At 69.4% G+C, this 57,671-nt stretch carries 51 protein-coding genes (2 of these 51 running past the window's edge); 40 read left to right on the top strand and 11 right to left on the bottom strand.

What is annotated here, in order from left to right; translation table 11 throughout:
• From ACWD3H_RS07745 to ACWD3H_RS07725, 5 genes are all read left to right on the top strand, one after another.
• On the top strand, positions 1-1,061 hold the 3' portion of the coding sequence (locus tag ACWD3H_RS07745; protein WP_355553976.1) for an FAD-dependent oxidoreductase. Its footprint begins 346 nt before the window's first position; 1,061 of the gene's 1,407 nt are visible here — the last part of the coding sequence; its start codon lies off the left edge, out of view; it ends in the stop codon at positions 1,059-1,061.
• Between the two features lie 119 nt (positions 1,062-1,180).
• The gene (nirB, locus tag ACWD3H_RS07740) at positions 1,181-3,628 is read left to right on the top strand and encodes a nitrite reductase large subunit NirB (RefSeq protein ID WP_451954437.1); all 2,448 of its coding nucleotides are present in this window, start codon (positions 1,181-1,183) and stop codon (positions 3,626-3,628) included.
• 92 nt (positions 3,629-3,720) lie between these two features.
• Entirely contained in the window at positions 3,721-4,074 is a 354-nt protein-coding gene (nirD, locus tag ACWD3H_RS07735; RefSeq protein ID WP_350919161.1) for a nitrite reductase small subunit NirD, read from the top strand.
• 55 nt (positions 4,075-4,129) lie between these two features.
• Positions 4,130-5,299, top strand: a complete 1,170-nt coding sequence (locus ACWD3H_RS07730; protein WP_350919164.1) for a uroporphyrinogen-III synthase — start codon at positions 4,130-4,132, stop codon at positions 5,297-5,299.
• Positions 5,296-6,045: a sirohydrochlorin chelatase gene (locus ACWD3H_RS07725; RefSeq protein ID WP_451954436.1), complete on the top strand. Its 750-nt coding sequence runs from the start codon at positions 5,296-5,298 to the stop codon at positions 6,043-6,045. Before ACWD3H_RS07730 ends, ACWD3H_RS07725 begins: the two co-directional genes overlap by 4 nt.
• Before the next feature lie 15 nt (positions 6,046-6,060).
• On the opposite strand, the gene ACWD3H_RS07720 is transcribed toward ACWD3H_RS07725, so the two are convergent.
• Together ACWD3H_RS07720 and ACWD3H_RS07715 are read right to left on the bottom strand one after the other, a co-directional pair.
• On the bottom strand, positions 6,061-6,915 hold the full coding sequence (locus ACWD3H_RS07720) for a PAC2 family protein (RefSeq protein ID WP_355633101.1): 855 nt from the start codon (positions 6,913-6,915) through the stop codon (positions 6,061-6,063).
• A 64-nt stretch (positions 6,916-6,979) separates the two neighbouring features.
• Entirely contained in the window at positions 6,980-7,438 is a 459-nt protein-coding gene (locus ACWD3H_RS07715; protein ID WP_355553962.1) for a universal stress protein, read from the bottom strand.
• Between the two features lie 94 nt (positions 7,439-7,532).
• On the opposite strand from ACWD3H_RS07715, the gene metH reads away from it, so the two are divergent.
• The 8 genes from metH to ACWD3H_RS07675 all read left to right on the top strand — a co-directional run bounded on the left by metH (position 7,533) and on the right by ACWD3H_RS07675 (position 18,678).
• Positions 7,533-10,997 carry a methionine synthase gene (metH, locus tag ACWD3H_RS07710; protein WP_451954435.1) on the top strand — a complete coding sequence of 1,155 codons (3,465 nt, stop codon included), beginning with the start codon at positions 7,533-7,535 and terminating at the stop codon, positions 10,995-10,997.
• A gap of 26 nt (positions 10,998-11,023) precedes the next feature.
• Complete coding sequence (locus tag ACWD3H_RS07705) at positions 11,024-11,674, top strand: HAD family hydrolase (RefSeq protein WP_355553956.1); 651 nt, start codon at positions 11,024-11,026, stop codon at positions 11,672-11,674.
• 201 nt (positions 11,675-11,875) lie between these two features.
• Positions 11,876-12,424 carry a cellulose synthase gene (locus tag ACWD3H_RS07700; RefSeq protein WP_451954434.1) on the top strand — a complete coding sequence of 183 codons (549 nt, stop codon included), beginning with the start codon at positions 11,876-11,878 and terminating at the stop codon, positions 12,422-12,424.
• 266 nt (positions 12,425-12,690) lie between these two features.
• Positions 12,691-13,692 carry an ABC transporter permease gene (locus ACWD3H_RS07695; RefSeq protein WP_451954433.1) on the top strand — a complete coding sequence of 334 codons (1,002 nt, stop codon included), beginning with the start codon at positions 12,691-12,693 and terminating at the stop codon, positions 13,690-13,692.
• A 45-nt stretch (positions 13,693-13,737) separates the two neighbouring features.
• The gene (locus ACWD3H_RS07690) at positions 13,738-15,501 is read left to right on the top strand and encodes an ABC transporter substrate-binding protein (protein WP_451954432.1); all 1,764 of its coding nucleotides are present in this window, start codon (positions 13,738-13,740) and stop codon (positions 15,499-15,501) included.
• A gap of 77 nt (positions 15,502-15,578) precedes the next feature.
• Positions 15,579-16,592, top strand: coding sequence for an ABC transporter permease (locus ACWD3H_RS07685; protein WP_451954431.1), 1,014 nt, complete (start codon positions 15,579-15,581; stop codon positions 16,590-16,592).
• The gene (locus ACWD3H_RS07680; RefSeq protein WP_451954430.1) at positions 16,589-17,626 is read left to right on the top strand and encodes an ABC transporter ATP-binding protein; all 1,038 of its coding nucleotides are present in this window, start codon (positions 16,589-16,591) and stop codon (positions 17,624-17,626) included. Before ACWD3H_RS07685 ends, ACWD3H_RS07680 begins: the two co-directional genes overlap by 4 nt.
• A gap of 35 nt (positions 17,627-17,661) precedes the next feature.
• Positions 17,662-18,678, top strand: coding sequence for an ABC transporter ATP-binding protein (locus tag ACWD3H_RS07675; protein ID WP_451954429.1), 1,017 nt, complete (start codon positions 17,662-17,664; stop codon positions 18,676-18,678).
• A 78-nt stretch (positions 18,679-18,756) separates the two neighbouring features.
• On the opposite strand, the gene ACWD3H_RS07670 is transcribed toward ACWD3H_RS07675, so the two are convergent.
• The 3 genes from ACWD3H_RS07670 to ACWD3H_RS07660 form a co-directional block, all read right to left on the bottom strand.
• The gene (locus ACWD3H_RS07670; RefSeq protein ID WP_350919440.1) at positions 18,757-19,437 is read right to left on the bottom strand and encodes a response regulator transcription factor; all 681 of its coding nucleotides are present in this window, start codon (positions 19,435-19,437) and stop codon (positions 18,757-18,759) included.
• Positions 19,437-20,639, bottom strand: coding sequence for a sensor histidine kinase (locus tag ACWD3H_RS07665; protein ID WP_451954428.1), 1,203 nt, complete (start codon positions 20,637-20,639; stop codon positions 19,437-19,439). Before ACWD3H_RS07665 ends, ACWD3H_RS07670 begins: the two co-directional genes overlap by 1 nt.
• Positions 20,640-21,002: 363 nt before the next feature.
• Positions 21,003-21,878, bottom strand: a complete 876-nt coding sequence (locus ACWD3H_RS07660; RefSeq protein ID WP_451954427.1) for a RecB family exonuclease — start codon at positions 21,876-21,878, stop codon at positions 21,003-21,005.
• A gap of 179 nt (positions 21,879-22,057) precedes the next feature.
• On the opposite strand from ACWD3H_RS07660, the gene ACWD3H_RS07655 reads away from it, so the two are divergent.
• The 4 genes from ACWD3H_RS07655 (at position 22,058) to ACWD3H_RS07640 (ending at position 26,751) form a co-directional block, all read left to right on the top strand.
• Entirely contained in the window at positions 22,058-23,146 is a 1,089-nt protein-coding gene (locus ACWD3H_RS07655) for a site-2 protease family protein (RefSeq protein WP_350965946.1), read from the top strand.
• A 158-nt stretch (positions 23,147-23,304) separates the two neighbouring features.
• Positions 23,305-24,840: a hypothetical protein gene (locus ACWD3H_RS07650; RefSeq protein ID WP_355553930.1), complete on the top strand. Its 1,536-nt coding sequence runs from the start codon at positions 23,305-23,307 to the stop codon at positions 24,838-24,840.
• Between the two features lie 13 nt (positions 24,841-24,853).
• Positions 24,854-25,291 (top strand): hypothetical protein, encoded by a 438-nt coding sequence (locus ACWD3H_RS07645; RefSeq protein WP_350919207.1) that lies wholly within the window; start codon positions 24,854-24,856, stop codon positions 25,289-25,291.
• A complete protein-coding gene (locus ACWD3H_RS07640; RefSeq protein WP_451954426.1) occupies positions 25,288-26,751 on the top strand; it encodes an FHA domain-containing protein in 1,464 nt (487 codons plus the stop codon). Before ACWD3H_RS07645 ends, ACWD3H_RS07640 begins: the two co-directional genes overlap by 4 nt.
• 112 nt (positions 26,752-26,863) lie before the next feature.
• Here the strand turns inward: ACWD3H_RS07640 and ACWD3H_RS07635 are convergent, their stop codons facing one another.
• On the bottom strand, positions 26,864-28,855 hold the full coding sequence (locus ACWD3H_RS07635; protein ID WP_451954425.1) for a cation:proton antiporter: 1,992 nt from the start codon (positions 28,853-28,855) through the stop codon (positions 26,864-26,866).
• 119 nt (positions 28,856-28,974) lie between these two features.
• Between ACWD3H_RS07635 and ACWD3H_RS07630 the strand changes: the two genes are divergently transcribed.
• Positions 28,975-29,763: a serine/threonine-protein kinase gene (locus tag ACWD3H_RS07630; protein ID WP_451954424.1), complete on the top strand. Its 789-nt coding sequence runs from the start codon at positions 28,975-28,977 to the stop codon at positions 29,761-29,763.
• 83 nt (positions 29,764-29,846) lie between these two features.
• Here the strand turns inward: ACWD3H_RS07630 and ACWD3H_RS07625 are convergent, their stop codons facing one another.
• Entirely contained in the window at positions 29,847-30,446 is a 600-nt protein-coding gene (locus ACWD3H_RS07625; protein WP_350919219.1) for a TetR/AcrR family transcriptional regulator, read from the bottom strand.
• Positions 30,447-30,530: 84 nt separating this feature from the next.
• Here ACWD3H_RS07625 and ACWD3H_RS07620 point away from each other — a divergent pair, with 84 nt between their 5' ends.
• Entirely contained in the window at positions 30,531-31,445 is a 915-nt protein-coding gene (locus tag ACWD3H_RS07620; protein WP_350919222.1) for a carbohydrate kinase family protein, read from the top strand.
• Between the two features lie 67 nt (positions 31,446-31,512).
• Complete coding sequence (locus ACWD3H_RS07615) at positions 31,513-32,736, top strand: aminotransferase class III-fold pyridoxal phosphate-dependent enzyme (RefSeq protein WP_350963069.1); 1,224 nt, start codon at positions 31,513-31,515, stop codon at positions 32,734-32,736.
• A 9-nt stretch (positions 32,737-32,745) separates the two neighbouring features.
• Here the strand turns inward: ACWD3H_RS07615 and ACWD3H_RS07610 are convergent, their stop codons facing one another.
• Positions 32,746-33,852 carry a GNAT family N-acetyltransferase gene (locus tag ACWD3H_RS07610; RefSeq protein ID WP_451954423.1) on the bottom strand — a complete coding sequence of 369 codons (1,107 nt, stop codon included), beginning with the start codon at positions 33,850-33,852 and terminating at the stop codon, positions 32,746-32,748.
• A 160-nt stretch (positions 33,853-34,012) separates the two neighbouring features.
• Between ACWD3H_RS07610 and ACWD3H_RS07605 the strand changes: the two genes are divergently transcribed.
• From ACWD3H_RS07605 to dop, 4 genes are all read left to right on the top strand, one after another.
• Complete coding sequence (locus ACWD3H_RS07605; protein WP_350919231.1) at positions 34,013-34,882, top strand: tRNA (adenine-N1)-methyltransferase; 870 nt, start codon at positions 34,013-34,015, stop codon at positions 34,880-34,882.
• Between the two features lie 205 nt (positions 34,883-35,087).
• Entirely contained in the window at positions 35,088-36,851 is a 1,764-nt protein-coding gene (gene arc, locus ACWD3H_RS07600; RefSeq protein WP_350919233.1) for a proteasome ATPase, read from the top strand.
• Positions 36,852-37,158: 307 nt separating this feature from the next.
• Entirely contained in the window at positions 37,159-38,292 is a 1,134-nt protein-coding gene (locus ACWD3H_RS07595; RefSeq protein ID WP_451954422.1) for an acyltransferase family protein, read from the top strand.
• Positions 38,293-38,379: 87 nt separating this feature from the next.
• The gene (gene dop, locus ACWD3H_RS07590) at positions 38,380-39,894 is read left to right on the top strand and encodes a depupylase/deamidase Dop (RefSeq protein WP_350919239.1); all 1,515 of its coding nucleotides are present in this window, start codon (positions 38,380-38,382) and stop codon (positions 39,892-39,894) included.
• Between the two features lie 156 nt (positions 39,895-40,050).
• On the opposite strand, the gene ACWD3H_RS07585 is transcribed toward dop, so the two are convergent.
• On the bottom strand, positions 40,051-40,938 hold the full coding sequence (locus ACWD3H_RS07585) for a serine/threonine-protein kinase (protein WP_451954421.1): 888 nt from the start codon (positions 40,936-40,938) through the stop codon (positions 40,051-40,053).
• 202 nt (positions 40,939-41,140) lie between these two features.
• Positions 41,141-41,935, bottom strand: a complete 795-nt coding sequence (locus ACWD3H_RS07580) for a serine/threonine-protein kinase (protein ID WP_350919244.1) — start codon at positions 41,933-41,935, stop codon at positions 41,141-41,143.
• Between the two features lie 330 nt (positions 41,936-42,265).
• Here ACWD3H_RS07580 and ACWD3H_RS07575 point away from each other — a divergent pair, with 330 nt between their 5' ends.
• The 9 genes from ACWD3H_RS07575 (at position 42,266) to ACWD3H_RS07535 (ending at position 50,404) form a co-directional block, all read left to right on the top strand.
• Positions 42,266-42,475, top strand: a complete 210-nt coding sequence (locus tag ACWD3H_RS07575) for a ubiquitin-like protein Pup (protein ID WP_030904562.1) — start codon at positions 42,266-42,268, stop codon at positions 42,473-42,475.
• Positions 42,476-43,184: 709 nt separating this feature from the next.
• On the top strand, positions 43,185-44,003 hold the full coding sequence (gene prcB / locus ACWD3H_RS07570; protein WP_350919446.1) for a proteasome subunit beta: 819 nt from the start codon (positions 43,185-43,187) through the stop codon (positions 44,001-44,003).
• A gap of 25 nt (positions 44,004-44,028) precedes the next feature.
• Positions 44,029-44,841, top strand: coding sequence for a proteasome subunit alpha (prcA, locus tag ACWD3H_RS07565; RefSeq protein ID WP_355561327.1), 813 nt, complete (start codon positions 44,029-44,031; stop codon positions 44,839-44,841).
• A gap of 123 nt (positions 44,842-44,964) precedes the next feature.
• Positions 44,965-45,600 (top strand): hypothetical protein, encoded by a 636-nt coding sequence (locus ACWD3H_RS07560; protein ID WP_355561330.1) that lies wholly within the window; start codon positions 44,965-44,967, stop codon positions 45,598-45,600.
• Positions 45,601-45,762: 162 nt separating this feature from the next.
• On the top strand, positions 45,763-47,121 hold the full coding sequence (pafA, locus tag ACWD3H_RS07555; protein ID WP_030904553.1) for a Pup--protein ligase: 1,359 nt from the start codon (positions 45,763-45,765) through the stop codon (positions 47,119-47,121).
• 95 nt (positions 47,122-47,216) lie between these two features.
• Positions 47,217-48,167 (top strand): FKBP-type peptidyl-prolyl cis-trans isomerase, encoded by a 951-nt coding sequence (locus ACWD3H_RS07550; RefSeq protein WP_451954420.1) that lies wholly within the window; start codon positions 47,217-47,219, stop codon positions 48,165-48,167.
• A 142-nt stretch (positions 48,168-48,309) separates the two neighbouring features.
• The gene (locus tag ACWD3H_RS07545; protein ID WP_451954419.1) at positions 48,310-49,206 is read left to right on the top strand and encodes an FKBP-type peptidyl-prolyl cis-trans isomerase; all 897 of its coding nucleotides are present in this window, start codon (positions 48,310-48,312) and stop codon (positions 49,204-49,206) included.
• Between the two features lie 48 nt (positions 49,207-49,254).
• Positions 49,255-49,896 carry a helix-turn-helix transcriptional regulator gene (locus ACWD3H_RS07540; RefSeq protein ID WP_350963091.1) on the top strand — a complete coding sequence of 214 codons (642 nt, stop codon included), beginning with the start codon at positions 49,255-49,257 and terminating at the stop codon, positions 49,894-49,896.
• A 31-nt stretch (positions 49,897-49,927) separates the two neighbouring features.
• Positions 49,928-50,404: a DUF3291 domain-containing protein gene (locus tag ACWD3H_RS07535; protein WP_451954418.1), complete on the top strand. Its 477-nt coding sequence runs from the start codon at positions 49,928-49,930 to the stop codon at positions 50,402-50,404.
• Here the strand turns inward: ACWD3H_RS07535 and ACWD3H_RS07530 are convergent.
• Positions 50,350-51,447, bottom strand: coding sequence for a DUF3866 family protein (locus ACWD3H_RS07530; RefSeq protein ID WP_355561342.1), 1,098 nt, complete (start codon positions 51,445-51,447; stop codon positions 50,350-50,352). The genes ACWD3H_RS07535 and ACWD3H_RS07530 overlap by 55 nt on opposite strands.
• A gap of 39 nt (positions 51,448-51,486) precedes the next feature.
• On the opposite strand from ACWD3H_RS07530, the gene ACWD3H_RS07525 reads away from it, so the two are divergent.
• The 7 genes from ACWD3H_RS07525 to ACWD3H_RS07495 all read left to right on the top strand — a co-directional run.
• Positions 51,487-52,443, top strand: a complete 957-nt coding sequence (locus tag ACWD3H_RS07525; RefSeq protein WP_451954417.1) for a helix-turn-helix transcriptional regulator — start codon at positions 51,487-51,489, stop codon at positions 52,441-52,443.
• Positions 52,440-53,396, top strand: a complete 957-nt coding sequence (locus ACWD3H_RS07520; protein ID WP_355611877.1) for a helix-turn-helix transcriptional regulator — start codon at positions 52,440-52,442, stop codon at positions 53,394-53,396. The genes ACWD3H_RS07525 and ACWD3H_RS07520 overlap by 4 nt, the downstream gene beginning before the upstream one ends.
• Positions 53,397-53,420: 24 nt before the next feature.
• Complete coding sequence (locus ACWD3H_RS07515; protein ID WP_350963105.1) at positions 53,421-53,609, top strand: hypothetical protein; 189 nt, start codon at positions 53,421-53,423, stop codon at positions 53,607-53,609.
• Between the two features lie 66 nt (positions 53,610-53,675).
• The gene (gene tatA / locus ACWD3H_RS07510) at positions 53,676-54,011 is read left to right on the top strand and encodes a Sec-independent protein translocase subunit TatA (protein ID WP_350963108.1); all 336 of its coding nucleotides are present in this window, start codon (positions 53,676-53,678) and stop codon (positions 54,009-54,011) included.
• 139 nt (positions 54,012-54,150) lie between these two features.
• Positions 54,151-55,005, top strand: coding sequence for a twin-arginine translocase subunit TatC (gene tatC, locus ACWD3H_RS07505; protein ID WP_451954416.1), 855 nt, complete (start codon positions 54,151-54,153; stop codon positions 55,003-55,005).
• A 17-nt stretch (positions 55,006-55,022) separates the two neighbouring features.
• A complete protein-coding gene (locus tag ACWD3H_RS07500; protein WP_451954415.1) occupies positions 55,023-55,898 on the top strand; it encodes a diacylglycerol kinase in 876 nt (291 codons plus the stop codon).
• An 84-nt stretch (positions 55,899-55,982) separates the two neighbouring features.
• Positions 55,983-57,671, top strand: partial view of a DEAD/DEAH box helicase gene (locus ACWD3H_RS07495; protein ID WP_451954414.1) — the 5' portion only. The gene runs 1,041 nt beyond the window's last position; 1,689 of the gene's 2,730 nt are visible here — the first part of the coding sequence; its start codon is at positions 55,983-55,985; its stop codon lies beyond the right edge, outside the window.

Below are 57,671 nucleotides of genomic sequence, written 5' to 3'. Positions count from 1 at the left end.
CGGGTGCGGCGGGCAGGGCCGTCACGTTCCGCACGATGGACGACTGCAGGAGGATCCTGCGGGCCGCCGGCGCGGCGCGGCACGCCGTGGTGATCGGAGGTGGTCTGCTCGGAGTCGAGGCGGCGCGTGGCCTGGCCGGGCGCGGCCTGCCGGTGACGCTGCTGCACCTGGCGGGGCACCTGATGGACCGTCAGCTGGACGCCGAGGCCGGGCTGGTGCTCGGCCAGACCCTGGGCGGGCTGGGGGTGAGGACCAGGACCGGCGTCGTGGTCGAGGAGATCCTCGACGACGGTGTGCGGCTCGCGGGAGACGAGACGGTCGAGGCCGATCTGGTGGTGCTCGCCTGCGGGGTCCGCCCGGTGACCGGGCTGGCTCGCGAGGCCGGGCTGGAGGTGGCGCGCGGGATCGTCGTCGACGACGAGATGCGCACCGACGACCCGTCGATCTTCGCGATCGGCGAGTGCGCCGAGCACCGGGGCAGGGTCTACGGGCTGGTCGCGCCCGCCTGGGAGCAGGCCGCGGTGGTCGCCGACATCGTCACGGGGGCCGACAAGGCCGCCCGATACCGGGGATCGCGGCTGGTGACCCGGTTGAAGGCCAGGAGCGTGGAACTGGCCGCGATGGGCGAGACGCACCTGACCGAGGACGACGCAGAGGTCGTGCGGTTCAGCCACCGGGCGGCGGGAACCTACCGCAAGCTCGTCATCCGCGACGGCCGCCTGGTCGGCGTGATCCTCCTCGGTGAGACGTCGGCGGTGGGCAACCTCACCCAGTTGTTCGACCGGGGCGGGCCGCTGCCGGGAGACCGGGCCGGTCTGCTCTTCCCCGGTCTGCAGGGCAACGCGGTAGCCGAGAGCCCGGTCAGGATGCCGGACGCGGCGAAGGTCTGCCAGTGCAACGACGTGACCAAGGGGCAGATCAGGGCCTGCTGGGAGTCGGGCGCCAGGGACGTCACGGCCGTGGCCGCCGCCACCCGCGCCACCACCGGCTGCGGCGGCTGCCGCGACGCGGTCGAGGGCATCGTCGGCTGGCTCTGCGAGCAGGAAGGAGTCTCGGCGTGACCGGCGCTGGAGGCGAGGGAACGGCCGGGCGCCGGACGGACACGGAGCCGCCCCGCCCGGTGAGCGGGGCGATCCATCGGGGACGGGCAGACGGAGCGGACGGAAGGGCGAGCGCGATCATGTCACGACTTGTCGTGGTGGGAAACGGACCGACATCGCACCGGCTGGTCGAGGCCCTGGTCGCCAAGGGGTTCACGGGCCGGATCACGGTGCTGGGGGAGGAGCCCAGACCGGCCTACGACCGGGTGGCGCTGACCTCCTACCTGGTGGGCAGAAGCGTTGAGGATCTCACCTACCCGGTGCCGGAGGGAGTCGTGCCGCGCCTGTCGTCCAGGGTCGTCGACATCGACAGGCGGACGAAGGAGGTCACCACCGCGGACGGCCATCGCGAGCCGTACGACGTGCTGGTGCTGGCCACCGGGTCCAGCCCGTTCGTGCCGCCGGTGCCGGGCAGGGAACTGGACGGCTGCTTCACCTACCGCACGATCGACGATCTCGACGCGATCAGGGAGGCCGCCTCGGCCGCCACGAGCGGCGTCGTGGTCGGCGGCGGGCTGCTGGGGCTGGAGGCCGCCGACGCCCTGCGCGGCCTGGGCCTGTCGACGCACGTGGTGGAGATGGGCGGCTGGCTCATGCCCCGCCAGGTCGACGAGGGCGGCGGCGCGGTGCTGCGCGGTCACGTGGAGGGGCTCGGCCTGAGGGTGCACACCGAGGCGGGTGTGCAGGAGATCGTCGCGGGCCCGGACGGGCGGGTGGCGGGCCTGGTCAAGCCGGACGGGGAGACCGTCGAGGCGCAGATCGTGGTCTTCTCCGCCGGGGTCAGGCCCCGTGACGAACTGGCCAGGCAGGCCGGGCTGGAGGTTGGCGGGCGCGGTGGGATCGTCGTGGACGACCGGATGCGCACCGCCGACCCGGCGATCTACGCGATCGGCGAGTGCGCGTCGCACGAGGGCGTGGTCTACGGGCTGGTCGGCCCCTGCTTCACGATGGCCGAGGTCGCCGCCGACCGCATCCTCGGCGGCGGGGCGGTCTTCACCCGTGCGGATCTCTCCACCAAGCTCAAACTGCTCGGTGTGGAGGTCGCCCAGTTCGGCGCCATGGACGGCGCGCTGGACGTGACCTTCATGGATCCGGTGGGCGGGGTCTACCAGAAGCTGTTCGTCAGCGACGACGCGCGCACCCTGCTCGGCGGGATCTGCGTCGGCGACGCCACCCCGTACAACACCCTGAAGCCCTTCGTCGGCCGCGATCTGCCGGGATCGCCGAGCGAGCTGTTGTTCAGCGGTGGCCCGGCGAGCGTGGAGCTTCCCGACGACGCGCAGGTCTGCTCCTGCAACAACGTCACCAAGGGCCAGGTGCGTGCCGCCATCGCCGACCACGGCCTCACCGACGTCGCCGGGATCAAGGGCTGCACCCGCGCGGGCACCACCTGCGGCAGCTGCGTCCCGATGCTCAACCAGATTCTCGTCAAATCGGGCGTCGAACCCTCCAAGGCTCTGTGCGAGCACTTCGCGTACAGCAGGGCGGAGCTGTTCGACATCGTCCGGGTGCGCGCCATCACGACGTTCTCCCAGCTGATCGCCGAGCACGGCGCCGGGCGCGGTTGTGACGTGTGCAAGCCGGTGGTCGCCTCGATCCTCGCCTCGCTCGGCGGCGGCCACATCCTCGACGGAGAGCAGGCCGCCCTGCAGGACACCAACGATCACTTCCTGGCCAACATCCAGCGCAACGGCACCTACTCGGTGGTGCCGCGCGTCCCCGGTGGGGAGATCACCCCGGACGGGCTCATCGTGATCGGCGAGGTGGCCCGCGACTTCGGCCTGTATACCAAGATCACTGGCGGGCAGCGGATCGACCTGCTCGGGGCCCGCGTGGAGCAACTTCCGCTGATCTGGAAGCGCCTGGTGGACGCGGGCTTCGAGTCCGGGCACGCGTACGGCAAGGCACTGCGCACCGTGAAGTCCTGCGTGGGCTCGGCCTGGTGCCGGTACGGCGTGCAGGACGCCGTCGGCCTGGCCATCGCGCTGGAGCTGCGCTACCGGGGGCTGCGCTCGCCGCACAAGCTGAAGTCGGCGGTCTCCGGCTGCGCCCGCGAGTGCGCCGAGGCCAGGGGCAAGGACTTCGGCGTCATCGCCACCGAGCGAGGCTGGAACCTCTACGTGGGCGGCAACGGCGGCTTCAGCCCGCGCCACGCCGACCTGTTCGCCTCCGATCTGGGCACCGAGGAACTGGTCCGCGTCATCGACCGGTTCCTGATGTTCTACATCCGTACCGCCGACCGCCTGCAGCGCACCTCCGCCTGGCTGGAGGCACAGGGGCCGGCCTACGTCAGGGAGGTCATCCTGGAGGACTCCCTCGGAATCTGCGCCGACCTGGAGGCGCAGATGGAGCGGCACGTGGCCGGCTACGCCGACGAGTGGCGCGCCACGATCGAGGACCCGGAGAGGTTACGGCGGTTCGTCTCCTTCATCAACGCCCCCGGCACGCCGGACCCCTCGATCGCCTTCGAACCCCAGCGTGACCAGGTGAAACCGGTCCTCATCCCACTGGAGGTGGTCCGTTCCTGACCAGCCGCCCCATGTCCCACATCCCCCGCCGACGCGGTGGGAGGCCCGCTCCGGCCTGCCACCGCCGACATCCCGAGAAGAGGCACTCACCGATGACCGCCCTGAGCGAAGAGCTGGAGCAGGCCGGCTGGACGCCGGTCTGCTCCTACCCGGACCTGCTGCCCGAGCGTGGCGTGTGCGCGCTCGTCGGTGGTCGCCAGATCGCGCTCTTCCGCGCCTTCGACGGCACCCTGTTCGCGATCGGCAACCGTGACCCGTTCAGCGGTGCCCACGTCCTGTCCCGCGGGATCATGGGCACCAGGGCCGGCGAGCCGGTGGTGGTCTCCCCCATGCACAAGCAGGCTTTCTCCCTTGCGACGGGGGTGTGCCTGGACGACCCCGCGACGGCCGTGCCGACCTACCCGGTCCGCCTCACCGGCGAAACGGTGGAGGTGGGCACGGGGTGAGCCCGCAGGCGGCCGGATACCTGAAGAAGATCAAGCGAGGAGTGGTGAACGACAGATGAGCATCGCCGTTCTGGACAGCCCCGTCGACTCTCCCGAGACCGCGCCCGACGCGCTGGCCGGGTTCACGATCGGGGTCACCGCCACCCGGCGGCGCGAGGAGTTCTGCGCGCTGCTGGAACGCAGGGGCGCCAGGGTGGTGCGCGCCCCCGCGATCCGCCTGGTACCCCTGGCCGAGGACGCCGACCTGCTGGCCGCGACGCGCGCCGGCCTGTCCGCCCCGATCGACGACGTGGTGGTCACCACCGGCGTCGGCTTCCGGGGATGGATGGCCGCCGCCGAGGGCTGGGGGCTGGCGGGCGACCTCGCCGAGCACCTGACCTCCGCACGGCTGCTGACCCGCGGGCCCAAGGCCCGCGGCGCGGTCAGGGCCGCTGGGCTGAACGACCACTGGACCCCGTCCACGGAGTCGTGCGAGGAGGTCAAGCAGCACCTCCTGGCCCAGGACCTGCGCGGCCGCCGCATCGCCGTGCAGCTGCACGGGGAGCCGCTGACCGGCTTCGTGGCCGCACTGCGCGAAGCCGGCGCGGAGGTCATCGAGGTGCCGGTCTACCGGTGGCTGCCCTACCGGGACGTGTCGCCGCTGCGCCGCCTGGTCAGCCAGGCGATCTCCGGCGGGGTGGACGCGGTGGCCTTCACCAGTGCCCCGGCCGTGTTGGCCATGCTCAACTCGGCCCGCGCGGACGGCCTGGAGGACGCACTGGTCGCGGCCTTCGCGGGGCCGGTCGTCGCCGCCTGCGTGGGCCCGGTCACCGCCGGGCCCCTGGAGGCACGCGGGGTGCCCACCGTGCAGCCCGAGCGCTCCCGCCTGGGCACGCTGGCCCGTACCCTCGCCAGGCACCTGCCCGAGCACAGCGTCACCCGCCTGGTCGCGGGCGGCCACCGGCTGGAGATCCGCGGTCACGCCGTCGCGGTGGACGGCGAGCTGAAGCCGCTGCCGCCGGCGCCGATGGCGGTGCTCAAGCGTCTGGCCGACAAACCCGGGCACGTGGTGGCCCGCTCCGACCTGCGGACAGTGCTCCCCGGAGGCCCGTCGCGGGACTCGGCCGAGCACGCGGTCGAGATGGCCATCACCCGCCTGCGCCGGGCGCTCGGCCCCTCGGGAATCGTCGAGACGGTCGTCAAACGCGGTTACCGCCTGGCCTGCGACCGAGGCGAAGGCCTGTGACGACGCTGGTCCTCGCCGGGCACGGGACGCGCAGCGCGAGGGGGGAGGAGACCCTGGCCGGTCTGCGTGACCTGGTACGCGAGGGCCGCCGGGGAACGCGCGTCGAGCAGGCGTTCCTGGAGATCAGCTCACCCCCGCTGGCCGACGTGCTCGCCCGCGTGCCCGGCCCTGTCGTGGTGGTCCCGCTGCTGCTGGCGGGCGGCTACCACGTCCACATCGACCTGCCCGCGGTGGTGGCCGCGGCCAGGCCGGACGCCGCGGTGACGGCCCCGCTGGGGCCGCATCCGCTGCTCGCGGCCGTGCTCGCCAGACGACTGGCCACCGCGGGGCTGAGGGCGGCGGACTCGGTGATCCTGGGAGCCGCGGGGTCGTCCGACCCCGCGGCGCTGGCCGACGTGCGGGCGGCGGCCCGGCTGCTTTCGGTCCGGCTCTCCCGCCCCGTCACCGCGGCCTTCGCCGCGACGGGCACCCCCTCGATCGCCGAGGCCCTGGAGCGGCTGCGCTCAGGACCCGCGCCGCGGATCGCGCTCGCCTCCTACCTCCTGGCCCCGGGCTTCTTCCAGGACCGTCTGGAGACGTCCGGTGCCGACCTGGTCGCCGCCCCCCTGGGGGTGGACGCCGATCTGGCCGCGCTGGTGTGGGCCCGGTTCGACCAGGCGTGCCCGGCGCCGGTGACCTTGGACTCGGACCGGAGGCGCCTGGTCTCCGCGCGTCCGGTCCTGGCGGAGGGGAACGGCCGGTGGTGACCGCCGGCCGCGGGCTCAGCCGTCGGAGTCGCGGTCGCGCCGGCGCAGGTAGCGCTCGAACTCGGCGGCGATGGCGTCACCACTGGCCTCGGGCAGCTCGGCGGCGTCCTTGCGCTCCTCCAGCTCCTTGACGTACTCGGCGACCTCGCTGTCCTGAGAGGCCAGCTCGTCGACGCCGTGCTCCCAGGCCCGGGACTCCTCGGCCAGCTCGCCCAGCGGCATCGGGATGTCGAGCAGGTCCTCCATCCGGCTGAGCAGTGCCATGGTGGCCTTCGGGTTGGGGGGCTGGGCCACGTAGTGCGGCACCGAGGCCCACAGCGACACGGCGTGCAGCCCGGCCGCGCCCAGGGACTGCTGGAGCACGCCGACGATGCCGGTCGGTCCCTCGTAGCGGCTCAGCTCCAGGTTGATCGCCCTGGCCAGCCCCTCGTCGGTCGCCGATCCCACGATCGGCACCGGACGGGTGTGCGGCGAGTCGTTGAGCAGCGCGCCGAGCAGAACCGCCAGCTCGACCCCCAGCTCCCGGCAGACCAGGACGATCTCCTCGCAGAAAGCGCGCCAGCGCATGTTGGGCTCGATACCGCGGAGCAGCACCACGTCGCGGTCGACGCCCGGCGGCCTGGCCACCGACAGCTTCGTGGTCGGCCAGGTGATGGAGCGCGTCAGCCCCTCGCCCATCTCGACGATCGGGCGGGTCACCTGGAAGTCGTAGTACTCCTCGGGGTCCAGGGAGACCAGCGGGGTCGCCTTCCACTCGCCCTCGAGGTGCGCGATCACTCCGCTCGAGGCCTCGCCCGCGTCGTTCCACCCCTCGAACGCGGCGATCATCACCGGGTCGACGAGCTCGGGCAGACCTTCGATCTCGATCACGCGCCCCTCCTTCTCACCGCACCGTCCTATCCGGCTAAGCCTATGCCGTGAGGGGGCCTTCACGTCACCTTCCGGATGTGGTGTGGACGATCAGGACGTCACAGCCCGCGCGCTGGGACACGCCGGACGGCACCGAGCCGAGCAGCCGCCCCGCCAGGCTGTTGAGCCCCCGGTTGCCGACGACCACGAGATCGGCCCCGCGCCTGCCGGCGAGCGATACCAGCACGTCCACCGCGTCACCCTCCTCGGCGGCCAGTTCGATCGTCCGGGCGCCCGCGGCGGCCGCGCGCTCCCGGGCGGCGCGCAGGGCGTCGTCCGCCGGGGTGGAGCCGGTCACCTTGTAGGAGAGGTCGCCGAGGACGTCGGCGGCGGCGTTGCGGTCACGCTCGCGCATGGGGGAGTAGGCGCAGGCCAGGATCAGGTCGGCGCCGGTGGCGGCGGCGAGGGAGGCGGCCGAGGAGACCGCGCCGAAGGAGGAGGTGGAGCCGTCGGTGCCGACAAGGATGGTGCGGTAGGTCGCCATCGGTGCCTCACAGGGGTGGCCGTGTTAATTGGACAAGAAGTTCAATTGCTGTCAACAACAATAACGGCCATGCGGGTCCCAGTACTCTTGTCTCATGACAAGCACCCCGTCCTTCCGTGAAGTCCTGGCCGAGCGCGTGATGGTCGCCGACGGGGCCATGGGGACGATGCTTCAGGCCCACGACGTCACCCTGGACGACTTCCAGGGCCACGAGGGCTGCAACGAGGTGCTCAATGTCACCCGCCCCGACATCGTCCGCGCCGTGCACGAGGCCTACTTCGAGGTGGGGGTCGACTGCGTCGAGACCAACACCTTCGGGGCCAACCTTTCGGCTCTCGGTGAATACGACATCTCCGAACGGGTCTTCGAGTACTCGGAGGCCGGTGCCCGCGTCGCCCGGCAGGCGGCCGACGCCTGGTCCACCCCCGAGCGGCCGCGCTTCGTGCTCGGCTCCATCGGCCCCGGCACCAAGCTCCCGACTCTCGGGCACAAGCCGTACGCCGTGCTGCGCGACGCCTACTACGACAACGCCGCGGGGCTGGTCGGCGGTGGCGCCGACGCCCTGATCATCGAGACCTCCCAGGATCTGCTCCAGGTCAAGGCGGCGGTGATCGGCGCACGCCGGGCCATCGCCGACGCCGGCCGGGACGTGCCGATCATCGCCCAGGTGACCATCGAGACCAACGGCGCGATGCTGCTGGGCTCGGAGATCGGCGCGGCACTGACCGCGATCGAGCCGCTCGGCGTCGACGTGATCGGCCTGAACTGCGCGACCGGCCCCGCCGAGATGAGCGAGCACCTCCGCTACCTGGCCCGCCACGCCCGGATCCGCCTCTCGTGCATGCCCAACGCCGGACTGCCCGTGCTGACCTCCGATGGCGCCTACTACCCGCTGAGCCCCGAGGAACTGGCCTCGGCGCACGAGAACTTCACCCGCGACTACGGCCTCTCCCTCGTCGGCGGCTGCTGCGGTACCACGCCCGAGCACCTGCGCCGGGTCGTCGAGAGGGTACGCGGGCAGGAGACGGCCCCGCGCCGGCCACGCCCCGAGGCCGGTGCCTCCTCTCTCTACCAGAGCGTCCCCTTCCGCCAGGACATCTCGTACATGGCCATCGGCGAGCGCACCAACGCCGTCGGTTCCAAGGCATTCCGGGAGGCGATGCTCGCCCAGGACTGGGAGGAGTGCGTGGAGATCGCGCGGGCGCAGGCCCGCGACGGCGCGCACATGCTCGACCTCTGCGTCGACTACGTGGGGCGCGACGGCGTGGCCGACATGAAGGAGCTGGCCTTCCGCTTCGCCACCGCCTCCACGCTGCCGATCGTCCTCGACTCCACCGAGCCCGCCGTGCTGGAGGCCGGGCTGCAGATGCTCGGCGGGCGCGCGGTCGTCAACTCGGTCAACTACGAGGAGGGCGACGGCGTCGAGTCGCGCTTCCACAAGAACATGACGCTGGTACGCGAGTACGGCGCGGCCGTGGTGGCGCTGACCATCGACGAGGAGGGCCAGGCGCGCACCGCCGACTGGAAGGTCCGGATCGCGCTGCGCCTCATCGAGGACCTGACCACGAAGTGGGGCATGAACGTCGAGGACATCCTCGTCGACGTGCTCACCTTCCCCATCGCCACCGGCCAGGAGGAGACCAGGCGCGACGCGCTGGAGTCGATCGAGGCGATCAAGGAAATCAAGCGGCACCACCCCGGGGTGCAGACGGTACTGGGCCTGTCGAACGTGTCGTTCGGTCTCAATCCCGCTGCCCGCATCGTGCTCAACTCGGTCTTCCTCAACGAGTGCGTCAACGCCGGCCTCGACGCGGCGATCGTGCACGCCTCCAAGATCCTGCCGATGGCGCGCATCCCCGAGGAGCAGCGCCAGGTCGCCCTGGACATGGTCTACGACCGGCGCAGGGAGGGTTACGACCCGCTGCAGCGGTTCATGGAGCTGTTCGACGGCGTCGACGCCGCGGCTCTCAAAGCGAGCAAGGCCGAGGAACTCGCCGCGCTGCCGCTGTGGGAGCGGCTCAAGCGCCGCATCGTCGACGGTGAGCGCAAGGGCCTGGAGGCCGACCTCGACGAGGCCCTCGCCCAGCGCCCCGCCCTGGAGATCGTCAACGACGTGCTGCTCGACGGCATGAAGACCGTCGGCGAGCTGTTCGGCTCCGGCCAGATGCAGCTGCCGTTCGTGCTCCAGTCGGCCGAGGTGATGAAGACCTCGGTCGCCTACCTGGAGCCGCACATGGACCGGGTCGAGGGCGAGACCAAGGGCCGCATCGTGCTCGCCACGGTCAAGGGTGACGTGCACGACATCGGCAAGAACCTGGTCGACATCATCCTCTCCAACAACGGCTACGAGGTCGTCAATCTCGGCATCAAGCAGCCGGTGTCGGTCATCCTGGAGGCCGCGGAGGAGAAGAAGGCCGATGTCATCGGCATGTCCGGGCTGCTGGTGAAGTCCACGGTGGTCATGAAGGAGAACCTGGAGGAGATGAACTCCAGGGGCATCTCCGACAGGTTCCCCGTGCTGCTCGGCGGGGCCGCGCTGACCCGTGCCTACGTCGAGCAGGACCTCGCGGAACTCTTCCAGGGCGAGGTCCGCTATGCCCGCGACGCCTTCGAGGGACTGCGCCTGATGGACGCCTTCATGGCGGTCAAGCGCGGCGAGAAGGGCGCGAGCCTGCCGCCGTTGCGCGAGCGCCGGGTCAAGACCGGAGCCACGCTGGTCAGGACGCCGGTGGAGGAGCTGCCGACCCGCTCCGACGTGGCCGTCGACAACGCGGTGCCGGCGGCGCCCTTCCTCGGCGAGCGCGTCATCAAGGGCGTACCGCTCGCGGAGTACGCCGCGTTCCTTGACGAGCGGGCGACGTTCATGGGTCAGTGGGGCCTCAAGGCCGCCCGCGGTGGTGACGGGCCCTCTTACGAGGAACTGGTCGAGACCGAGGGCAGGCCGCGCCTGCGGATGTGGCTGGAGCGGATGCAGACCGAGGGCCTGCTGGAGGCGGCGGTCGTCTACGGCTACTTCCCGTGCGTCAGCGACGGCGACTCGCTGATCATCCTGGACGAGGGGGGCAACGAGCGCACCCGGTTCACCTTCCCGCGCCAGCGCCGCGACCGGCACCTGTGCCTGTCCGACTTCTTCCGCGCCAAGGACTCCGGTGAGGTCGACGTCGTCGCCTTCCAGGTCGCGACGATGGGCAACCGGGTCTCCGAGGCGGCGGCCGAGCTGTTCGCCAAGGACGCCTACCGCGACTACCTGGAGCTGCACGGTCTGTCGGTGCAGCTGACCGAGGCCCTGGCCGAGTACTGGCACGCGCGGGTGCGCACCGAACTGGGCATCGGCGGTGACGAGTCCCTGGAGGACATGCTCAAGGTCAACGTCATGGGCTGCCGCTACTCCTTCGGCTACCCGGCCTGCCCCAATCTGGAGGATCAGGTCCAGCTGATGGGGTTGCTCGACCCGTCCAGGATCGGTGTCGAGCTGTCCGAGGAGTTCCAGCTCCACCCCGAACAGTCGACGTCCGCGCTGATCGTCCATCACCCTGAGGCCAACTACTTCAACGTGTGACCGTCTGCCGGAAGGGCTACAAGGGTATGGAAGCGGTTCTCTTTGACATGGACGGGCTTCTCGTCGACAGCGAGAAGATCTGGTTCCAGGTCGAGACCGAGGTGATGGAGCGGCTCGGCGGCGAGTGGGGGGCCGCCCACCAGGAGAACATGGTGGGCGGCTCGATGTCGGCGGCCGTGGCGTACATGCTCCGGGTCTCCGGCGGGAGCGCCGCTCCCGAGGAGGTGGAGAGCTGGATGGTGGAAGGCATGATCTCCAGGCTCGCCGGTGGTGTGGAGATGATGCCGGGCGCCGCCGAGCTGCTGGCGGGGGTGCACGGGGAGGGCCTGGCCGCCGCCCTGGTCACCTCCTCGGCACAGCCGATCGCCGAGGCGTGCCTGCGGAGCATCGGCAGGCATCACTTCGACCACGTGGTCACCGGTGACGATGTCGCAAGGACCAAGCCCGATCCCGAGCCCTACCTGACGGCGGCCCGTCTGCTGGGGGTGGACCCGGCCCGCTGCGTCGCGCTGGAGGATTCCCCGAATGGGGTGACATCGGCTACCGCGGCGGGCTGCCGGGTGGTGGCGGTGCCGAGCGTGCTGCCGATTCCCGGTGCGCCGGGCCGTCTTGTCGTCGGGTCGCTGCATGAGGTCGATGTGGAGGTCCTGCGCTCCCTGTCCGCCGGTGCCCGCTGAGCGGCCCTGTCGTCCGGCGGATGGTATGAGGACGGCCGGTGCGCTCCTTTCGGGAGAGCGCCTGCTGGGGACCCTCCCTGATCTTTCATGCGATCCTGGCCGCACCCCCTAGGGGATGATCCCTCCTTGAGAAGGAGGGCTCGTCCCGATCCGACGTGCCAGGATGGATGTCGGATAGGTCAACATGAGGGGCGGTCCGCTGTGTCGTTCAATCAGATCGCGTGGTTGCCGCTCTGCGCCGGGGTCACCGGTGTGGGGCTGGTGCTGAGTTTCCTGCTGATGCGGCGCCGTGGCGTCGCGGCGGGGTTACGCGCCGCGGCCTGGTCACTGCTACCCGTCGCCGCCTTTCTGACCGGCGCGCTTCCCACCCTGTGGCAGATCGGCACGGCGATCATCGGTTTCCTCACAGGTCTGGTGTTCAACCCCGTGGTGTGGTCCGGGGTGGCGGTGACCGGACTCGCCGTGGTGCTCTTCCTGGTCTCCGGGTTCCTGCGTGGCCGCCGACTCAGGGCCGCGGCGTCCTCTGCGTCCTCCGCGTCCTCTGCGCCCCCGGTGTCCTCCGCGTCCGCTGTGCCCGCTGTGGCAGCGGCGGGCCCCGGTGGGCGGGGCGGGGCCGCGACGGCCGCCACGCAGCCGTTGCCCAAGCACAAGGCCGCGCCCGCGCCCGCCTCCGGGCCCGCCGCGAAGCCGGCCGCCGACGACGACTTCTCCGATATCGAGGACATCCTCAAGCGTCGCGGGATCGGGTGACGCTGAGTAATCGACTCATTCCCATGTCACGAATCCAAGACAGAAGCGGAACGGCTTCCGGACATTAGCTCCAAGATCAGAACGAATGAATTTCACGTGAATCACAGTTAAGCCACATAGCGCCCCAGAGGACTGGTCAGCGCAGTTCAGCCCATAGATTCTGCGCACGGGGCCACGAACTACTGGCCCGTAGACTTACGGCGCGCTACCCGACCCGGGAAACGCGTTGACGGACAACGTCGTCTGGGATCCAGGGGGCCAACTGTATGACCGCACCGCTCGACGCCCCCGGTAAGACCACCGAGGTCTCGCCGGAGGCAGTGCTCGCGGGAGCGGGCGTGAAGGCCGTCCAAGGCCGCTCGCTCGGGCAGATCGCGTGGATGCATCTGAAACGCGACAAGGTCGCGCTCGTCGGTGCCGGCGTGGTCGTTCTGCTGATCGTCATTGCGATCTTCGCTCCGCTGATCGTGGGCCTGCTCGGCCACCCGCCGAACGAGTTCCACCAGGAGATGATCGACACCTCCACCATGACGCCCAAGGGCGGCACGGGCATCGGCGGGGAGTTCCTGTTCGGGGTGGAACCGGTCAACGGTCGTGACCTTTTCAGCAGGGTTATCTACGGAGCGCGGATCTCGCTGCTGATCGCGGTCCTCGCCACCCTGCTCTCGGTGGTCATCGGCACCGTCATGGGCGTGATGGCCGGTTACTTCGGTGGCTGGGCCGACACCCTGATCAGCCGCACGATGGACGTCTTCCTGGCCTTCCCCCTCCTTGTCTTCGCGATGGCCCTGGTCGGTGTCCTCGGCCAGTTCGAGCAGAGCCTCGGGGTGAAGGGCGACGCGCTGCGTATCGGCCTGCTGATCTTCGTGATCGGTTTCTTCAACTGGCCGTACATCGGCAGGATCATCCGAGGCCAGACACTGTCACTGCGGGAACGCGAATTCGTCGACGCCGCCCGTAGCCTGGGCGCCCGCGGACCGTACATTCTGTTCCGTGAGATCCTGCCGAATCTGATCGCGCCGATTCTTATCTACGCGACGTTGCTCATTCCGACGAATGTCCTGTTCGAGGCGGCACTCTCGTTCCTGGGAGTCGGTATCCAGGCGCCCACGGCGACCTGGGGAGGCATGCTCTCGCAGGCGGTGAAGTTCTACAACGTGCCGCATTTCATGTTCTTCCCCGGTATGGCGATTTTCATCACGGTGCTGGCCTTCAACCTCTTCGGCGACGGGCTGCGCGACGCCCTCGACCCGAAATCGTCCCGCTGACCCTCAACCTCCCGTTCTCCTGGAATTAACAAGGGGTGCAAGTAAATGAACAAGAGATCCGCACTGGCCTTCGCGGCCGCGGGTGCCGCTCTCTCCCTGGGGCTCTCCGCCTGTGGCGGCGGCGGCAGCGAGACGAAGCCGGCCGATGGTTCGTCGGCCGCGCCGGCGGCCGCGGACGCGTTCAACGCCGGACTCGAGGCGGTGTTCAACCCTTCCGACAAGAAGGGGGGCGTCCTGAAGATGGCCATCTCCGAGGACTGGGACTCGGTGGACCCCGGTGACACCTACTACGCGCTCTCCTGGAACCTTGTCCGGATCTACGGTCGTTCGCTGGTGACCTACACCCCGGCTCCCGGTGCCGAGGGTCGCAAGCTCTCCCCCGACCTGGCCGAGAACCTGGGCGAGTCGAGTGACGGCGGCAAGACCTGGACCTACAAGCTCCGCGCCGGTCTGAAGTTCGAGGACGGCACGCCGATCACGTCCAAGGACGTCAAGTACGCGGTTCTGCGCTCCATGGACAAGGAGACGCTGGTCAACGGCCCGACGTACTTCAACGACTGGCTGGACCTGCCGAAGGACTTCAAGAGCGTCTACAAGACCCCGGACGTCAACACCGACTCCGCGATCGAGACGCCGGACGACCAGACGATCGTCTTCCACCTGAAGAAGGCCTACGGCGGTTTCGACAACTTCGCGGCCCTGCCCGGCACGATTCCGGTCCCCAAGGACAAGGACACCGGCGTCAAGTACCGCGAGCACGTGGTGGCCTCCGGCCCCTACAAGTTCGACAAGGTCGAGGCCGGCAAGCAGTACACCCTGGTCCGCAACGAGCACTGGGACCCGGCGACCGACCCGATCCGCAAGGCGCTGCCGGACAGCTACGAGATCTCCCTCGGCGTCAACGCCGACGACCTGGACAACCGGATCCTCTCCGGCGACCTGCACATCGACCTCGCCGGCTCGGGCGTCCAGCCCGCCGCGCTCGGTCGCGTGCTGAGCGACCCGGCGCTGAAGGCCCGGGCGGACAACCCCACCGGCGCCCGCACCTGGTACACCTCGATCGTCTCCGACGTGGCCCCGCTGGACAACGTGGAGTGCCGCAAGGCGGTCATCTACGGCGCCGACCGGGTGGGCCTGCAGAACGCCTACGGCGGCGAGTTCGCCGGCGGTGACATCGCGACCGGCCTGATGCCGCCGTCGATCGGCGGCTGGAAGAAGCTGGACCTCTACCCGACCGGCACCGGCGACGTGGAGAAGGCCAAGGCCGCGCTCGCCGCCTGTGGCAAGCCTGACGGCTTCGAGACCATCATGGCCTACCGCGCCGACCGTCCCAAGGAGAAGGCGACCGCCGAGTCGCTCCAGCAGGCGCTGGCCAAGGTCGGCATCAAGCTGGAGCTCAAGGGCTACCCCACCGGTGACTACTTCGCGCTCTACGCCGGCAAGCCGGACTTCGTGAAGAAGAACGGCATCGGCCTGGCCACCAACGGCTGGGGCGCCGACTGGAACGACGGCTTCGGCTTCATGTCGCAGATCGTCGACAGCCGCACCATCCGTGAGTCGGGTGGTAACTACAACATCAGCATCAAGGACAAGGAAATCGACGCGAAGATCGACCAGATCTTCACCGAGACCGATGTCGCCAAGCGTGACGCGCTCTGGGGCGAGATCGACCAGCGGGTCATGGAGCAGGCCTACGTGCTGCCCTCGGTCTGGTCCAAGGGTGTCCTCGTCCGCCCCCTGGGTGCGACGAACGTCTTCGTCACCGGCGCGTTCGACATGTACGACTACCTGAACCTGGGCGTCCAGTAACCGTCGGAAATCCTGTTCAGTTAGTCGAGGCTTGAAGGGGCCGGCCCACAAGGCCGGCCCCTGGAGCCGGGGGGACTGTGGTCACTTACATCATCCGGCGCCTGATCGGCGCGGTGCTCATGCTCGTCATCGTGAGCATGGTCACGTTCTCGATCTTCTTCGTGGTTCCCCGTATCGCGGGTGCCACGGCTGAGGACTTCGCCAGCCGTTACATGGGCAGATCCGCCGACGCGGAGATGATCGCGGTCACGGCGGAAAAACTCGGATTCAACGATCCGATTCCCGTGCAGTACGGCCGCTGGATCGCAGGTGTCTTCGTCGGCTCGGAGTTCGACACCGGCGCCGCCATCGAGGAGTGCCCCGCTCCCTGTTTCGGCTACTCCTTCATCAAGAGGCAGCCGGTCTGGCCCGACCTGGTGGATCGCATCCCGGTGACTTCCTCGCTCGCCCTGGGCGCGTCGGTCATCTGGTTGCTCGGTGGCGTCGCGATAGGCGTGCTGTCCGCGCTGCGAAAAGGCACGATCTTCGACCGGGCGGCGATGAGCATCGCGCTCGCCGGGGTCTCCCTGCCGATCTTCTTCACCGGCATCGTCTCCCTCGTCGTCTTCAGCTACGGGTTAGGCATCACCGCGCCGGGCGGCAGCTTCACGCCGTTCCTGGAGAATCCGGCGGAATGGGCCTACAACCTCCTCCTGCCATGGATCACCCTCGCATTCCTCAATGCCGCGTCCTATGCGCGTCTGACCAGGGCGGGAATGCTGGAGACCATGAGCGAGGACTACATTCGCACGGCCAGGGCCAAGGGCATGCAGGAGTCCAGGGTGGTCGTCAGGCACGGCCTGCGCGCCGCGCTGACCCCCATCCTGACGATCTTCGGTCTGGACCTCGGCCTGCTGCTCGGTGGCGCGGTGCTCACCGAGAGCACGTTCTCGCTGAAGGGCATCGGTGACTACGCCGTCCAGGCCATCGTGACGAACGACCTTCCGAAGATCATGGGTGTCACCATGGTCGCGGCGCTCTTCGTTGTGCTGGCCAGTCTGATCGTCGACCTGCTGTACGCGGTGGTCGACCCGAGGGTGAGGCTGGGATGAGCGCTCCGTCGAGCTTTCTCGAACTGAGGGACCTGCGGATTCACTTTCCGACGGACGACGGCCTGGTCAGGTCCGTCGACGGGCTCTCCTTCCAGCTGGAGCGCGGTAAGACGCTCGGCATCGTGGGCGAGTCCGGATCCGGCAAGAGCGTCACCTCGCTGGGCATCCTCGGCCTGCACAAGGGCGGCCGGGCGAAGATCTCCGGTGAGATCTGGCTGGACGGCGAGGAACTCGTCACCGCCTCCGCCGACCACGTCCGGACGTTGCGCGGCAAGAAGATGGCGATGATCTTCCAGGATCCGCTCTCGGCGATGCACCCCTTCTACACGGTGGGTGCGCAGATCGTGGAGGCGTACCGGATCCACCACCAGGTCAGCAAGAAGGTCGCGCGCAAGCACGCCATCGACATGCTGGGCCGGGTGGGCATCCCGCAGCCGGAAAAGCGCGTCGACAGCTATCCGCACGAGTTCTCCGGCGGCATGCGCCAGCGCGCGATGATCGCCATGGCGCTCTCCTGCGATCCGGAACTGCTGATCGCGGACGAGCCGACCACGGCTCTGGACGTGACGGTCCAGGCACAGATCCTGGACCTGATGCGTGACCTGCAGCGTGACTTCAACGCCGCGCTGATCGTCATCACCCACGACCTGGGTGTCGTCGCGGAGCTGTCGGACGACATCCTGGTGATGTACGGCGGGAAGGGCATCGAGTACGGCACGGCGGAGGACATCTTCGAGCGGCCCGAACATCCCTACACGTGGGGCCTGCTGGGATCGATGCCACGTCTGGACCGGGAGCGGACCGAGCGGCTGCTGCCGATCAAGGGCAGTCCCCCCTCACTGATCAACTTGCCCACCGGGTGTGCCTTCCACCCGCGCTGTGCCTATGCCGGCCGCACCGGAGGGAAGTCGAGCACCGAGGTGCCCGAGCTGCTCGAGAGTGACGGCGGCCATCTGGTCCGGTGCCACCTGCCCTACGAGGCCAGGCGGGACATCTGGGAGAACGAGATCAAAGTGAACCTGGAGTCCTCGTGAGCGAGCGAGACGCGCGTTCGACGAACGGAAAGTCTGTGACCGAGCCAATTCTGTCAGTGCAAGGGCTGGAGAAGCACTTCCCAGTCACCAAGGGCCTGCTCAAACGCCAGGTCGGTGCGGTCAAAGCGGTCGACGGGATCAGCTTCGACGTCCTCAAGGGGGAGACCCTCGGCCTGGTGGGCGAGTCCGGCTGTGGCAAGACCACGACGGGTCGCATGATCACCAGGCTCATCGAGCCGACCGGCGGGAAGGTCGTCTTCGAGGGCCACGACATCACTCACATGTCGCAGTCCAAGATCAGGCCACTTCGGCGCGACATGCAGATCATCTTCCAGGATCCCTACTCCTCGCTCAACCCCCGCCACACGGTCGGCGCCATCGTCGGTGCGCCGTTCCGTATCCAGGGGATCAAGACCGAACAGGGGATCAAGAAGGAAGTCCAGGACATCCTCGCCCTGGTCGGTCTCAACCCCGAGCACTACAACCGTTACCCGCACGAGTTCTCCGGTGGCCAGCGCCAGCGCATCGGCATCGCCCGAACGCTCGCGCTCAAGCCCAAGCTCATCGTCGCCGACGAGCCGGTGTCCGCGCTGGACGTGTCGATCCAGGCCCAGGTCGTCAATCTTCTGGAAGACCTGCAGAACGAGCTCGACCTGACCTACGTGGTCATCGCGCACGACCTGTCGGTGGTCCGGCACATCAGCGACCGGGTCGCGGTCATGTATCTCGGCAAGATCGTCGAGCTGGCGGACCGTAAGAACCTGTACGAGTCGCCCATGCACCCCTACACCACCGCGCTGATGTCCGCGGTCCCCATCCCGGACGTCAAGCGGCGTGAGGGGCGCGAGCGCATCCGCCTCCAGGGCGACGTGCCCAGCCCGCTCAACCCCCCGCCGGCCTGTCGCTTCCACACCCGGTGCTGGAAGGCCCAGGAGATCTGCAAGACCGTGGAACCGCCGCTGGCAGAGCTGGCGGCGGGCCACCAGGTGGCCTGTCACTTCCCGGAGAACACCTCCAAGGAGCAGCCGCCCCTGCAGGCCGTCTCGGACTGACCGATCCCGGCCCAGGCCCGCGCACTCGCCGTGGTGACGGCCGGTGCGCGGGCGCACCCGTTCGCGCCGGGTGCCGGGTCAGGGAGGCGAGCCGGGGGTGATCAGACCGGTCTCGTAGGCGAGGACGACGGCCTGGACGCGGTCGCGCAGGCTCAGCTTGGTGAGCACGTTGCCGACGTGGGTCTTGACCGTCGTCTCGCTCACCACCAGCTCGGCGGCGATCTCCGCGTTGGACATACCCTTGGCGATCAGCTTGAGCACCTCCAGCTCACGCTCGGTCAGCCGCTCCAGGCGAGTGGGGGTGGACTGCCGGTGGGTCGGCAGGTGTGCGCCGAACTTGTCCAGCAGCCGCCTGGTGATGCTCGGCGCGACGATGGCGTCGCCGGCCGCCACCACTCGGATGGCCTGGACCAGTTCCTCCGGCGGGACGTCCTTCAGCAGGAAGCCGCTGGCTCCGGCGCGCAGCGCCTCCACGATGTACTCGTCCAGGTCGAAGGTCGTCAGCACCAGCACCCGGGGCACGTGCGCACCTCCGGCGGCCTCCCGTACGATCCGGCGGGTCGCCTCGATGCCGTCCACGCCCGGCATCCGGATGTCCATCAGCACCACGTCGGGCAGCAGTGCCCGCGACTGGTCCTGCGCGGCCTTGCCGTCCCCCGCCTCACCGACCACGGTGAGGTCGGGTTCGGCCTCGAGGATCAGGCGGAAACCGGTGCGCAGGAGTGGCTGGTCGTCCACCAGCAGCACTCTGATCGTCATTATGTGTCCTTGAGGGGGAACCGGGCATCAACCTCGAATCCGCCCTCGGGACGTGGGCCGATCCTCAGAAGTCCACCATAGAGGGCAACGCGTTCGCGGATGCCCACCAGTCCGTGACCGGTCGCCCCCTCGCTCGTTTCGCCCGTTTTCTGGCCGAGGCCGTCGTCGGTGACCCGCACGGCCAGCTCGCCTGACTCGTGCCGCACCGTCACCCAGGCTCGTGCCTGCGGCCCCGCGTGCCGCAGGCTGTTGGTCAGGGCCTCCTGCACCAGCCTGTACGCGGCCAGGTCGACCCCGGGCGGCAGTGCCCCCGTGGTCCCGCGCTCGTCCTCGATCCACAGCTGTGTCCGCAGCCCCGCCTCGCGCATCTGGTCGACCAGGGCGGGAATCTCACGCATCCCCGGCTGCGGATTGCGCTCGGCGGGCGCCGCGTCGGTTCTGAGCACGCCCACGAGGCTGCGCATCTCCGACATCGCGGTCCGGCCAAGCTCCTCGATCGCCGACAGGGCCTCCTGGGCCCCCTCGGGGTTTCCGGCCAGCACCCGGCGTGCCGCGGCGGCCTGGACGGTCATCACGCTCACGTGATGGGCCACCACGTCGTGCAGCTCACGGGCGATGCGGGAGCGCTCCTCGGCCCTGGCCGCCCGGGTGTCGGCCTCCCGGATGTGCTCCATGCGCCGTGCCCGGTCGTGCAGCTCCGCCTGGTAGGCCCGGCGCAGCCGCACGTTCCGGCCGGCGATCCACAGGGAGACGGCGAAGACGACCATCAGCAGGTGGGTGCTCCACTCGCCAAGCCCGCCGCCGGCCGCCGCAGACAGGAAGTGGCCGGCCAGGGTCAGTGCGGGAGCGCACAGGCTGACCGCCAGGCCGCGCCGGACGGCGATCGTGTAGACCAGCACCAGGGCGGCGAGCCAGAGCAGGGAGGGGTTCCGTCCCGCCGCGGCCAGCGTGATCTCGATCAGGCAGACCAGACAGAGCAGCAGGAAAGGCCAGTGGCGGCGCAGCGCCACCGACAGGCAACCGGTCACGATCAGGCCGAGGCTCATCGCGTCCGGCTCCCCGAGACGGGCCGGATCGCCGAAAACCTGGGCGACGTGGGCGAAGGGAACCGAGGCGGCCGCCAGCGCCCCCCCGAGGAGCAGATCAGGGATCAGCGGATGCCCGCGGAACCAGGCCCGCAGGCTACCGATGGTGTTGCGCACACAACCAACTTAGGTGCCCTTCCTGCCCAGCCACCCTGCCACAGGCGGATATCCCCCTCATCCCCACGTAGGACAGTGCCGATTGCGACACCTGTTGTTGGCGACGCTGCGCGTCGCGGTGAGGCCGCTCTTACCCGGCTCCTTCCCTCGTCGGTCGGGGCCGTTCGTTCCTCACGACCCCGCCCTCCTCAGTCCAGTCGCCGGCGCGGCCTCACGGGTTGATTGCGACGCTGGGACTTGCCCCAAGAAGCCCCAGAGGACGTGCCTGTGCCACTTTGGAGGGACTACCCGTGAGGACGCGCCGGCGACTGGACTGAGGAGCGAAGGAGCGAAGCGGATGAGCGACGAGGGAAGGAGCCGGGTCTAAGCGTCCTCACCGCGACGCGCAGCGTCGCCAACAGCACGGTTGCTGCGGACGGTGTCGCCTGGCTGGCGCTCGGGCACCGGCGGGGGAGTGCCGCCGAACTCCGGGCACAGGTCCTTGTAGCTGCACCAGCCGCACAGTCTGCTGGGCCTGGCCCGCCACTCACCCGTCTCCAGCGCCCGCTCGATGGCCTGCCACAGGGCCTGGACCTTCCTCTCGGTGGCCAGCAGGTCGGCCTCGTCGGGTGCGTAGCGCAGGACCTCGCCGCCACCTCCCAGATACATCAGCTGGAGCAGGCGGGGCACCGAGCCGCGCAGCCGCCACAGCACCAGCGCGTAGAATTTCATCTGGAACAGCGCCTTGGCCTCGAAGGCGGGCCCCGGGGCGCTGCCGGTCTTGTAGTCGACGACGCGGACCTCGCCGCTGGGCGCCACGTCCAGCCTGTCGATGTAGCCCCGCAGCATCAGGCCGCTGCCGAGCACCGCCTCCACGTAGAGTTCCCGCTCGGCGGGCTCCAGGCAGGTGGGGTCCTCAAGGGTGAAGTAACTTTCCAGCATGACGCGGGCCTGGGCCAGCCACTCGGCGCGGTCGTCGTCACCGGTGAACATGCCGGCATACGAAGGATCCTCCTGCTGCAGCCTGTGCCACTGCGGCTCCAGCAGGTCCTGGGCCGCGGCGACCGTGCGATCGGGGGCGGGCAGGTCGTACAGCCGTTCCAGCACGGAGTGGACCATCGTGCCGCGCACGGCGGCCGGCGACGGAGGCTCGGGGAGCCTGTCGATCACCCGGAAACGGTAGAGCAGCGGGCACGTCATGAAGTCACCCGCCCGCGACGGCGACAGGGCTCCGATGATCGTGGGCTCGGTCAGCGACATGACCGCACTGTAGGTCACGGTGACGACAGTTTGCGCCCGAGGTGCCCTCGTGGCGTCTGCCGGGGGTCCGGCGGCGCGTACCATCGAGGCTTGAGGGTGGATTGAACACGGGTTGAACGAGGAGTGGTGAGCCAGCGGTGAGCAGCGACAGCCCACGCCGGGACAGTTCAGGGCTGCGGATGGGCCGGCCGTTCGGCATTCCGGTCTACGTCTCGCCGACCTGGCTCATCGTGGCGGCGTTCATCACCTACTCGTTCCAGGGCGTGGTGGCCTACTGGCTGCCCGAACTGAGCATCCCGATCACGTACGTCGTCGCGTTCGTCTTCGCGGTGCTGCTGTACGTCTCGGTGCTCCTGCACGAGCTGGCGCACTGCGTGGTCGCCAGGATGTACGGCCTGCCGGTCCGGCGCATCACGCTCTACCTGCTCGGCGGCGTCTCGGAGATCGAACGCGAGCCGGAGACGCCCGGCAGGGAGTTCATGGTGGCCTTCGCGGGCCCCCTGCTCTCGCTCGGCCTGGCCGGGCTCGGTTTCGCCGCCTCCCGGATCATCGACCCCGGAACGATCCCCGGCGTCCTGGTCTTCCAGCTCTGGTTCGCCAACCTGATCGTCGGTGTCTTCAACATGCTGCCGGGGTTGCCGCTCGACGGGGGGCGCATGCTCCGCGCAGGCGTCTGGAAGATCACCCGCAAGCCCGGTACGGGCACGATCGCCGCGGCCTGGGCGGGCCGGGGGCTGGCCGTGGCCCTGGTCGCGATCCCCATCGGGCTGGCGCTGGCGACCAGGTCGGCGCCGGACATGACGTTCGCCTGGTCGGTGCTGCTGGCCGCCTTCATCTGGTTCGGTGCCACTCAGGCGCTGCGCGGTGCCCGGGTGCGCGCCCGCATCCCCAAGGTCAACGCCCGCGCCCTGGCCAGGAGGGCCATCGCGGTCACCGGCGACGTGCCGCTGGCCGAGGCCCTGCGCCGGGCGGCGGAGGCGCAGGCGGGGGCGATGGTGGTCGTCGACCATGAGGGCCACCCCACGGGCATCGTCAACGAGGTCGCGGTGGAGGCCACTCCGGAGAGCCGCCGCCCCTGGGTGACGACGGGTTCGCTCTCGCGCAGCCTCGAACCGTCGCTGGTGCTGGCCGCCGACCTGGAGGGGGAGCCGTTGATCGACGCCATGCGTGAATCCCCGGCGGGTGAGTATCTCCTGGTGGAGCGTGGTGGCGAGATCTTCGGTGTGCTCGCGACGTCTGACGTGAATCGAGTGTTCAGCGGAGTTTAAGCGAACCACATGTCACTTGCAGGCGTCTCACTGAATACTCGCCGAAGACAGGACGGCCAGGGAAAATCATCCCTGTTTGTCCTACTCGTTTTCGGCTCGTACCAGGACTAGGGTTTTGGCTAGTGAACTGGCTGGCCATGTAGCTTAAGGGACGTCAATTGGCACCCCCCCACACGCCGGCTCCGGCCGGCGATCTGACGCCGGATCTCCTCGGCGCGCCCGAATGGACCGACCAGATGGTCGCCGCCGCGGGCATACCCATGTACGACATCCCCTTCCTCACGGTCGGTGGCGGCATGGGCTCCTTCGTGACGCTCGACTATCTGAGGATCTACGGCGTCCCCACCTCGCAGATGCGGGTGGTCTCCAATATCGATCACCCATGGCAGACCTACGAGTTCCTCACCAGGTGCTCGCAGATCCCCCGTGGGGAGCGGATCCGCTCCGACTCCTCCTCTCGCCCGGACAACCTGTGGGGGTTCCCCTCCTACGCCCTGGAAGAGGCGTGGAAGGAGAAGAAGCCGTCGTACCTGTGGCAGATCCTCACCGAGCCGATCATGAACGACTACTGGACCCCGCGCGCGGGCACGGTCTTCGAGAACCTGGAGCGCGAGGCCAAACGCATCAACTACTGGGACATGCTGGTCAAGGGACAGGTGCGGATGGTCCGCCGCCGGGCCGGCGGCGGCTACTTCACGGTGGTCACCCCGCCGGACGGCGCGGCGGCGACCAAGCGCATCATCTTCCGCTCGCGCTTCGTGCACATCGCGATCGGCTACCCGGGCCTGAAGTTCCTGCCCGACCTGCAGGAGTTCCGGACCAAGCACGGTGACTACCAGCACGTCGTCAACGCCTACGAGCCGCATGAGCAGGTCTACGAGTTCCTGAAGACCAGGCCGGGCACCGTGGTCATTCGCGGCGGTGGCATCGTCGCCTCCCGGGTGCTCCAGCGGCTGTTCGACGATCGGGCGCGGTACGGCCTGCAGACCCAGATCATCCACATCTTCCGCACGTTCGTCAGCGGCTCCCACGGCGCGCACATCTGGTCACGCCGCAAGGGCGGGGACGGCTGGGCCTACCAGGGCTTCAACTACCCCAAGTCGGTGTGGGGCGGTCAGCTCAAGGCGCAGATGCGCAAGCTCGAGGGCACCGACCGGGCGAAGAAGTACAAGGAGATGGGCGGCACCAACACCCCCTACCGGCGGCACTGGCAGGAGCAGATGCGCGCGGGGCGCAGTGGCGGTTACTACCACCCTGTGCAGGGCACCGTCGACCGCGTGGAGCACAGCCAGGACGGGCGACTGGTCAGCTACGTGCGCAGCAGCGACGGCATCGTCCGCGAGCCGGTCTCCGACTACATCATCGACTGCACCGGCCTGGAGGCCGACATCGCCGAGCACCGGATCTTCGCGGACCTGCTCCAGCACGGTGGGGCGTTCCGCAATCCGGTGGGCAGGCTCGAGGTGGAGCGCCACTTCGAGGTGAAGGGGACGGCCAATGGTGACGGTGCCCTCTACGCCTCGGGATCGGCCACGCTCGGAGGTTACTTCCCGGGTGTCGACACCTTCCTCGGCCTGCAGATCGCGGCTCAGGAGATAGCCGACGATCTGGCAAGACGAGGGTTCGTCAAAAAGATGGGACCGCTGCGCTCGACCTCGCAGTGGTTCAAATGGGCCTTCAACTCGTCGGTGTAAGGAGTAGTCCCCCGTGGTTCCGACTCTGTGGGGCCGTATTCAGACGCGCCTCTTCATGCTCGCCACCGTTGGCGCGATCATCACCCTGCTGATCGTGCCGGTGCTTCCCGGCTCCTCCGGGCCGCTCTCCGAGCGCTACGTCAACGGGTTCCTGGTCCTCGCGGCGGTAGCTGTGCTGGGGATCGTCTGGGAGCTGATATATCACTTCCTGATGCAGTTCAGATGGGAGAAGGACTGGCCGACCCTGTTCGGCCTGCTGACGCTCGTGCCCGAAGGCCTTGTGCTGTACTTTTTGCTACGGTCCGGTGCAGTCGATGTTATCGATCCGGTTCCGCCGGCCGCCTTCTGGACGCACTTCACGGTCGTCTGGGTATGCATCTGGCTGGTGACGAACGGCCCCATGCGGGTGCCGTTCATCCGGTGGCGTTTCCGGGGAGGGAGAGTTCTGTGACCGACCAGGGCTTCGGGGTGGTGCGTCCGCTTCCGGGCAACGGGCTGGTGGCCTATGTGGGCGGCCTGCTGCTGGTGTGCGACGCGGCCGAGGCCGTCGTTGAGGATCTGCTGGGGGCGCTGCGGGAGACCGCGGCCTCGGGCGGCGACGGCCGGTTGCTGGCCCGCCGGGTCGCCCAGATCCTCGCCGTCGTGATCGGTGAGCCGGTGGCGTGTGCCGTCGCCGGTCCGGTCAGCGGGGGAGTGGCCGTCCTGGTCAGCGGCCCGGCGTTCGCGGCGGTGGCCGGCGCGGCCGGTGAGATCCAGCTCGCCGGACGTGACGCGCTCACCTGGTCCGACCGCTTGGTTCCCGGCCCGGTGACCCGGGTGGAGCTGAGCCTGCCCGACGCCGGGGCCGCGCACCCGCTGTCCCGGCTGGACGCCGGAGTGATCGTCGCGGGCGGCGTCTGGTGCGACCTGACGGAGGCGGGGGCCGCCCCGCAGGCCATGCCGCGGATGGAGCCCGCCGCGTCACAGGTCCACCAGGCACCCCGGATGGAGCCCGTGGCCCCCGAGCCCACCCCGATGCCCGCACCACCCGAGCGGCCGGCCTCCCCCGAGTGGTCGGCCCTCCCGGAGGGCGCCCCGCCGGCGCCCTACCCCCTGGGCCCGGCCGAGCCCTATCCGATGGGCCCGGCGGATCCCTATCCGCCGGTCACCGCCCCGCCGCCGATGGAGCCACAGCCGCAGGCGTGGCACTCCGAGCCGATCCCCGCGGTCTCCCCGCAGGGGCCGATGCCCTCCACCGGACCCGCCTCCGCGATGGTCCACCATGAAGAGGTCCGTCACGAGGACATCGACACGGCCAGGGCCAGCGGGATGGGCGGGGATCCCGTCGACGTCCGCGACCAGCCGTTCGAGTACGAGTTGCTGACGCCCGGCGGTTCACAGTCCGGGGCCGAGTCTCCGGCGCCCGCGCCGAACTCCGGGGCCGAACCCGAGGCGCGGCCGCTGGTCTACGGGGTCGACTGCAAGAACGACCACTTCAATGACCCTCGCGTGCCCTACTGCGCGGTCTGCGGTATCGCACTGGTCCAGCGCACCCTCGTTCCCTACAAGGGTCCGCGCCCGCCGCTGGGGGTCCTGCTCCTGGACGACGGCCTCACGCTGCGGCTCGACACCGACTATCTGGTGGGCCGCGACCCCGAGCGGGCACCCGAGGTGGCCGACGGCTCTGTGCGCCCGGCCAAGGTCACCAGCCCCGACGGCTCGGTCTCCCGCCGGCATCTGCGGGTGGCGCTGGACGGCTGGGACGTCAACCTGGTCGATCTGGGATCTGTCAACGGCACCCAGATCCAGCCGCCCGGTGACCCCAACTTCTACGACATCCCGCCGAACGAGCCGGTTACGATCATGCCCGGCACCACCGTGCGGATCGGTGTCTCGCGCACCATGCGCTACGAGTCACACCGCAACCGCTGAGAACGCCTTTCGCCTTCCTGGCGGTTTCCGGGCGGTACGGCCATGGCCGTACCGCCCGGCGTGTTCTCGGGGTCCTTTCGCCGTGCCGCTCGCGTGCCAGGTCGATGTGCGATCAGAGCTGCGGGGCCGGGGCGCGCAGAGCGGAGACGGCCTCGGCCCAGTCGACCGGGTCGGGGTCCTGCTCGGGGCGGACCAGCAGGTGCGCGCCCTCCGGGGCGGTCCCGGTGTCGGCGGCCACGACCAGCGCACCCTCGGGGATCGCACCCGTGCCGGCCGCGACTCCGAGCTTGGACAGCCGCTGGGCCAGGGCTGAGGCCCGGTTCCCGCCGGTGACGATCAGTGGCCGGTCCCACAGCATCGCGAGGGTGAGCGCCACGTGCGCGGCCGCGTCGTCACCGGAGCCGTAACGTACCGCGACCGGCCCCGGTTCGGAGCCGGGCTCGGCCTGTTCCGGCACGGGCAAGGACACGGTCACCACGCGGCAGACCGCGCCGTCACGTACGGCGGCATAGCCGGGGACACCGGCGGGCAGTACCAGCAGGTCGGCTCGGGCACCGGAGGCCAGCTCCGGCAGCTCGCCTGCCACATCCGCGCTGAACCGGCTCACCACCCTGGTCTCCGAGCCGCGCTCGCGGGCACTGCCGGCCAGCGCCTCCAGGTCGTGGAGGGTCTCGGCCAGCTCGGCCAGCTCCGAGGAGAGGCCGCTGCCGACCTCCAGGCGGCCCGCCGGGTAGGGGCGCAGGTGGCCCAGGACCACCTCGGACGGCGACCTGGACAGGGCCAGGGTGGTGGTCAGGCCGACCAACGGGGCCTGCTCGGCGGGCGGATCGGGCACGATCACCAGCACCCGGTGGGCGGCGGTCACGCCGAGGGCGGCACGTTCGGCTTCGGCGATGTCGCGGGCCACCCGCCTGTCGGGGTAGATCCTGCGCACCAGCGGGCCGGTCATCGCGGTCGTGACGAGGGCCATGACCACCATCAGCGAGTAGAGCTCGTCGTCGAGCACGCCCTTCTGCAGGCCGACGGTGAGGATGACGATCTCGGTGAGCCCTCGCGTGTTGAGCAGGGAGGCCAGTGCCCAGGACTGCCGGTTGGGCAGCCGCTGGGTCCGCGCGGCGGCGTAGGAGCCGAGCAGCTTGCCGCCGATCGCGACGGCCAGGATCGCGGAGAGCGTGCCGAGGCTGGACAGGTCGAGTTCGCGCAGGTTGACGTTGAGCCCCGCCACCACGAAGAACATCGGCAACAGCAGCAGTACGGCGAGCTGTTCCAGCCGCTCCAGGATCTCGTGGTTGAGCCGTTCCGCCCCCTCGCGGGGCATCACCGCGCCGAACACGAACGCGCCGAAGATGAAGTGGACGTGCATCCACTCGGTGGCCCAGGCCGATCCGATCAGACCGAGGAGCACCAGGGAGAGCAGGCCGGGTGTCAGCCGCCCGGCCCTCTCGTAGGCGGGCACCAGCCGGGCCAGCAGGGGCTTGACGACCAGGAACATCACCAGCGCGTACGGCAGGGCGAGCAGGACCTTCCACTGCCCCTCGGACTCTCCGGCCCCCGCGATGCCCACCACCACCGCCAGGACGGTCCAGGCGAGCACGTCGATGACGGCCGCCGAGGCCAGGGCGAGGCCGCCGAGCGTGATCCGCTGCATTCCCCGGTCGGTGAGGATCCGCGCCAGCACCGGGAAGGCGGTGGCGGCCATCGCCGCGCCCATGAACAGCACGAACGGCAGGGTCTTGTCGCCTCCCACGTGCTCACCCGCGATGGCCAGCGCGAGCACGCAGCCCAGGACGAACGGCACCACGGTCGAGCCGAGCGCCACGGTCACCGCGATCCGTCCCTTGCCCCTGACCAGCTTCTGGTCCAGTTCCAGGCCGACGACGAACATGAACAGCACCAGGCCGACGTTGGCCAGGGCCTGCAACGGGGGCCGCATCTCGGAGCCGAACAGCTCGTCACCGATCAGGGGGCCCAGCAGGGTGGGGCCCAGCAGGATGCCGGCCACGATCTCGCCGATGACCGGAGGTTGGCCGAGCCATCTGGCCAGCGCTCCGAAAAGCCGCGCGGCCGCAAGGACGATGACAAGGTCAAGCAGGAGCAGATCCATGTGCAGCAATTGCGAGCACGCTTTCCGTATGCAAAGAAAAGCCCCGAGAATGGCGAAGGCGACGTTACCGTGTGTGGGATGTCGTCGCGAACGTTGCGCAGGCATGGAGGGAGACCGTTGTGGAAGGCATCGCCGACTATGAGTTCATCCGGTCACTGGGAGCCGGTAATCACGGTGAGTTCTACTTGGCGAAAAGGCCCGAGCGGTTACCCATCGAGGCGGACCTGGTCGCGGTGAAGGTGGTGGGGGGCACGGGGAACGACGCCTTCCGCCGCGCCACGAGAGAGTTGAAGGCGTTCGCCGCGGTGCGCTCCCCGTATCTGGTGCGGCTCTACGACGCCGGCCAGCAGGGCGGGGTGTTCTATTACTCGATGGAGTACCTGCCGGACGGCTCGCTGGCGCATCCCGCGGAGCGGCCGTCGCGCGAGCGGGTGCTGCGCTCGATCGCCTGCGTCTCCCACGCGGCGCAGGCACTGCACGAGGAGGGCATCGTCCATCGCGACATCCGCCCCGGCAACGTGCTGCTCGCCGACAACGGGGGCAAGCTCTCCGACCTGGGCCTGTCGCAGGTGCTGACGCCGGGCGTGACGGTGACCGGGATGGGGGACATCGGTTCGGTGGAGTTCACCGATCCCACGCTGCTGCAGGGGGAGACGCCCACCCCCGCGGGCGACGTGTGGTCGCTGGGCGCGACGCTGCACTGGGCGGTGAGCGGCGTCGGGCTCTACGGGAAACTGCCCACCCACGACCCGCTGCTGACCCTGCGGAAGGTGTACAGCACGCCGCCGTCGATCGATCCGGGGTTGGAGCCCGAGCTGTCGGACCTCGTCCAGGCATGCCTTGGCGACGTGGCCAAGCGGCCCACCGCGCGGGGGGTGGCCGACCGGCTCTACGCCCTGCTGGTCTGAGCTTCCGCCCGCGCGCCCCGGGACCGTGGCCTCGGTTCCCTGGGCGTGCGCGCCGGGAGCCGAGGCCACGGGGTGGCCGGGCGCTACCCGCCGGTGGGGCGCAGGCGGTCCAGCTCGGCGTTGAGCACCCGCTCCAGACGTGCGGTGCCGAGCCTGCCCGGGTAGAGCAGGCGGTGCACGCTCAGCCCGTCGACCAGGGCGAGTAGCCGCTCGGTCACGTCGTCGAGGTCTTCGGTGGTGGAGATCTCCCCACCGGCGGCCGCGGCGCCGAGCAGGCTGCGCACCAGGTAGCGCAGCTCCTCGGCCTCGGCGCGCTGCGCCTCCAGCATCGCCGGGCTGGTCATGCTGCGACTCCAGAAGCCGACCTCCAGCCCGCTCTCCCGCGTGCGCTCCTCGTCCAGTGGCAGGTTGTCGAGGAGGAGCTCGCGCAGCGCCGCCAGCCCGGTGAGGCCGGCCAGCTTGCCGCGCAGGCGCTCCACGATGCGCCGGTGCGAGGAGCGCAGCGCCGACAGCATGATGTCGTCCTTGTCGGCGAAGTAGTGGGTCAGCACGCCGTTGGAGTAGCCGGCCTCCTTGGCGATCGCCCTGGTCGTGGCGGCCTCGATGCCCTCGCGCAGGATGATGCGGCGAGCGGCCTCGATGACCTCCTCGCGACGCTCCCCATGATCGACGATCTTTGGCAACTCGGTTCCCTCCCGAACGGAATCCGTTGACATTGTAGTCGGTCGCCCGTCTATTATCCGCTGAAGACATGAGGAGGACTCGCTATGACCGTCGTAGCCCTCGGGGTGCACATCGTGGACGTGCTCGCCAGGCCGGTGGAGTCGATTCCCGCCGGGCAGGACACCCACCTGCTGGAGCAGATCCGCGTCACCGCCGCGGGTGCCGCGGCCGCGACCGCCGTCGACCTGGCCGCGCTCGGTGTCCCGGTGGCCTCGGTGGGGGCGGTCGGCGACGACGAGCTCGGAGATCTGCTCGTCATGATGATGGGGCGGCGCGGCGTCGACGTGACCGGGGTGGTCCGCAGGCGGGGGGAGCAGACCGCCGCCTCGATCCTGCCCATCCGTCCGGACGGCGGGCGCCCGTCCTTCCACGTCCCCGGAGCCAACCTGGGCCTGGCCGTCGCCGACGTCGGTCGCGAGCGGATCCTCGGTGCGCGCGTCGTGCACCTGGGGGGCATGGACGTGACCTGGGGCCTGTACGACCCCGCTTTCTTCGCGCTGCTCGACGAGGCGCGCGCGGCGGGCACGATCATCACAATGGACCTTCTGTCCAATATGCCGGACCTCATGCAGGGGGTCCGGAGCTTTCTCCCGCACGTCGACTACCTCCTGCCCAACGAGGAGCAGGCACTGCTGATGAGCGGTGCGGGCAGTGCGGAGGAGGCCGCGCTGGCCCTGCTGGGGGAGGGGCCCTCGGCGGTCCTGGTCACGCTCGGCGCGGACGGAAGCCTGATCGCCGAGGCGGAGGGCGTCACCCGCGTTCCCGCCCTCGACGTCGAAGTGGTCGACACCACGGGGTGCGGTGACGCCTACTGCGCCGGGTTCATCGCCGGCCTGGTCGACGGCCGTGACGTGGCCGGCTCGGCACGGCTCGGCACCGCGCTGGCCGCTCGCGTCGCGGGCGGCCTGGGTTCGGACGCCGGCCTGGACGGGGCGCGCGCACTACGCGAGGAGAAGTGATCCCACCGCTCGCGGCCGGACACGGCACCGAACCGCCCGAACCGATCCAGATCTGAAAGGACGACGCATGTCCATCGACGCCAGCCTCAGGGAGCGGGCCGCCAAGGTCGTCCCCGGCGGCATGTACGGCCACCTCAACGCGGCCCTGCACGGCCCCGCCTACCCGCAGTTCTTCGTCGGCGGCGAGGGTTGCCGTCAGCGGGACGCCGACGGGCGCGAGTACGTCGACCTCATGTGCTCCTGGGGTCCCGTCGTGCTCGGCCATCGCCACCCCGCGGTCGAGGCCGCCGTCACGGCCCAGCTCGCCGCGGGCGACTGCCTCAACGGCCCCGGCCCCGTCTACGTGGAGCTCGCCGAGCTTCTGGTGGACACCGTCCCGCAGGCCGACTGGGTGATGTTCTCCAAGAACGGCACCGACGCCACCACCCAGGCGCTGATGGTGGCCCGCGCCGCCACCGGCAGGACCAAGGTCCTCATGGCGCACGGCGCCTACCACGGGGCCGACCCGTGGTGCACGCCCAGTACGGCGGGGACCACCCCCAGCGAGCGCGCGGACCTGGTCGAGTTCACCTACAACGACCTCGCCAGCGTCGAGGCCGCCGCGGCGCAGGCGGAGGGCGACGTCGCCGCGATCATCGTGACGCCGTTCAAGCACGACTCGTTCGAGGACCAGGAACTCGTCGCCGCGGAGTTCGCCCGGGGGGTGCGGGCGCTGGCCGATCGGATCGGCGCCGCGCTGGTGATCGACGACGTGCGCGGTGGCTGGCGGATCGACCTGGGCGGCTCCTGGGAGCCGCTGGGCGTGCGCCCCGACCTGTACGCCTTCAGCAAGGCCATGGCCAACGGTCACCCGATCGCCGCCGTCACCGGGGTGGACGCCCTGCGAGGGCCCGCCCAGACGCTCTACTCCACGGGCTCCTTCTGGTTCAACGCCGCTCCGATGGCCGCGGCCAAGGCCACCATCGAGACGCTGCGCGACATCGACGGCATCGCCCTGATGGAGCGCGCGGGCACCCGCCTGCGCGAGGGCCTCGCCGCCCAGGCCGCCTCCCATGGCTTCACGGTCAACCAGACCGGCCCGGTGCAGATCCCATGGCTCTCCTTCGAGGGCGATGTGACCCTGGACAAGGGCATGTTCTGGGCCGCGGCCTGCCTGCAGGAGGGGGTCTACCTCCATCCGTGGCACAACTGGTTCCTGTCGGCGGCCCACACCGACGCCGACATCGACCGGGTGCTGCAGGGCACCGACGCCGCCTACGCCAGGCTCAGGGCCCACTTCGGCGCCGACTGAACGCGGCCCCTAGCGTGGGGTGTCCCGCAGCCGGTACCACTGCAGGTCGTCCAGGCGGCTGCCGTCGGGGCCGGGCAGCAGACCGCGCAGCAGGGCCTCGCGGGTGAAACCCGCGCGCTCCAGCACGCGCTGCGAGGCGACGTTGGCGGGGGAGGTGCCCGCGATGATCCGGCTCAGGGAGGTGTGCTCGAAGGCCCAGTCGACCAGCAGGTTCACCGCCCTGGTGGTGAAGCCCCGGCCGCGGAACGCCGGCAGCAGGCTGTAGCCCGTCATGGCCTGCCCCAGCGGCGGGGCCAGGTTGGAGAGCTGGATCTCCCCGGCGAACGCGCCCGTCGCGGCGTCCGTGATCACCGCCTCGACCCCCCCGCCGGCCAGTCGGGTCGCGCCCGCCGTGCGGCACCGCTCCTCGACCTGCTCGGCGCTGCGGGGCTCGGGCGGGACGCTGTACCTCACGACGTCGGGCAGGTTGTGCAGCGCCAGGTAGTCGGCGGCGTCGGCGGGGGTGAGCGGCCTGAGCCGTACTATCCCGTCGGTCAGTGAGCCGCCGGGGAAGTCCGGCAGGAACGGCGTCACCCGCTCGCCGGAGTCGCCGCGCAGGCGTGCGAAGGAGACCAGGTCGCGGCGGGTGCCGTCACGCTGCTGTTCGGCCCCGCGCCGAACGCCCTCGTGCCGGAAACCGGCGGCCAGGGCGACACGCTGGCTGGCCAGGTTCTCCACGTCGGCGAGGAGTTCGACGCGCTCCACCCCGTGGCCGAAGCCCCATCCGGCCAGCGCGGCGGTGGCGGCCGTGGCCACCCCCCGGCCCCGCGCCCACGGTGCGACCAGGTAGCCGATCTCGTTGGTGCTCCGCAGGCGGGAGGGCTTGAGGCCGATGTTGCCCAGCCACTCGCCCGTCTTCGCGTCCGCGACGGCGAACGCGGCTCCCCCGCTCTTCCAATCCTGCTCGGCCATCTCCAGGTACTGGAGGGCGTCGTCCCGGGTGTAGGGCACGGGTACCAGGGGGAGGAACCGGACGATCTCCGGGTCCGCGCAGGCGCGGACGATCGCTTCGGTGTCGGCGGGGGCGAGCGGCCTCAGGACGACGGGGCCCGCCGGAATCACATCTTGGGGAAACACACGACAACAGCTACCAGTTCCCCCATAGTGGAGCGAACCATTTTGCGGATCGTCGCTGTCCGTCCGCTCCGGACAGCCGTGTCCGTTTCCCCCCTGCTCGACCGCCGCTCCCGGCCAGAGGCGGGATCGGCCGCGGTCGCGCGCCGTTAACCTTGCGGTCATGGGTTTTCGCAGGCATGGGCCGTTTCAGGCCGGGGATCAGGTTCAGCTCACCGACCCCAAGAACAAGCGTCATACGGTGACGCTGAAGGAAGACGGCGTGTTCCACACGCACAAGGGCGGGATCCCGCACAGTGAGCTGATCGGCCGGCCCGAGGGCTCGGTGGTGCGTTCGTCCGGGGGCACCCAGTATCTGGCGTTCAGGCACCTGCTCCAGGACTACACGCTCTCCATGCCGCGCGGCGCGGCGGTCATCTACCCCAAGGACTCGGCGCAGATCGTGGCCATGGCCGACATCTTCCCGGGCGCCAGGGTGGTGGAGGCGGGGGTCGGCTCCGGCGCGCTTACCTGCTTCCTGCTGCGCGCGGTGGGCTCCGAGGGCACCGTCACCTCCTACGAGCGGCGCCAGGACTTCGCCGAGATCGCCACCAAGAACGTGGAGAAGTTCTACGGCGGCCCGATGTCGCAGTGGCGCCTGGTGGTCGGCGACTTCGTCGCGGACCTCGACGAGAGTGACGTCGACCGGATCATCCTCGACATGCTCGCCCCGTGGGAATGTGTGGACGCCGCGGCCAAGGCCCTCACCCCTGGCGGCGTGATCTGCTGTTATGTCGCGACCACAACCCAGCTGTCGCGTACGGTCGAAACTCTCCGGGAGCACGGGAGTTTCACCGAGCCCCATGCGTGGGAGACCCTGGTTCGTGACTGGCATGTCGAGGGGCTGGCTGTGCGGCCCGACCACAGAATGGTCGGCCACACCGGCTTCCTGGTCACGGCCCGTCGCATGGCCGACGGGGTGACGCCACCACCTCGACGTAGACGTCCGGCGAAGGGTGCACAGGGTGAGGAGTCCACGTCTTCCGCCACATGATGACGATTCGGCTACGACGGTTCGCGGGGGAGTGACACGGGAGCAGACCTTCGTGTTCTTATGCTTCTAGCACTAAAAGCACCAAAAGGGATTAATCATCGCGCACTTAATGTAGTCATACGAACACTGCTCAGCCAGGTAAGGGACAGCCCTTAGATGGGTAGGGTTTCGAGTAGTCGGTCTCGACTGGGAAGGAGGTGACGCCGTGGCAGCTCGCGACGACGCTGAGGCTCGAGCCGCGCAGCGCGAACGGGAGGTCGCTGACCTCACAACACAGGTCTCCTTCCTGCAGGAGGAGATCACCGTGTTGCGTCGGAAGCTGACGGAGTCTCCCCGGCAGGCCAGGATCCTTGAAGAGCGTCTCCATGACTTGCAGGCGAACCTCGCGGCCGTAACCGGCCAGAACGAGCGTCTGGTGGCCACCCTCAAGGAGGCCAGAGACCAGATCGTCGCGCTGAAGGAGGAGGTAGACCGGTTGGCGCAGCCGCCATCCGGGTTCGGCGTGTTCCTCGAAACCAGAGAAGACGGCACGGTGGAGGTTTTCACCGGTGGCCGCAAACTCAGGGTGAATGTCAGTCCGGCGGTGGACGTCGACTCGCTGAAGCGCGGCCAGGAGGTCATGCTCAACGAGGCGCTCAACGTGGTCGAGGCCCTCGGCTTCGAGGAGCTTGGCGAGATCGTGATGCTCAAGGAGCTTCTCGAGGACGGCCAGCGCGCGTTGGTGATCTCGCATGCCGACGAGGAGCGGGTGGTGAAGCTCGCCGAGTCGCTGGTGGGCCAGCCGATCCGGGCAGGCGACTCCCTGCTGCTCGAACCCCGTTCGGGCTATGTCTACGAGCGCATCCCCAAGTCCGAGGTCGAGGAGCTCGTCCTGGAGGAGGTGCCCGACATCTCCTACGAGGAGATCGGCGGGCTGATGCGGCAGATCGAGCAGATCCGGGACGCCATCGAGCTCCCGTACCTGCACGCCGACCTTTTCCGCGAGCACAAGCTCCGCCCGCCCAAGGGCGTCCTGCTCTACGGACCGCCCGGCTGCGGCAAGACACTCATCGCCAAGGCGGTCGCCAACTCCCTGGCCAAGCAGGTCGCGGAGAAGACCGGCCAGTCCGGCAAGAGCTTCTTCCTCAACATCAAGGGTCCCGAGCTTCTCAACAAGTACGTCGGCGAGACCGAGCGGCACATCCGCCTGGTCTTCCAGCGGGCTCGTGAGAAGGCCTCCGAGGGCACCCCGGTGATCGTGTTCTTCGACGAGATGGACTCGATCTTCCGGACCCGGGGCTCGGGCGTCTCCTCCGACGTCGAGAACACCATCGTTCCCCAGCTCCTGTCGGAGATCGACGGCGTCGAGGGCCTGGAGAACGTCATCGTGATCGGCGCCTCCAACCGCGAGGACATGATCGACCCGGCGATCCTGCGGCCCGGCCGCCTGGACGTCAAGATCAAGATCGAGCGGCCGGACGCCGAGGCGGCCAGGGACATCTTCTCGAAGTACCTCATCGCGGAGCTCCCACTCCACTCCGAGGACCTCGCCGAGCACGGTGGCAGCCGCCAGGAGACCATCTTCGGGATGATCCAGCGGGTCGTCGAGCGGATGTACACCGAGAGCGAGGAGAACCGCTTCCTTGAGGTGACCTACGCCAACGGGGACAAGGAGGTCCTGTACTTCAAGGACTTCAACTCCGGCGCGATGATCCAGAACATCGTCGACCGCGGCAAGAAGATGGCGATCAAGCAGTTCCTGGAGACCGGGCAGAAGGGTCTGCGGATCCAGCATCTGCTGGCGGCCTGCGTGGACGAGTTCTCCGAGAACGAGGACCTGCCCAACACCACCAACCCCGACGACTGGGCCCGCATCTCCGGCAAGAAGGGCGAGCGGATCGTCTACATCCGCACCCTCGTGACGGGCAAGCAGGGCACCGAGGCCGGGCGTTCCATCGACACGGTGGCCAACACCGGTCAGTACCTGTAAAAGCGGCACGCGTGCCGATCCACGGCGCGGCCTCCCTCGGGGGCCGCGCCGTCGTTGTCTCGCCAAGTTTTTGTCTACTTTCGCGGTGTTTGATGGCATTAGAGGGCTTTGTTGCTTTTTTGACCTGCTGTCACTCGTATTCGGCTGCGCGGACCCGGCGCCACCCGTATCTCCAGTCACATCCATCCCGAAAGTGACCGGAAATCAACAGCCGTCACAGGGAACCCGAATGATCGAAGCGTCGTCCAAGTGGCGTGCGTGAACATTCCGGCCCGGCCGTCAGGTGACCGGCACGGGGTCTCGCGAGGTGCTTCGGGGAAGCGGCCGCCTCGCCGAACTCGACCTCCTGCGCTTCGCCGCCGCCCTGGCGGTGCTCGCCTTCCACTACTTCATCGCCTTCGCCTCGGTGTGGGGCGACCGTCCCGCCAAGTTGTTCCCGGCGATCTCCACGATCTCCGGACTCGGCATCCTCGGTGTCGAGCTGTTCTTCATGATCAGTGGCTTCGTGATCCTGATGAGCATCTGGGGCCGGGGTCTGGGGGCGTTCGCCCTCTCCCGGCTGGTGCGGCTCTTTCCCGCCTACTGGGTCAGCGTGGTGGTCACCGCCGCGGTCTACGGGCTGACCGCGGCCACGGCCCTGGACCCCAAGCTCAGCCTCGGCGAGTACGGGGTCAATCTCACCATGCTCCAGCGGGCCTTCGGCGTCTATGACGCCAACGGCGTCTACTGGTCGCTCTGGGTGGAGCTCCGCTTCTACGTGCTGATCTCGATCCTGGTGATCACCGGGGTCACGCTCAACCGCTGCCTGGCCTTCATGGGCGTCTGGCTCCTGGCCGCGGGTTTCTTCGCGGGAAGCGATGAGGCGTGGGTCGAACTTGTGATCATGCCCAAGTACGCGGCCTACTTCGTCGGTGGCATGGCGTTCTTCCTGATGACCAGATTCGGTCCGAGGCTGGTCCTGTGGTGTCTGGCCGGGATCAGTGGCGGCCTGGCCGTCAGTGCGGCGCTCGACCGGGTGGCCGGGCGCGTGGAGAAGGTCGGCTACGCCGCGATGCCCGTGCCCGACTGGGCCGTCGTCGCCACGGTGGTCGGCTTCTACGTACTCATGGCGATGGTGGCGCTCGGCTGGCTGCGGTGGCTGCGCTGGCGCGGCCTGGTGGTCCTGGGCGCGCTCACCTACCCGCTCTACCTCTTCCACACCGCGGCCGCCGTCCTGATCGTCCCGGCCCTGCGGGACACGCTGCTGCCGCCGCTGACCGCCCTGGTCACCGTGCTGGCCGCGATGGCGTTCTCCTACCTGGTGTATCGGGTGGCCGAGCGTCCCCTTCAGGAGTTCGTCAAGTCGAGAAGGCGCAGGAAGGCCGCACAGGCGTCGCCCGCACAGCCTCCCGGGTTCTCCTCGATCCCCCTCGCAACGGGCGAAAAGGCTTCGGTGCCATAACTGTCCGACCACCGGGCATAGTGAAGGGTCTAGGGTCGGGAATAGATACCTCGGAGAGAAACAGTCCCTGATGAACAGAGGGTGCGCATGACGGTACGGCGGGTGATGGGCATCGAGACCGAATACGGCATCTCCGTGCCCGGACAGCCGGGGGCCAACGCGATGGTGACCTCCTCTCAGGTCGTGAACGCCTATCTGGCGGCCTCGGCGGCCAGAGCGCGGCGCGCGCGATGGGACTTCGAGGAGGAGAACCCGCTGCGCGACGCGCGGGGGTTCGACCTCGCGCGGGAGGTGGCCGACCAGAGCCAGCTGACCGACGAGGACCTCGGCCTGGCGAACGTGATCCTCACCAACGGGGCCCGGTTGTACGTGGACCATGCCCACCCCGAATACTCCACTCCCGAGTGCACCAACCCTCGGGCGGCGGTGATCTGGGACAAGGCAGGCGAGCGGGTGATGCACGACGCGGCGGTTCGCGCCTCGGCGATGCCGGCCAACGCCCCGATCCAGCTTTACAAGAACAACACCGACAACAAGGGCGCCTCCTACGGCTGCCACGAGAACTACCTCATGCGCCGGGCGACCTCGTTCGCCGACATCGTCAGGCACCTGACGCCGTTCTTCGTCTCCCGGCAGGTCGTCACCGGTGCGGGCAAGGTCGGCATCGGCCAGGACTCCCGGGGTGAGGGCTTCCAGATCAGCCAGCGGGCCGACTTCTTCGAGGTCGAGGTGGGCCTGGAGACGACGCTCAAGCGGCCGATCATCAACACCCGGGACGAGCCGCACGCCGACCCGGAGAAGTATCGCCGCCTGCACGTCATCATCGGTGACGCCAACATGTCGGAGATCTCGACCTACCTGAAACTGGGATCCACCGCGCTCGTCCTGGCCATGATCGAGGACGGTTACTTCACCCGTGACCTCACCGTGGACAACCCGGTCCAGGCGCTGCGCGCGGTGTCGCACGACCCGACGCTCAAGTACGAGATCTCCATGCGCGACGGCCGCAGGCTGACGGCGGTGCAGCTCCAGATGGAATACCTGGAACTCGCGCGCAAGTATGCCGAGGAACGCAGCGTCAACGGCATGGACGAGCCCACCAAGGACGTCCTGGAGCGCTGGGAGTCGGTTCTCACCCGCCTGGCGGATGACCCGATGCAGCTGTCCGGGGAGCTTGACTGGGTGGCCAAGCTGGAGCTCCTGGAGGGCTATCGCACCCGCGACGGCCTTCCCTGGTCGCATCCGCGCCTGCAACTCGTCGACCTTCAGTACTCCGACATCCGCCCCGACCGAGGGCTCTACAACCGGCTGGTCGCCCGGGGCCGCATGCAGCGCCTGGTCACCGAGGAAGAGGTCCAGCGGGCTGTCGAGGTGCCGCCCAACGACACCCGCGCCTACTTCCGAGGCCGCTGCCTGAGCCAGTACAGCGAGTCGGTGGCCGCGGCCTCCTGGGATTCGGTCATCTTCGACATCCCCGGCCGCGAGTCGCTGCAGCGTGTCCCCACCCTTGAGCCGCTGCGCGGTACCAAGGCACACGTGGGCGAGCTGTTCGACCGCTGCCGTACCGCCGCGGAGCTGGTGACGGCGCTGACCGGTGAGTAGTGGCGCTCCCGAGGGGGAGGCTCCCGGTGGCCTCCCTCTCGATCCGGGCTGTCCCCACCTGCCACACGAGGTCCGTGCGGAAGCGGCTGCCCGGCCCGGTGGTGATCGGTAGGTGCCGTACGGCCTGCCCGCCCGGTCGAAAGCGGGCGCGAGGCGCTACGCGTAGGCGTCCGGTGGCAGCCGTGCCGCGGGCAGTCGCGGCCGGGCCAGAGCCACGCCCTCCGCGTGCAGGACCGCCGACAGCATGCGACCCGCCTGACCCATGCTGATACGGGCCGCCGGGTCGCGCCGGAGCAGCCCTTCCAGGACGGGACGCAGCGCTCCCGCCCGTACCGTCGTCTCCGGGTTCCCGTCGGCGGCCGAGCCCTGGGGCGTCGGCGCGCGGTGACCGGATCGAGGCGGCCGGCCCTTCACCGCGAAGTACAGGCTCGCCCCGAACGACCACAGGTCGCCCGCCGGGGTCGGCGAGCCGCCCCGTAGCCGTTCCGGCGCGATGAAGGCGGGAGCGTGGGTGAGCGGCAGGGTCGTGGAGGTGCCCGAGTCACGGTGCAGCGCCGCGATTCCGAAGTCGGCCAGCACCACCCGGTCGCCGGTCAGCAGGATGTTGCGCGGGTTGATGGCCCGGTGCAGGACGCCGGCCCCGTGCGCGTGGCGCAGCCCGCCCAGCAACTGGAAGCCGATCCACGCCACCCAGTGGATCGGCAGGGGGCCCATGTGCCGCACCGTCTCCTTGAGCGTGAGGGCCTCCAGCAACTCCATGACGATCCAGAGCCGCCCGTCCTCCTCAAGCAGGTCGTGCACGGAGATCACCGCCGGATGGTTCAGCCGCCCGGCCGAGCGCGCCTCGCGCAGGGCTCGCCGCCGCGCGTCGCGCATGTCCGCCCCGTATTCGCCGAACCGCGGCTGGATTTCCTTGATCGCCACATTCCGCCTGAGCAGGGAATCATGGGCACGCCACACAATGCCCATGCCGTCCTGCCCGATCGGCGAGGTCAGGTGATAACGCCCACCCAGTGGGCGTACCTTTCCTGCACCTGTTCCCATGAATCACCTGTTGCACATAGAAGCCGGGCCCCTCAGCTGATTCATATTTTCACCTGGAACGGTGCACTATGTGGTTACTTATGGTAATTATGTGTAACAATTTAGTTGCATGGGCATGATGGAATTTTGTTCCGCGTCCTTAAATCCCTATTATGTAATCAGAAAAATTGCCCAGAAGTCGGCGAACGCGCCGCGAAACGCGTCAGGCCGCGCTGAAACAGCGCACGTCCTCCAGCATCTTCGAGGTCCGCTCGGCACTCAGCCGAGCCCGTGGATCCTTGCGCAGCAACCCGCGCAGCACCGGCTCCAGGGCGCCCGCCCGCTTCGGCGCGCGCGGCGGCTCTCGCAGCGCCGCCACCAGCGACGCCATCGAGTTCACCGTACGGAACGGGGTCCTGCCCTCCACCGCCATGTAGAGCGTCGCGCCGAACGACCACATGTCCGCCTCGCGGGTGCCACCCCTGCCCTGCAGCGCCTCCGGCGCGATGAAGGCCGGCGTGCCCCGCATCGAGGTCGTCGCCGCACCCTCCGGCGCCGCGAACCCGAAGTCGGCCAGCACCACCCGATCACCGGTCAGCATGATGTTGGCCGGTTTGATGTCGCGGTGGATCACTCCGCCGTCGTGCGCGTGCCGCAGCGCCTCCAGCAGGCGGCACCCCATCGCCGCCACCAGGTCGACCGGGAGCGGGCCCGCCTGCACGAGCGTGTCGTGCAGCGTGAGGGCCTCCAGGAACTCCATGACGATCCAGAGGCGCTCGGCCTCCTCGGTCAGGTTGTGCACCGTCACGATGCCACGGTGGCTCAGCCGTGCCGCCATCCGCGCCTCCCGGACCACCCGCCGCCGCTGCTCGGCCGCGGCGGGTCCAGGTGGCAGGGGTATCTCCTTGAGGGCCACCTCTCGCTCCAGAAGCAGGTCGTATGCGCGCCAGACGACGCCGGTCGCCCCCTGGCCGACGCGGGAGACGAGCTTGTACCTGCGCGCGATGATGGTGCTCACCCCTCAATGATCGCAGTTTTCCACCCGGTAGGCCTACTTGGAACGTTCCCCACCTTCCCGTGGGCGCCGGATAACTCCGGATTCGAGGGTGATGGTGGTCACACAGGGCCGACCAGGGCGGCGGCACGCCCGAGTCGGGCGGTATCTCGTCCAGGAGAACGGGGCGGAGGGGATTTGCCGCGGAGCCCCCGGGGAGGTTTCCTGACGGGGGAGGTACCCCGGGACGGAGCAGGGGAGCTCCCGTAAAGATCGCGGGACGATCCGCGCGCAATGTCGTCCGGTTCGGGGAAGATATGAGTCAGATGCGTCCCCCAAGCGGAGGTGCCACACATGGCAAGTAAGGACACCGGCGGCCAGAAGCAGACCGGCCGGACCGACAAGGAAGTCGAGGAGACCGCCGCGGCGGAGACCTCCGACGTCCAGGAGCGTCACGAGAAGCTCTCCGACGACGTCGACGCGATCCTCGACGAGATCGACGAGGTTCTTGAGGAGAACGCGGAGGAATTCGTTCGAAGCTACGTGCAAAAGGGCGGGGAGTAGGGGGCCGCGCGGGAAAAGCCACCAGGGAGCGGCCGGAGGTTTCCGCCGGCCGCGAATATCGTCGGAGATACCAGGCGACCAGGCCGTGGGCCGAATTCAGCCGTGACCGGGCACGACCAGATGGACTGACTTCTCACCGCAAGCCCTGTCGCAGCTGGATGAAGAGGGCCGGCGAGGTCAAGAACCACGGCGGCGAGCGCGGCTACCGGCCGAAACCGAGGCATGGCATTACCGAGGGACGTCATCGAGGCCGACGTCGGTCGGACGTTCGCCGAGCGAGGTGGCTTCCGCTCGATCTACCGGGCGGGAGAGCGGAGCGGCGGGAGGAGGGGGCCCGGGTACCGGGTGGGTCTCCGGCCCGCCCTCCCGCGCGCCCGGAGGCGGGTCGTGCGGCTCGCGCCCGGCGTCGACATCGAGGTGTGCTCGCCCGCGTGTCCGGAGGCGGGCCGTGTGGTTTGCGCCCGGCGTCGACATCGAGGTGTGCTCGCCCGCGTGTCCGGAGGCAGGCCAGGGGGCCGGCATGTCGCGACGCCCGGCCACCACACGGATGTGGTCACCCGTAAAGATTCAAAAGCCCGGCGGAGGTGGGTTCGCGCTGAGCTGATCCAGGGAAGTGCAAGCAGGACGGCAAGATGAGTAAGGTCGGGCCTTAAAGGACTGCACCTTTGGAGGGAGTCGCGTGGGATCGCACAGGGACCTGCCCGCCGGCATGGTGAACCATATCTTTACCGACACCGGGAGCTCCTCGTTCACCGAGTTTGTCAGGTCCCATTCGCCGGACTTGTTGCCTGGCCGTAACGAGACTCTGGCGACCCCGGTGGGCGACCAGATCCCGCATGCCACCACGATCGTCGCGGCGATATGCGCGGGTGGCGTGGTGATCGCGGGAGACCGCCGGGCGACCTCGGGAAACATCATCTCCCAGCGCGACATGGAGAAGGTGTTCCGCACGGACGACTACTCGGGCATGGGCATCGCGGGGACGGCGAGCACCGGGATCGAGATGGCCCGCCTCTACCGGGTGGAACTCGAGCACTACGAGAAGCGGGAGGGTCGCACCCTCTCGGTGGCGGGTAAGGCCAACCGGCTCGCCACGATGATCCGCGGCAACCTGCCGATGGCGATGCAGGGGCTCGTGGTCGTGCCGCTCTTCGCCGCCTACGACCCCGATGTCGACGGCGGCCGGATCTTCAGCTACGACGTGGGCGGTGGCCCCTACGAACAGTACCAGCACCACGCGATCGGGTCCGGCTCGATCTTCGCGCGGGGCGCGCTGAAGAAGCTCTACCGCGAGGGCGCCTCGCCCGAGGACACCGTGCTGACGCTCGTTCACGCCCTCTACGACGCGGCCGACGACGACTCGGCGACCGGCGGCCCCGATGTGATCCGCAAGATCTGGCCCGTCGTCGCGGTGATCACCGCCGACGGATACCGCCGACTCCCCGACGAGGAGGTGGGTGAGTTCGTCCGGACCGTGATCGACTCCAGAACGAACTTCCCCGACGGCCCCACCGCCCCGCTGCGCTAACACGAGAGGATCACCCCAGGTGTCCATGCCTTTTGGATATGTCTCGCCCGAGCAGCAGATGCGGGACAAGGCGGACTACGCGCGCAAGGGGATCGCGCGGGGCCGTAGTGTCGTCGTCCTGCAGTACGAGGACGGCATCCTGTTCGTCGCGCCCAACCCGTCCCGCGCCCTGCACAAGATCAGCGAGATCTACGACAAGATCGGTTTCGCCGCGGTGGGCCGCTACAACGAGTTCGAGGCGCTGCGCCTCGGCGGCATCCGCTATGCCGACATCAACGGCTACACCTACGCCCGTGACGACGTCACCGCCCGCGGCCTGGCCAACCTCTACGCGCAGAACCTCGGCCAGATCTTCACCGAGTCGCTGAAGCCGTTCGAGGTGGAGATCGTGGTCGCCGAGGTCGGCGACTCCTCCGACGAGGACCACATCTACCGGCTGACCTTCGACGGCTCGGTCTTCGACGAGGCGGGTCTGGTGGCCATGGGCGGCCAGGCCGAGGCGGTGGCCGGCCGGCTCAAGGAGCGTTACCGCGACGGCCTGTCGCTGGCGGAGGCCCTGGAGGCGGCGCTGTTCGCACTGACCGAGCCGGGCGGCGAACGCTTCCCCGCGAGCCAGCTGGAGGTCGCGGTCCTCGACCGGAACCGGCCGCACCGCAAGTTCCTGCGGTTCAGCGGCCCGAGGCTGGAACGCCTGCTGTCCGCCGGGGCCCCCGCGGCCGAAGCGCCCGCCCAGCCCGTCCAGCCCGCCCAGCCGGAGAGTCCCCTTTCCGCGCCCGAGACGCCCGGTGCCCCGCCGACCGCGCCCGACGGCGACATCGACACCGGGGCGAGCGGCTGACCGGGCCCGCCGGTCGACCATGAGACGGGAGAGCGCCGCCCTGCCCGGGGCGGCGCTCTCGGTGTGTCCTGGATCACTTCTTCTCCTGACAACCGAACCCACTCACCGATGGTCACAGTCTGTGTGAAAAACGCCACCCCCCGAGCCTGGGCCAGGCTCACCCTCCCCTCGGCCGGTCCCGCCGCGCTCGCACTGCTCGCAGCCGTGGTACTGATGTCCGGCTGTGCTGAGACGCCGGCTCCTGCCTCCTCCTCCGCCCCCTCGACCGGAGCGCCCGACGCCGCCGCCTCCTCCAGTCCCGCGGCCACCCCTGAAATCTTCGGCACCGAGTTCCAGGCCGCTCCCGAGCACGACTGGAGCAAGGGCAGCCCGCCCCCCTTCGAGGGGGTCCTGCGCGGCTGGCTCACCGACGTGGACAAGGGCGGCGTGGCCGAGTACCGGCCGATCCGCTTCACCCAGAGCGGTGGCGAGGACGGCCACTTCGACGGCCCCGAGGAAGGCGACGTGACCCGCTACGCGGCGCCCATCGCCGAGGACGTGCTGTTCCTCGCGGACAGTGGCTGCGACGGCTCGTCACAGACCTACGACAAGGCCACCAACCTCGGCACCGAGAAGTGCACCCGCCAGACGTTGATCGACAACGTCAAGGAGGCGGCGTCCCTGGCCGGGGTGGAGGGCCTCTACCGGCCGGCCCTGATCACCACGGAGAACGGCAGGATCACCAAGGTTGTCGAGATCTTCTGGCAGGGCGGCGGCTGATCCGGCTCACCGAGCCCGGCGCCCGCGCATCGCTCGCACCCGGCGATGACCCGGGTGCGAGACGCGTCCGCGCTTAGCCGCTCACAGCCCGGGGCATAAGCCGTACGACCGAAAACCCCATGATCCCTCCCACGAGAGGGGTTCGGCGAATAGTGTGAGGCAATGGATCGTCGCATCTTCGGGCTTGAGAACGAGTACGGCGTCACCTGCACATTCAGGGGGCAGCGGCGGCTGTCACCCGATGAGGTAGCGCGTTATCTATTCCGCCGTGTCGTCTCCTGGGGCCGATCGAGCAACGTCTTCCTCCGCAACGGGGCGCGCCTGTATCTCGACGTGGGCAGCCACCCCGAGTACGCCACCCCCGAGTGTGACAACGTCGTGGAGCTCGTCACCCACGACAAGGCGGGCGAGCGCATCCTGGAGGGCCTCCTCGTCGACGCCGAGAAGCGTCTTCGCGAGGAGGGCATCGCCGGCGACATCTACCTGTTCAAGAACAACACCGACTCCGCGGGAAACTCATACGGCTGCCACGAGAACTACCTGGTGGGCCGGCACGGCGAGTTCGGCCGCCTGGCCGACGTGCTGATCCCGTTCCTGGTCACCCGGCAGATCATCTGCGGGGCCGGCAAGGTGCTGCAGACCCCGCGTGGGGCGGTCTACTGCGTCTCCCAGCGGGCCGAGCACATCTGGGAGGGCGTCTCCAGCGCCACCACCAGGTCACGCCCGATCATCAACACCCGTGACGAGCCGCACGCCGACGCCGAGCGGTTCCGCCGCCTGCACGTCATCGTCGGTGACTCCAACATGAGCGAGACGACCATGCTGCTCAAGGTCGGCGCCACCGACCTGGTGCTGCGCATGATCGAGGCGGGCACCGTGATGCGTGACCTGTCCCTGGAGAACCCGATCAGGGCCATCCGGGAGGTCTCCCACGACATGACCGGGCGGCGGCGGGTCCGGCTGGCCAACGGCAGGGAGGCGTCCTCGCTGGAGATACAGGAGGAGTACCTTTCCAAGGCCCGTGACTTCGTCGACCGCCGCGGCGGCGACGAGATCAGCCACCGGGTGCTGGAACTGTGGGAGCGCACGCTCAACGCGGTCGAGACCGGCAACCTCGACAAGGTCGCCCGCGAGATCGACTGGGTGACCAAGTACCAGCTGATCGAGCGCTACCGCAAGAAGTACGATCTGCCGCTGTCGAGCCCCCGGGTCGCCCAGCTCGACCTCGCCTACCACGACGTGCACCGCCGCCGTGGCCTGTTCTACCTGCTGCAGAAGCGTGGCGCGGTGGAGCGGGTGGCCTCCGATCTGAAGATCTTCGAGGCCAAGTCGGTGCCGCCGCAGACCACCCGTGCCCGGCTGCGCGGGGAGTTCATCCGCAAGGCGCAGGAGAAGCGCCGTGACTTCACGGTCGACTGGGTGCACTTGAAACTCAATGACCAGGCACAGCGCACGGTGCTGTGCAAGGATCCCTTCCGCAGTGTCGACGAGAGGGTGGACAAGCTCATCGCCGGAATGTGATGGTCACGCTTCGGCAAGCTCCTTGCATGCTTACCTCCTCCGTATGCCGGTACGGGTAGTGTGGCGCGAACCTGACGTCTGCTTGAGGGATACCTATGCGCCGCCGCAGCATGGCCGTACTGGCCGCAGTGCCTCTGATGTTCGCCGCAGCATGCGGCTCGGGAGGGGACGCGACCACCGGCGCCTCCACTTCCGCCGGCAGCGGAGTCACCGAGCTACAGGTGACCGGGAAGATCGGCGCCAAGCCGAACGTGGCCTTCCCGGCCAAGGTCGTCGAGACCTCCTCCTACAAGGTGCTCACCCCTGGCACCGCGGGGGAGGCCGCCAAGCTCGGCACCAACGTGGTGGCCAACTTCACGGTCTTCGCCTGGGACGGCAAGGAGAACAAGCTCGCGGGCTCGACCTACGACGAGGGCGGCCCGCAGGTCATCACGCTCAACGAGCAGGTCCCGGAGATCCTCAGAAAGGGCTTCGCCGAGACCAAGAGCGGCGGCAGGTTCATGTCCGTCGTGGCCAAGGACGCGCTGCCCAAGGAGCAGCAGGCGCAGGCCCCCGCGGGTCAGTCGCAGGTCTTCGTGGTCGACGTGGTCGGCGTCCCCGAGGGGAACGCGGCCAAGGGCACCGCGACCGACCCCGGCGTCGCCGGCGTCAAGGTGGAGAACCCGGGCGGCGAGACCGCGCCGAAGCTCACCACCAAGACCAAGGAGAAGGCGCCCAAGGAACTCGTCGCCAAGACCGTGATCAAGGGCACGGGGCCCGAGGTCAAGTCCGGTCAGTCGATCCTGGTCCAGTACGCCGGGAAGATCTGGGGTTCGGACGTCGAGTTCGACAGCAGTTGGTCCCGTGGTGCTCAGCCGATCATGTTCCAGATCGGCACCGGCAAGGTCATCAAGGGCTGGGACCAGGGTCTGGTCGGCGTCCCCGTGGGCAGCCGGGTGCTGCTGAGCATCCCGCCGGACCTCGGTTACGGCAAGGCGGGCTCCGGCGACAAGATCAAGGGAACCGACACCCTGGTCTTCCTGGTCGACGTGCTGGCCGCCTACTGACGCTCCTTGCGGAGCGACTCACCCCCGAACCCGGCTGTGCGCGCACGGCCGGGTTCGCGTTTTCCGATCGCGATCTCCAGCTACTGACAATTCTCCCAATAGGGCGTTAGGGTTGGCGCAGCCACCGGCCCCGGGAGTTCGGATGCGTCCCACGGCACTGCTCGCCGCGCTTTCGCTCGTGCTGGTCACCGCCTGCGCCTCCGGCGACGGGCAGGCGGGGCCGGAGGTCGAGGTGCTCGGGAACTTCGGTGACAGGCCCACCGTGCGCTTTCCCGAGGGCGCGCCCTCCGGCGGTCTGAAATTCACCGAGCTGATGACGGGCACCGGCGCGGAGATCGGGAGGAACGACCTGGTCGTCGCCCAGTACACCGCGCACGTGTGGGACGGCAAGGACAACCGCCTGCTGGCCTCCAGCTTCAACCAGGGCGCCCCGGCGTCCTTTCCGCTGAACCAGACGATCACCGGTGTGGGCAAGGCCCTGCGCGGCCACAAGGTCGGCAGCCGGGTGGTCGTCGCGGTTCCGCCGGAGGAGGCGTACGGCCCCAACCCGCCCGGCGGGATGACCGCCGAGGACGGGTTGTTCTACGTGGTCGACGTGCTCGGCGCGTTCCCGCCCGACGCCACCGCGAAGGGCGGGGGCGGGGTCCTCGACGGGGTCAGGGTCACCGGAGCCTCCGGCGGGCGGCCGGTCATCTCCCTGCCGGGCACCGCGCCTCCCGCCGACCTGAGGAGCAAGATCCTCGTCCGGGGCGCCGGGGCCGAGACCCGTGCGGGACAGCTCATCGTCACCCAGTACGAGAGCAGGGTCTGGGGCGAAGACGTCTCCGACTCCACCTGGGCGGCGGGGCAGCCCAAGGCCTTCCAGATCGGCAAGGGCCGCGTCATCGCGGGCTGGGACCGGGCTCTGGTCGGCGTCCCGGTGGGCAGCCGCGTCCTGGTGATCGTCCCGCCCAGGTTCGGCTACGAGAACGGCCTGCCGCCGTCCGTCAAACCCGGCGAGACGCTCGTCTTCGTCGTCGACGTGCTGGCCGCCTACTGACCCGTGCGCCGGGCGTGACCTTTGCCGCCCCCACCTACAATCCGGGCTGTGAGCGGTGATGACCTCGACAAGGTGGCGGTACTTCACGACCCGGTGCGCCGGGCCGTCTACGACTATGTGACCTCCCGTGGCCAGGAGGTGGGGCGCAACGAGGCGGCCGAGGCGGTGGGGATCCAGCGGACTCTGGCCGCCTTCCACCTCGACAGGCTTGTCGAGGCCGGCCTGCTTGACGCGGGCTTCAGGCGGCTGACGGAGCGGACGGGACCCGGCAGCGGCCGGCCGGCGAAGGTCTATCACCGGGCGCGGGGGGAGTGGCAGGTCAGCGTGCCCGCCAGGGACTACCGAACGCTCGCCCTGGTGCTGGCCGAGGCGGTCGAGTCGCTCGGCGGGGAGGAACGGGCCGAGCAGGTCGCGCGACGCGCCGGGGCAGGGTTCGCGCGGCAGGACGATGATCTCGTCGGGGTGCTGCGGCGGCGCGGCTACGAGCCGTACGAGGAGGAGGGCCGGGTACGGCTGCGCAACTGCCCGTTCCACGTGCCGGCCGAGGAGCATCCGCTGCTGGTCTGCTCGGTGAACCTGGGGCTGTGCCGAGGGCTGCTGGAGGCGCTCGGCCAGGACGCCTCGGCGGCCCGGTTGGACCCGCGCCCGGAGGAGTGTTGCGTCACCTTCTCTAAAAACAATGAGAATTGACATAGAAAGGCCGGGGTGATCTGCTGTGCTCATGCATCTGGCCCAACTGAACATCGCCCACATGCGCGCTCCCGTCGACTCCCCGGAGCTGGCCTCCTTCGCCGCCGGTCTCGACCCCGTCAACCGGCTGGCCGAGGCGACTCCCGGCTTCGTCTGGAGACTCAAGGGCGGTGACGCCCCCGAGGACACGGTCAAGCACGACTACGGTGACCACCTGCTGATCAACTTCTCGGTCTGGGAGTCGCGCGAGGCGCTGTGGGACTACGTCTACCGCAGCGGCCACCTGGAGTTCCTGCAGCGGCGCAGGGAATGGTTCCTGCGCATGGCGGAGCCGTCCTCGGTGATGTGGTGGATTCCCGAGGGGCACGAGCCGCCCCTGGCCGAGGGAATGGAGCGCCTGGAGCGGCTCAGGAGGGAAGGCCCCACGCCTGAGGCCTTCACCTTCAAGGATTTCTACGACAGCAGCGAGGCCGTGTGGCGTCCGGCGGCGGCCGAGGCCAGGAAGTAGGCCAGGTCCTCGTCCAGGCCACGGCCCATCGTCGACAGCCTGACCGGAGACTCCCGCAACGCCGCGTACAGCCCGTCCACCGGCACCTCGATCAGTTCGTGCCGCGCGGCGAGCGGGCGCGACTGCTCGGTCACCCGCCTGCCGAAGTCGCCGGGCAGCACGGGTACGGCGATCTGGGCGGGGGCCAGCGCCACCCGGCCGTAGGCGGTCAGCGAGTGGTGCGAGACCCCGATGTGGCGCTCGCGCAGGTCGCCTTCGCTGACCCGCAGCGCCGCGACCGGGCGGCCCCCGAGGACGGCGGCGGCGTTGACCGCCTCGCCGGCCGAGACGCCGGAGAAGCCCCAGCGGGTGCCGCTGCCCAGGTTGCCCGGCCCCTGGGTGACGACCGCGACGTCGGCCCCCAGGACATGCCGGGCCGCCAGCAGGCCGGTGTGCGGCGTCACCGCCTCCACGTCGCCGCCGAAGGCCTGGCCCACCGTGACCACCCCGCACAGCCAGCCGGTCTCTCGTAGTCGCGCGCACGACATGGAGAACCAGGCGGGCAGCGCGCCCCCGTCGAGCATCACGTAGGCGACCCTGGCGGGCCGGGGCCCGCCGGACTCCCCGGTACGCGGCGGATTCGAGCCGTACAGGCCGCAGAGAATCGCCGGCAGGGCCGAGTGCAGGTCGGCGACGATCACCGGCATGCCGTCCACGGAGTCGGCGTCACGCAGGAGGTGGTGGAAGGGCGAGTCCTGCTCGTCCGCGCCGAGTACGGTGGTCTGCAACGGGGTGTAGCGTGCCTTCACCAGGTGTCCGGGACCTTGAGGATCTTGTGGCAATCGGTCGGGAACAGCCACCACCATGGCGTAACCTCCCGTACCGAGACCCATCGCGAGCGCGGTCGTGTTGAGCAGCACCACGTCACCGGGCTCCGGGCGTCCCACCAGGGCCGGATAGGCGAGCGCGCGCGCCTCGCCGTCCTCGGTGGTCACGTCGAGTTCCATTGCCCCCGGCCATTCGCGCCGGATCCGTACGACCTCGCCCCTGCGCCATCTGATCACGGGGGAAGGGTAGCGTCACTTGAACAGGGAGGAGGCCGGATGTCGCGCCGGAAGACCGAGCGGCTGCTCAATCTCGTGATCTGCCTGCTGGCCACGCGGCGGCCGCTCAGCGCCGAGCACATCCGCCAGGCGGTGCCGGGCTACGACGCCGACAACGACGAGGCCTTCCAGCGGATGTTCGAGCGGGACAAGAACGAACTGCGCGAGATCGGCATCCCGATCGAGGTCCACAAGGACCCCTGGGAGGAGGATCCCGGCTACCGGATCGTCCGCCAGGCCTACGAGCTGCCGGAGATCACCCTGGAACCGGACGAGGCCGCGGTGGTGGGCCTGGCGGCCCAGGTGTGGCAACGGGCCAGCCTGGCCGAGGCGGCCAGTGGCGCGCTGCTGAAGCTGCGCGCCGGGGGCGTGGAGACCGACGAGGCGTACGGGGTGCTCGGCGGGGCACTGGAGTTGCGCGTCGACACCCAGGATCCGTCCTTCCCCGCGCTCTGGGAGGCCGTGCGCGACCGGCGGGCGGTCCGTTTCGCCTACCGGGCGGCGGCCAGCCAGAACGTGCTGACCCGCACCGTGGAGCCGTGGGGCGTGGTCAGCCGCCGTGGCCGCTGGTACATGGTCGGTCACGACCGCGACCGGGACGCGCCGCGGGTCTTCCGGCTCAGCCGGATCGGCGGGGCGGTCTCCACCGTCGGCCGCCCGGGCTCCGTGACGGTGCCCGAGGGCGTCGATATCAAGTCCATGGTCGTCTACAGCGACGCCGCGGTCCGGGAGCGTACCGCCCTGGTCCGGGTCAGGCAGGACACCTGCCAGGGACTGCGCCAGGTGGCGAAGGCGGTGCGGCCCGCCGGCGACGGATGGGACGAGCTGGAGGTCGACTTCACCGATACCGGCCGGCTAGCCGGGTGGATCGTGGGCTTCGCCGCCGACGCGGAGGTGGTCGGCCCGCCGGACGCCCGCGACGCGGTGATCTGCCGCCTGAAGGGAGCACTCGCGTGAGCACCGCCGATCGCCTGCCCAGGTTGCTGGCGCTGGTGCCCTATCTGATGTCGCACCCCGGGGCACAGGTGCCCGAGGTCGCGAAGATCTTCGGCCTGAGCGAGAAGCAGCTCATCGACGACCTGCAGCTGGTGTGGATGTGCGGGCTGCCCGGCCACACCCCCGGCGACCTGATCGACGTGTCGTGGGACGGCGGGGAGATCGTCATCGACAACGCCGACACCATCGCCCGCCCGCTGCGGCTGGGGGTGGACGAGGCCAGCGCCCTGCTGGTCGCGCTGCGCCTGCTCGCCGAGATGCCGGAGTTCGGGGAGCGCGACGCGCTGGCCCGGGTCATCGCCAAGTTCGAGCAGGCCTCGGGCGAGGGCGCGGCGGCGGTCAGCAGCCAGGTCGCGGTGGAGGTCGACGCCGCCCCCGACGCGCTGCCCAGCGTCAACGAGGCGCTGCGGCGCGGTAGACGGCTGTCGCTGCGCTACTACGTGCCGGGGCGCGACGAGATCACCCCGCGCGAGGTCGACCCGATGCGCCTGGTCGTCGTGGACGGCCGTCCCTACCTGTCGGGCTGGTGCTACCGGGCCGAGGCGGTCCGGCTGTTCCGGCTGGACCGGATGCTCTCCGTCGACGTGCTCGACGTGCCCGCCGACCCGCCCGCCGACGCGGTGCCGGACGAGGTGACGCCCGGGGTGTTCCGGCCCTCGCCGACCGACGAGCTGGTGGAGCTGGAGCTGACCGCCGCGGGCCGCTGGGTCGCCGAGTACTACCCGTGCGAGGAGGTCACCGAGCTCGGTGAGGGCCGCGTGCGGGTGGCGCTGCGCGCCAGGGACCAGGGCTGGGTGGTACGCCTGGCGCTGCGCCTGGGCGACACCGGCAGGGTGATCTCGCCCGCCTCGCTGGACGCGAGCGTGCGCGCCGCCGCGACGGCCGCGCTGAATCGTTACGAGTCGGTCTCCTGACGTGCGGGACTAGGATCTCCCACTATGAGCTGGATCATCGCCGCGCTCTCGCTGGCCCTCGTGGGGCTGGGAATCCTTGGTTTTCTGGCTGTTCGCGTACTGCGCGCGGCCACCGAACTCGGCCGCGAGATCGACCGCGCGCACGGGAGGCTGGAGCCCGTCCGGGTGCTGTTCGGCGAGAGCGGGGGGACGATACGTGTTCCGAAGGGATGAGTCTGCCCTCGGGGCAGCGTACGATCGGACGCAGAGACTGCACGTCGTTCGGCGTAAGGATGTGTAATGCCAAACCTCGGACCCACTGAGCTGATCATTATCGGCTTGATCCTGGTGCTGCTTTTCGGTGCCAAGAAGTTGCCGGAAGCCGCCCGCGGGCTCGGCCGGTCGCTGCGCATCTTCAAGTCGGAGACCGCCAAGCTCCGCGATGACGACGAGGCCGACGGCACGACCACCACGGTCGTCCAGGCCCAGGCCCAGCCGGCCGCCCCGGCGCCGCAGCCGATCCCGGCCGCGACTTCGACGCCGGCCTCCGCGCTGAGCGTCGAAGAGCAGGCCCGCCAGCTTGAGGAGCAGGCGGCCAGGCTGCGAGCCCAGGCTGGAGCGCCCAAGACGCAGTGATCGGCGGTAGCCTGAAGATCTACCTCGATCAACCGACTCGTCACCCCAGGATTCGTGAATGGCGCTGCTGAAGTGGCCTAAACCGGGCCGGAACGGGACGGAACCGCCCGCTGACTCTGGCGACGGTCGCATGCCGCTCATGGAGCACCTGCGTGAGCTGCGCAACCGGCTGATCATCGCCATGCTCGGCCTGCTCGCGGGCATCGTGGTTGGTTTCATCTTCTTTAGCCCGATCTGGCAGTTCGTGTCTGCCCCTTACTGCGGGCTTCCCCAGGCGCAGGAGTTGCGGCCTGGGCAGTGCACGATGCTGATCCTCGGCGTCTTCGACTCCTTCTTCGTGAACCTCAAGGTCGCGGCGATGTTCGGCCTCGTCGTCTCCTCACCGATCTGGCTCTGGCAGATCTGGGGTTTCGTCACCCCCGGCCTGTACCGCAACGAGAAGCGCTACTCGATCCTGTTCATGGTGATGGCCGTCCCGCTGTTCCTCGCCGGTGCGGCCGTGGCCTACTTCGTGATGGACACCGGGCTGTCGATCCTGCTGGGGTTCGCCCCTCCGGGAGCGGTGACCGGCATCACGATCGACGAGTACCTCAGCTACGCGCTGATCATGATCATCGTGTTCGGCATCTCCTTCGAGCTGCCGCTGCTCATGGTGTTCCTGAACATCATCGGGGTGCTGCCGCGCGCGCTGGTGGCCAAGCACCGCCGGATGGTCATCTTCCTCATGTTCGTCTTCGCGGCGGTCGCCACCCCCGGCGGCGACCCGTTCACGATGATCGCGCTCGCCCTGCCGATGGTGGCGCTGTTCGCCCTGGCCGAGGGGTTCATGTACCTGCGGGAGAAGAGGCAGCCGAAGGGTGAGGACTTCTCCCACCTCTCCGACGACGAGGCCTCCTCGCTCGACGACGACGCCTCGCCTCTGGGCGACGTGACCCCCGTCGGTGATCCGGCTCCTATCGATTCGAGAACGACCGACACCGATCCCAGCAAATAGGGGATAAGTTCCGATCTGTGCCCGCAGAGATCGCAGTCCTCGTCAATCCCGCCGCCCGTGGCGGCCGTTCACGGGGACTGCTCTCCCCGGTGCTCGACCGGTTGCGGCAGGGGGGTCGCGAGGTCTCGGTGATCCTCGGAGACTCCGCCGCCGACGCCCTGGACCGCGCCTGCCTGGCCGTCGCAGAGGAACCGGAGGCGCTGGTGGCCTTCGGCGGTGACGGCCTGGTCCACCTGGCACTGCAGGCGGTCGCGGGCAGTGGCGTGCCGCTGGGCGTCATCCCCGTGGGCACCGGCAACGACATCGCGGGCGCGCTCGGCATCCCGCTGAAGGCACCCCTGGCCGCCGCCGACACCGTGCTGCGCGGGCGGGTGCGCACCGTCGACGCCGCGAAGGTGGGCGAGGACGAGTGGTTCGCCGGGGTGGTGGCCTGCGGCTTCGACTCCCGCGTCAACGAGCGGGCCAACCGGATGACCTGGCCGCCCGGCATGGCCAGATACCTGGTCGCGCTCGCCGAGGAACTGCGCTCCTTCAGGCCCATCCCGTTCCGGATCGACCTGGACGGTGAGATCGTCGAGCGGGAGGCCATGCTGGTCGCGGTCGGCAACACCCGCTCGTACGGCGCGGGCATGCGCGTGTGCCCCGATGCCGTGCCCGACGACGGCCTGCTGGACGTGACGATCCTCGGCGCCGTCCCCCGGGGGGAGTTCCTGCGCGCCTTTCCCCGCGTCTATCGGGGCTCGCACGCGAGCCACCCCGCCGTCACCATGCACCGCGCCCGAAAGGTGCGGGTGGAGGCCCCCGGACTGATCGCCTACGCCGACGGCGAGCGGGTCGGTCCCACCCCGCTGACCTGCGAGGTCGTTCCCGGAGCGCTGGCGGTCCTCGTTTAGGGCCGCTCCGTCCGCGCGATCGGCCGGATCGCCGGGTAAAAAGGGGGGACGGACCGGAATCCCGATATCGGTAGGCTGGGAGGTATGACGACCCCGGCGGAACGATACGCTGCCTTCCGTCAGAGCCAGGCTGAGAGTGGGCCGGCGCTGACCTCGTTCCGCGGCCTGTACGACTTCGAGCTGGATGACTTCCAGATCGACGCCTGCCGGGCACTGGAGGCGGGCGACGGGGTCCTCGTGGCAGCACCCACCGGCTCGGGAAAGACGGTCGTGGGCGAGTTCGCCGTGCACCTGGCCCTGGCGGAGGGCCGCAAGTGCTTCTACACCACCCCGATCAAGGCGCTGTCCAACCAGAAGTACAACGACCTGGTCAGGCGGTACGGCGCGACCAAGGTGGGCCTGCTCACCGGTGACAACAGCGTCAACGGTGAGGCTCCCATCGTCGTCATGACGACCGAGGTGCTGCGCAACATGCTCTACGCCGGCTCCGGCACCCTGACGGGGCTCGGCTTCGTCGTCATGGACGAGGTCCACTACCTCGCCGACCGGTTCCGCGGCGCGGTCTGGGAAGAGGTGATCATCCACCTGCCCGAGTCGGTGCGGCTGGTCGCCCTGTCCGCCACGGTCAGCAACGCCGAGGAGTTCGGCGAGTGGATGGGAGAGGTCCGCGGCGACACCAGCGTCATCGTCGACGAGCACCGCCCGGTCCCGCTCTGGCAGCACATGCTCGTCGGCAACCGCATCTACGACCTGTTCGTCACCGGTGACGAGGACCGTCGCCCCCAGATCAACCCCAACCTGCTGCGCATCGCCAGGGACGAGGAGCGCCAGGCGTACGGCAGGGGCCGCCGCGGCTACCCGCGGCCCCGCAGGAACGGCCCGCCGGACCGGGCCGCGGCCATCGAGCGACTGGACGCCGACGCCCTGCTGCCCGCGATCACGTTCATCTTCTCCAGGGCCGGTTGCGACGCCGCCGTCATGCAGTGCCTGCACGACGGCATCCGGCTCACCACCGACGCCGAGCGCCACGAGATCCGCCAGATCGTCGACGAGCGCACCGCGCACCTGCCCGACGAGGACCTGGCCGTGCTCGGCTACCTCGAGTGGCGCGACGCCCTGGAGCGAGGCCTGGCCGCCCATCACGCGGGCATGCTCCCGGCCTTCAAGGAGGTCGTCGAGGAGCTGTTCACCCGCGGCCTGGTCAAGGCCGTGTTCGCCACCGAGACCCTCGCGCTGGGCATCAACATGCCCGCCCGCTCCGTGGTGATCGAGAAGCTCGACAAGTGGAACGGCGAGACCCACGCCGACCTCACCCCCGGCGAGTACACCCAGCTCACCGGGCGAGCCGGGCGCCGCGGCATCGACGTGGAGGGCCACGCGGTGGTCCAGTGGCAGCCGGGCACCGATCCCCTCCAGGTCGCCGGCCTGGCCAGCACCCGTACCTACCCGCTGCGCTCCAGCTTCCGCCCCTCGTACAACATGGCGGTCAACCTGGTCGGCCAGGTGGGCAGGGAGCGGGCCAGGACGCTGCTGGAGTCCTCGTTCGCGCAGTTCCAGGCCGACCGGGCCGTGGTGGGCATCGCCAAGCAGGTGCGCCGGGCCGAGGAGGCCCTGGAGGGCTACCGCCAGGCGATGACCTGCCATCTGGGCGACTTCGAGGAGTACGCCGCGATGCGCAGGGCCCTGTCCGACAGGGAGGCCGAGCTGTCACGCCAGCGCGGCGCGGCCCGCAGGACGCAGGCGCTGCGCTCGCTGGAGGCGCTCAAGCCCGGC

It is taken from the genome of Streptosporangium sp. NPDC002607 (assembly GCF_053592655.1).
The sequence above is the reverse complement of the archived record's forward strand: the minus strand, read 5'-3'. Positions and strand labels throughout refer to the sequence as shown.

Bases quoted from the DNA above. Each gene is read 5' to 3' on its own strand.
- nirB (WP_451954437.1), top strand. From the start codon at position 1,181: ATGTCACGACTTGTCGTGGTGGGAAACGGACCGACATCGCACCGGCTG.
- nirD (WP_350919161.1), top strand. From the start codon at position 3,721: ATGACCGCCCTGAGCGAAGAGCTGGAGCAGGCCGGCTGGACGCCGGTC.
- ACWD3H_RS07730 (WP_350919164.1), top strand. From the start codon at position 4,130: ATGAGCATCGCCGTTCTGGACAGCCCCGTCGACTCTCCCGAGACCGCG.
- ACWD3H_RS07715 (WP_355553962.1), bottom strand. From the start codon at position 7,438: ATGGCGACCTACCGCACCATCCTTGTCGGCACCGACGGCTCCACCTCC.
- metH (WP_451954435.1), top strand. From the start codon at position 7,533: ATGACAAGCACCCCGTCCTTCCGTGAAGTCCTGGCCGAGCGCGTGATG.
- ACWD3H_RS07705 (WP_355553956.1), top strand. From the start codon at position 11,024: ATGGAAGCGGTTCTCTTTGACATGGACGGGCTTCTCGTCGACAGCGAG.
- ACWD3H_RS07695 (WP_451954433.1), top strand. From the start codon at position 12,691: ATGACCGCACCGCTCGACGCCCCCGGTAAGACCACCGAGGTCTCGCCG.
- ACWD3H_RS07690 (WP_451954432.1), top strand. From the start codon at position 13,738: ATGAACAAGAGATCCGCACTGGCCTTCGCGGCCGCGGGTGCCGCTCTC.
- ACWD3H_RS07680 (WP_451954430.1), top strand. From the start codon at position 16,589: ATGAGCGCTCCGTCGAGCTTTCTCGAACTGAGGGACCTGCGGATTCAC.
- ACWD3H_RS07670 (WP_350919440.1), bottom strand. From the start codon at position 19,437: ATGACGATCAGAGTGCTGCTGGTGGACGACCAGCCACTCCTGCGCACC.
- ACWD3H_RS07660 (WP_451954427.1), bottom strand. From the start codon at position 21,878: ATGTCGCTGACCGAGCCCACGATCATCGGAGCCCTGTCGCCGTCGCGG.
- ACWD3H_RS07655 (WP_350965946.1), top strand. From the start codon at position 22,058: ATGGGCCGGCCGTTCGGCATTCCGGTCTACGTCTCGCCGACCTGGCTC.
- ACWD3H_RS07635 (WP_451954425.1), bottom strand. From the start codon at position 28,855: ATGGATCTGCTCCTGCTTGACCTTGTCATCGTCCTTGCGGCCGCGCGG.
- ACWD3H_RS07620 (WP_350919222.1), top strand. From the start codon at position 30,531: ATGACCGTCGTAGCCCTCGGGGTGCACATCGTGGACGTGCTCGCCAGG.
- ACWD3H_RS07615 (WP_350963069.1), top strand. From the start codon at position 31,513: ATGTCCATCGACGCCAGCCTCAGGGAGCGGGCCGCCAAGGTCGTCCCC.
- ACWD3H_RS07605 (WP_350919231.1), top strand. From the start codon at position 34,013: ATGGGTTTTCGCAGGCATGGGCCGTTTCAGGCCGGGGATCAGGTTCAG.
- dop (WP_350919239.1), top strand. From the start codon at position 38,380: ATGACGGTACGGCGGGTGATGGGCATCGAGACCGAATACGGCATCTCC.
- ACWD3H_RS07585 (WP_451954421.1), bottom strand. From the start codon at position 40,938: ATGGGAACAGGTGCAGGAAAGGTACGCCCACTGGGTGGGCGTTATCAC.
- ACWD3H_RS07575 (WP_030904562.1), top strand. From the start codon at position 42,266: ATGGCAAGTAAGGACACCGGCGGCCAGAAGCAGACCGGCCGGACCGAC.
- prcB (WP_350919446.1), top strand. From the start codon at position 43,185: ATGGTGAACCATATCTTTACCGACACCGGGAGCTCCTCGTTCACCGAG.
- prcA (WP_355561327.1), top strand. From the start codon at position 44,029: ATGCCTTTTGGATATGTCTCGCCCGAGCAGCAGATGCGGGACAAGGCG.
- pafA (WP_030904553.1), top strand. From the start codon at position 45,763: ATGGATCGTCGCATCTTCGGGCTTGAGAACGAGTACGGCGTCACCTGC.
- ACWD3H_RS07550 (WP_451954420.1), top strand. From the start codon at position 47,217: ATGCGCCGCCGCAGCATGGCCGTACTGGCCGCAGTGCCTCTGATGTTC.
- ACWD3H_RS07545 (WP_451954419.1), top strand. From the start codon at position 48,310: ATGCGTCCCACGGCACTGCTCGCCGCGCTTTCGCTCGTGCTGGTCACC.
- ACWD3H_RS07535 (WP_451954418.1), top strand. From the start codon at position 49,928: ATGCATCTGGCCCAACTGAACATCGCCCACATGCGCGCTCCCGTCGAC.
- ACWD3H_RS07525 (WP_451954417.1), top strand. From the start codon at position 51,487: ATGTCGCGCCGGAAGACCGAGCGGCTGCTCAATCTCGTGATCTGCCTG.
- ACWD3H_RS07515 (WP_350963105.1), top strand. From the start codon at position 53,421: ATGAGCTGGATCATCGCCGCGCTCTCGCTGGCCCTCGTGGGGCTGGGA.
- tatA (WP_350963108.1), top strand. From the start codon at position 53,676: ATGCCAAACCTCGGACCCACTGAGCTGATCATTATCGGCTTGATCCTG.
- tatC (WP_451954416.1), top strand. From the start codon at position 54,151: ATGGAGCACCTGCGTGAGCTGCGCAACCGGCTGATCATCGCCATGCTC.